38 protein-coding genes (1 of these 38 running past the window's edge) are annotated in these 45232 nt (G+C 70.7%); 30 read left to right on the top strand and 8 right to left on the bottom strand.

Annotation, left to right across the window (positions count from 1 at the left end; all coding sequences use genetic code 11):
- Nucleotides 1–307: IS5/IS1182 family transposase (locus G412_RS0125665; RefSeq protein WP_028814588.1), on the top strand; the 307-nt coding region annotated here is incomplete at its 5' end.
- A gap of 58 nt (nt 308–365) precedes the next feature.
- A complete protein-coding gene (thiD, locus tag G412_RS0125660) occupies nt 366–1169 on the top strand; it encodes a bifunctional hydroxymethylpyrimidine kinase/phosphomethylpyrimidine kinase (protein ID WP_208857931.1) in 804 nt (267 codons plus the stop codon).
- On the opposite strand, the gene G412_RS0125655 is transcribed toward thiD, so the two are convergent.
- The 3 genes from G412_RS0125655 to rpmB all read right to left on the bottom strand — a co-directional run bounded on the left by G412_RS0125655 (nt 1147) and on the right by rpmB (nt 6082).
- Nucleotides 1147–2340: an FAD-dependent monooxygenase gene (locus G412_RS0125655; RefSeq protein WP_028814586.1), complete on the bottom strand. Its 1194-nt coding sequence runs from the start codon at nt 2338–2340 to the stop codon at nt 1147–1149. The genes thiD and G412_RS0125655 overlap by 23 nt on opposite strands.
- A gap of 366 nt (nt 2341–2706) precedes the next feature.
- Nucleotides 2707–5766 (bottom strand): ATP-binding protein, encoded by a 3060-nt coding sequence (locus tag G412_RS35950; protein ID WP_037649875.1) that lies wholly within the window; start codon nt 5764–5766, stop codon nt 2707–2709.
- Nucleotides 5767–5896: 130 nt separating this feature from the next.
- The gene (gene rpmB, locus G412_RS0125645; protein WP_003957616.1) at nt 5897–6082 is read right to left on the bottom strand and encodes a 50S ribosomal protein L28; all 186 of its coding nucleotides are present in this window, start codon (nt 6080–6082) and stop codon (nt 5897–5899) included.
- A gap of 148 nt (nt 6083–6230) precedes the next feature.
- Here rpmB and G412_RS0125640 point away from each other — a divergent pair, with 148 nt between their 5' ends.
- The 9 genes from G412_RS0125640 to mutM all read left to right on the top strand — a co-directional run bounded on the left by G412_RS0125640 (nt 6231) and on the right by mutM (nt 16758).
- Nucleotides 6231–7988 (top strand): DAK2 domain-containing protein, encoded by a 1758-nt coding sequence (locus tag G412_RS0125640; protein ID WP_078607366.1) that lies wholly within the window; start codon nt 6231–6233, stop codon nt 7986–7988.
- A 463-nt stretch (nt 7989–8451) separates the two neighbouring features.
- Nucleotides 8452–11691 carry a helicase-related protein gene (locus tag G412_RS0125635; RefSeq protein WP_028814584.1) on the top strand — a complete coding sequence of 1080 codons (3240 nt, stop codon included), beginning with the start codon at nt 8452–8454 and terminating at the stop codon, nt 11689–11691.
- A gap of 64 nt (nt 11692–11755) precedes the next feature.
- On the top strand, nt 11756–12340 hold the full coding sequence (gene rsmD, locus G412_RS0125630) for a 16S rRNA (guanine(966)-N(2))-methyltransferase RsmD (protein ID WP_028814583.1): 585 nt from the start codon (nt 11756–11758) through the stop codon (nt 12338–12340).
- Between the two features lie 26 nt (nt 12341–12366).
- The gene (coaD, locus tag G412_RS0125625; RefSeq protein WP_208857930.1) at nt 12367–12846 is read left to right on the top strand and encodes a pantetheine-phosphate adenylyltransferase; all 480 of its coding nucleotides are present in this window, start codon (nt 12367–12369) and stop codon (nt 12844–12846) included.
- Between the two features lie 97 nt (nt 12847–12943).
- The gene (locus G412_RS0125620) at nt 12944–14023 is read left to right on the top strand and encodes an ATP synthase F0 subunit B (RefSeq protein WP_028814581.1); all 1080 of its coding nucleotides are present in this window, start codon (nt 12944–12946) and stop codon (nt 14021–14023) included.
- Nucleotides 14024–14161: 138 nt separating this feature from the next.
- Nucleotides 14162–14803 (top strand): YceD family protein, encoded by a 642-nt coding sequence (locus G412_RS0125615; protein ID WP_028814580.1) that lies wholly within the window; start codon nt 14162–14164, stop codon nt 14801–14803.
- Nucleotides 14804–14805: 2 nt separating this feature from the next.
- Nucleotides 14806–14979 (top strand): 50S ribosomal protein L32, encoded by a 174-nt coding sequence (gene rpmF / locus G412_RS0125610; RefSeq protein ID WP_003965982.1) that lies wholly within the window; start codon nt 14806–14808, stop codon nt 14977–14979.
- A gap of 19 nt (nt 14980–14998) precedes the next feature.
- On the top strand, nt 14999–15823 hold the full coding sequence (gene rnc, locus G412_RS0125605; RefSeq protein WP_028814579.1) for a ribonuclease III: 825 nt from the start codon (nt 14999–15001) through the stop codon (nt 15821–15823).
- 68 nt (nt 15824–15891) lie between these two features.
- Nucleotides 15892–16758, top strand: a complete 867-nt coding sequence (gene mutM / locus G412_RS0125600; protein WP_028814578.1) for a bifunctional DNA-formamidopyrimidine glycosylase/DNA-(apurinic or apyrimidinic site) lyase — start codon at nt 15892–15894, stop codon at nt 16756–16758.
- 27 nt (nt 16759–16785) lie between these two features.
- On the opposite strand, the gene G412_RS0125595 is transcribed toward mutM, so the two are convergent.
- A complete protein-coding gene (locus tag G412_RS0125595; RefSeq protein ID WP_028814577.1) occupies nt 16786–17718 on the bottom strand; it encodes a CAP domain-containing protein in 933 nt (310 codons plus the stop codon).
- 145 nt (nt 17719–17863) lie between these two features.
- Here G412_RS0125595 and G412_RS0125590 point away from each other — a divergent pair, with 145 nt between their 5' ends.
- From G412_RS0125590 to G412_RS0125575, 4 genes are all read left to right on the top strand, one after another.
- On the top strand, nt 17864–18145 hold the full coding sequence (locus G412_RS0125590) for an acylphosphatase (RefSeq protein ID WP_028814576.1): 282 nt from the start codon (nt 17864–17866) through the stop codon (nt 18143–18145).
- A gap of 371 nt (nt 18146–18516) precedes the next feature.
- Complete coding sequence (locus tag G412_RS0125585; protein ID WP_028814575.1) at nt 18517–18732, top strand: hypothetical protein; 216 nt, start codon at nt 18517–18519, stop codon at nt 18730–18732.
- A 204-nt stretch (nt 18733–18936) separates the two neighbouring features.
- Complete coding sequence (locus G412_RS0125580; protein ID WP_028814574.1) at nt 18937–23085, top strand: chromosome segregation SMC family protein; 4149 nt, start codon at nt 18937–18939, stop codon at nt 23083–23085.
- A gap of 218 nt (nt 23086–23303) precedes the next feature.
- Complete coding sequence (locus tag G412_RS0125575) at nt 23304–24722, top strand: sugar porter family MFS transporter (RefSeq protein ID WP_028814573.1); 1419 nt, start codon at nt 23304–23306, stop codon at nt 24720–24722.
- Between the two features lie 40 nt (nt 24723–24762).
- Here G412_RS0125575 and G412_RS0125570 read toward each other — a convergent pair whose 3' ends face one another.
- Both G412_RS0125570 and G412_RS0125565 read right to left on the bottom strand, forming a co-directional pair.
- Complete coding sequence (locus G412_RS0125570; protein WP_028814572.1) at nt 24763–25734, bottom strand: LLM class flavin-dependent oxidoreductase; 972 nt, start codon at nt 25732–25734, stop codon at nt 24763–24765.
- A 62-nt stretch (nt 25735–25796) separates the two neighbouring features.
- Nucleotides 25797–27260, bottom strand: coding sequence for a cytosine permease (locus G412_RS0125565; RefSeq protein ID WP_028814571.1), 1464 nt, complete (start codon nt 27258–27260; stop codon nt 25797–25799).
- Nucleotides 27261–27413: 153 nt separating this feature from the next.
- Between G412_RS0125565 and ftsY the strand changes: the two genes are divergently transcribed.
- Complete coding sequence (gene ftsY, locus G412_RS0125560; protein ID WP_028814570.1) at nt 27414–28637, top strand: signal recognition particle-docking protein FtsY; 1224 nt, start codon at nt 27414–27416, stop codon at nt 28635–28637.
- Between the two features lie 96 nt (nt 28638–28733).
- On the opposite strand, the gene G412_RS0125555 is transcribed toward ftsY, so the two are convergent.
- Complete coding sequence (locus G412_RS0125555; protein ID WP_028814569.1) at nt 28734–29402, bottom strand: bifunctional DNA primase/polymerase; 669 nt, start codon at nt 29400–29402, stop codon at nt 28734–28736.
- Between the two features lie 426 nt (nt 29403–29828).
- Here G412_RS0125555 and nsdA point away from each other — a divergent pair, with 426 nt between their 5' ends.
- The 5 genes from nsdA (at nt 29829) to ffh (ending at nt 37639) form a co-directional block, all read left to right on the top strand.
- Nucleotides 29829–31304: a transcriptional repressor NsdA gene (gene nsdA / locus G412_RS0125550; protein ID WP_028814568.1), complete on the top strand. Its 1476-nt coding sequence runs from the start codon at nt 29829–29831 to the stop codon at nt 31302–31304.
- Between the two features lie 337 nt (nt 31305–31641).
- Complete coding sequence (locus G412_RS0125545; RefSeq protein ID WP_028814567.1) at nt 31642–33006, top strand: ammonium transporter; 1365 nt, start codon at nt 31642–31644, stop codon at nt 33004–33006.
- On the top strand, nt 33003–33341 hold the full coding sequence (locus G412_RS0125540; protein WP_028814566.1) for a P-II family nitrogen regulator: 339 nt from the start codon (nt 33003–33005) through the stop codon (nt 33339–33341). The genes G412_RS0125545 and G412_RS0125540 overlap by 4 nt, the downstream gene beginning before the upstream one ends.
- A gap of 32 nt (nt 33342–33373) precedes the next feature.
- A complete protein-coding gene (locus G412_RS0125535) occupies nt 33374–35851 on the top strand; it encodes a [protein-PII] uridylyltransferase (RefSeq protein WP_028814565.1) in 2478 nt (825 codons plus the stop codon).
- 237 nt (nt 35852–36088) lie between these two features.
- Nucleotides 36089–37639 (top strand): signal recognition particle protein, encoded by a 1551-nt coding sequence (gene ffh, locus G412_RS0125530; protein WP_028814564.1) that lies wholly within the window; start codon nt 36089–36091, stop codon nt 37637–37639.
- An 83-nt stretch (nt 37640–37722) separates the two neighbouring features.
- Here ffh and G412_RS0125525 read toward each other — a convergent pair whose 3' ends face one another.
- Nucleotides 37723–38610 (bottom strand): methyltransferase domain-containing protein, encoded by an 888-nt coding sequence (locus G412_RS0125525; RefSeq protein WP_028814563.1) that lies wholly within the window; start codon nt 38608–38610, stop codon nt 37723–37725.
- 563 nt (nt 38611–39173) lie between these two features.
- Here G412_RS0125525 and G412_RS0125520 point away from each other — a divergent pair.
- The 9 genes from G412_RS0125520 to lepB (G412_RS0125480) all read left to right on the top strand — a co-directional run.
- A complete protein-coding gene (locus tag G412_RS0125520) occupies nt 39174–39767 on the top strand; it encodes a hypothetical protein (RefSeq protein ID WP_028814562.1) in 594 nt (197 codons plus the stop codon).
- Between the two features lie 228 nt (nt 39768–39995).
- Entirely contained in the window at nt 39996–40442 is a 447-nt protein-coding gene (gene rpsP, locus G412_RS0125515) for a 30S ribosomal protein S16 (RefSeq protein WP_028814561.1), read from the top strand.
- A gap of 2 nt (nt 40443–40444) precedes the next feature.
- The gene (locus G412_RS0125510) at nt 40445–40684 is read left to right on the top strand and encodes an RNA-binding protein (RefSeq protein ID WP_005311361.1); all 240 of its coding nucleotides are present in this window, start codon (nt 40445–40447) and stop codon (nt 40682–40684) included.
- Between the two features lie 96 nt (nt 40685–40780).
- A complete protein-coding gene (gene rimM, locus G412_RS0125505; RefSeq protein ID WP_028814560.1) occupies nt 40781–41344 on the top strand; it encodes a ribosome maturation factor RimM in 564 nt (187 codons plus the stop codon).
- Nucleotides 41344–42165 carry a tRNA (guanosine(37)-N1)-methyltransferase TrmD gene (gene trmD, locus G412_RS0125500; protein WP_028814559.1) on the top strand — a complete coding sequence of 274 codons (822 nt, stop codon included), beginning with the start codon at nt 41344–41346 and terminating at the stop codon, nt 42163–42165. Before rimM ends, trmD begins: the two co-directional genes overlap by 1 nt.
- A 131-nt stretch (nt 42166–42296) precedes the next feature.
- The gene (rplS, locus tag G412_RS0125495; protein WP_028814558.1) at nt 42297–42647 is read left to right on the top strand and encodes a 50S ribosomal protein L19; all 351 of its coding nucleotides are present in this window, start codon (nt 42297–42299) and stop codon (nt 42645–42647) included.
- Nucleotides 42648–42692: 45 nt separating this feature from the next.
- On the top strand, nt 42693–43487 hold the full coding sequence (lepB, locus tag G412_RS35945) for a signal peptidase I (protein ID WP_078607364.1): 795 nt from the start codon (nt 42693–42695) through the stop codon (nt 43485–43487).
- On the top strand, nt 43480–44529 hold the full coding sequence (gene lepB / locus G412_RS0125485) for a signal peptidase I (RefSeq protein ID WP_028814557.1): 1050 nt from the start codon (nt 43480–43482) through the stop codon (nt 44527–44529). Before lepB (G412_RS35945) ends, lepB (G412_RS0125485) begins: the two co-directional genes overlap by 8 nt.
- 121 nt (nt 44530–44650) lie before the next feature.
- Nucleotides 44651–45232, top strand: the 5' portion of a protein-coding gene (gene lepB, locus G412_RS0125480; RefSeq protein WP_425274511.1) for a signal peptidase I. 135 nt of this gene lie beyond the right edge of the window; 582 of the gene's 717 nt are visible here — the first part of the coding sequence; it begins with the start codon at nt 44651–44653; its stop codon lies beyond the right edge, outside the window.

The following is a 45232-nucleotide window of genomic DNA, read 5'->3' as shown; positions in this document are numbered from 1 at the left end:
CGACGGCGGCTACCGCCAGCACCTCGTCGAACATGCCGCCGCCCTCGGCATCGACATGGAAATCACCACCCGCACCCCCGGGACCAGGGGTTTCACCCCCATCCCGAAGCGGTGGGCGGTCGAGCGGACCTACGGCTGGCTCATGCTCCACCGCCGCCTGGCCCGCGACTACGAAACCCACCCACACCGCTCCGAAGCCATGATCCACCTCGCCATGACCGACCTCATGGCCCGCCGCCTCACCGGCGAGAACACCATCTCCTGGCGCGACCCGACACCAGCACATCAAAGCCGCATCCCAGGATGAAACAACAGGATGAAACGACCTCTTAGTCCCGCAGCCCCGGCGTACTAGATTCGCCCGTATGCGAATACTTCCTTGCGTCCTCACCGTCGCCGGATCCGACTCCGGCGGCGGTGCGGGCATCCAGGCGGACCTCAAGACGATGCTGGCCCTCGGCGTGCACGGCATGAGCGTGCTCACCGCCGTGACGGCGCAGAACTCCCTGGGTGTGCAAGGCGCCTGGGACCTGCCGGTGGAGGCCGTACGGGCCCAGTACCGCAGCGTCGTCGACGACATCGGCGTACAGGCCGTGAAGACCGGGATGCTGTCCTCGGCCGAACTCGTCGAGACGGTCGCGGAACTGCTCGCCGGCACCGACGCCCCGGTGGTCGTCGACCCGGTGGGCGTCTCCAAGCACGGCGACCCGCTGCTCGCCACGTCCGCCCTGGAATCGGTACGGACGAAGCTGCTGCCCACGGCGACCGTCGCCACCCCGAACCTCGACGAGGTGGCCCAGCTCACCGGCGTACGCGTGGAGTCCGAGGCGGGCCTGCGGCGGGCGGCCGGCGCGCTCCTCGAATTCGGGCCGCGCTGGGTGCTCGTCAAGGGCGGCCACCTGCCGGGCGACGCGGTTGACCTGCTGACCGACGGCACGGAGGAGCACTGGCTCCGGGCCCCCCGCCACGACAACCGGCACACGCACGGCACGGGCTGCACGCTGGCGTCCGCGATCGCATCGGGCCTGGCGAAGGGCCTCGACGTACCGCAGGCCGTGTCCGCGGCCAAGGAGTACGTGACCGAGGCCATCGCGGCCGGGTTCGCGCTGGGCGCTGGGATCGGCCCGGTCGACCACGGCTGGCGGCTCAGGAATAGTCCTTCAGCCTGATGTTGGTCGCCGCCCTCTCGGTGAGCTTCTTGAAGACTCCGGCGAGCAGGCGCGAACTCAGCATCCGGTACGCCCGGTCGCGCTGCCGGATCTTCTTCTCGGTGGGCGGCGCGAGGAACGGGCCCGCGTTGCCCGCGGTCTTCTGGCAGCCCTTGGCGAAGTCGCGTACCTCCGCCTCGTACGCCGCGAAGGCGGTGCGGTGGTCGCCGCGTGCGGCGGCGAGTTCGCCGGCCAGGGCGTAGGCGCAGACGACGGCCGCACCGGTCCCCATGCCGCCCATGGTCGCGCCGTAACCCGCATCGCCGATCAGAACCACCCTGCCCTTGGACAGCCGGTCGATGTGGATCTGCGCGATCGCGTCGAAGTACAGGCTGTCGGCGGCGTCGAGGGCGTCCAGCGCCATGGGCGTCTCCCACCCCATGTCCGCGAACTTCGCGGCGAGGATCTTCTTCTGCCGGCCGAGGTCGTCGCGGTCGTACGACAGGTGCTCGGAGGCGAAGACGAAGCCGGCGCCGGCCCGGTCGGGGTCGCCGTCGTAGTTGGCGATGGAGATCATGCGGCCCGGGTCGCTGTAGACGCGGGCGGTCCGGTCGAGGCCGAGGTGGTTGGGCATGTCGAAGCCGGCGACGTAGTAGCCGAGGTGGCGCAGGTACTGCGACTCGTCGCCGAAGGTGAGGCGGCGGGTGTTCGAGTGCAGCCCGTCGGCGCCGACGACGAGGTCGAAGCGGCGGGGGGCGCCGTGGTCGAAGGTGACGTCGATGCCGTCGGCGTCCTCGGTCATGGTGGCTACCGAGTCCCCGAAGACGTACTCGACGGTGTCCTTGGTGCGCTCGTACAGGATGGCGGCGAGATCCCCGCGGAAGATCTCCACGTCGCCGCTCATCATGGTGGAGGGCAGGTCGACGCGCGGGCTTCCGTCGATGTCGACGACGGTCTGCGTGCCCATGTGGGTCTGACGGCGGTGGACGTCGTCCCAGATGCCGAGCTCCTGGAGGACCCTGCGGTGGACGCGACCGCGGAAGTCGACGGCGAAACCGCCGGCGCGCAGGGCCGGTGCCTTTTCCACGACGGTGACGCGGGCGCCGTAACGGGCGAGCTGGAGGGCGAGGGCGGGGCCGGCGATGCTGGCGCCGGAGATCAGGACGTCGAGGTTGCGCAACTGCGTGGTCATGGGGCGAGCGTGACGCTCACCGCTTACCGCCCCCTTACCAACGGCTGACCGCAATGTGTGGCTCCGCCGCGTGGGGCGGCAAGCCCCCGGACGGGCTGGGCTTCCCTGGCGGTGGCCTGATGCTGCGCCACGGCTGAACTCCCGCACACGGCTACTTCCCGTACACGGCAACTTCCCGAGCGCGGCAAGCTTCGGTGAGCGGCAGCCCACCGGGGGGCGGTGGCTTTTGACCGCGCGGCGACCTTCCCCCCCGAGGCGGCGGCTTTTCCGGGCGCGGCCCTTCCCGCGGGCGCGGCCTTTCGGCGGGCGGCGCCTGGTTCCAGCCCGTCCGGCGTATGAGGACCGGGGTCCGGGGCGGAGCCTCGGTTAGGGGAAGGGGCGGGCGACGGAAAGACCCCCCAGCCCGCCCCGGAGCTCGCGCCCGTGCGCGTACGCCGTCTCGTACGTCCCGGGCGGCAGGCCCGCGCCGGCCCGGTCACGGACACGCGCCACATCCGGGTCCAGAGCGAGCGCCGCCCCGCGCAGCCCCTCCGCCGCGCCGAGCAGCCCGGCGGCGTCTTCGGCGGCGGCCAGGGACGCCATCGCCTCGGCCACCTCCGCCAGGTCGAGCCGCGACCCCGGCTGCTCCAGCGCCAGTTCCCGCGCCTGTCCGAACCAGTCCGCGGCCTCGTCGACACGGCCCTCGGCCCCGGCGGCCCGGCCCAGGCCGACAAAGATCCGCAGGGTCTCGCCCACGCTGAACCACGTCGCGGCCACAAGCTCCAGCGCCGCCCCGTAATGCTCTCGCGCCCCCGCGGTGTCACCGGCCAGGCGGGCCACGTCGCCCAGCCCGCGCAGGGCGCCCGCGACCTTGTCCGGGGCGCCGGCGCTGCGGGCCAGTTCCGCGGCGCGGTGGTACAGGCCGACCGCATCGGCCGGCTGCCCCGTGTGCAGCAGGACCGCCGCCCGGCGCATCAGCAGATCGGCCGTCTCCTCGGGCGCTTTCAGTTCTTGTACGAGCGCGAGCGCCTCGTCGAGCAGCGCCAGCGCCCGCTCGGCGTCGCCGCCCCAGTGCGCGAACATCGCCAGCGGATCAAGGGTGTTGACCATGCCCCAGCGGTCTCCGGCCGCCCGGAAGCTCTCCAGCGCCGCACCGAAGGCGGCTTCGGACGCCCCGGGCCGCCCGGCGAGCATCTCCTGGAAGCCGATCCCCATGTCGAGCACGGCCCCGGCCCACAGACCGTCACCCAGCCGCCCGCGCGCCCACTCGATGTCGCTGCTGAGCGGACCGCTCACCAGGGACCACAGCACGAGCGTGAACGGGAGCCGCAGCGGCTGAGCCAGGCCGGTCATCAGCGCGTCGGCGCGCTCTGTCAGCCCGTCGTCTCCCGGATCACCGCGCCCAGAGACGGCGTTGAACACGCACAGGACGTACTCCTCGACGAGCCCCTCGGGCGGCTCGGTCCCCACCGCCGCCAGCAGTTCGGCGGCGACCGCCACCAGCTCCCCCTGCCGGCCGCGCAGGCGCACGTACCAGGAGATCGCGGCCAGCAGCCGCAGCGCAGTGGCCGTCTCGCCGCGGCCCGGGCGCAGCGCCGCGAGCAGGTTGGCGTGGTCGGCGTCCAGCCGCACCAGCCACTCCAGTTGCGCGCCGCCGCGCAGGAACGGCTCGGCGGTCTCGGCCAGCTCCAGGAAGTACGCCGCGTGCGCCGCCCGAAGCACGCTTTCCTGCGCGGGTTCCCCCGCGAGACGCTCCGCGCAGAACACCCGGATGGTCTCCAGCATCCGGTACCGCCCGCCCGCCACCTCCACGAATGACTTCTCGGCGAGCGAGGCCAGCACCTCCTCGGCGTCGGGGACGCCACAGACCCGCGCGACCGCGTCGAGCGTCGCGCCTCCGGCGAAGACCGTCAGCCGCCGGGCCAGCAGCTGCTCCTCGTGGCCGAGCAGGTCCCAGCTCCACTCCACGACCGCGCGCAGCGTCCGGTGCCGTGGCGCCTTGGTGCGGTCGCCGCGCGACAGCAGCCTGAAGCGGTCGTCGAGGCGCGCCGCGATCTCTTCGACCGTGAGCGTACGCAGCCGGGCCGCAGCCAGTTCGATGGCGAGCGGCAGCCCGTCAAGGGCGGCGCAGATGTCCTCCACGCGCGCGTGGCCGTCGCTTTCCGGGCCGAAACCCGGGCGCACCGCCGCTGCCCGGTCGGTGAACAGCGCGACCGCGGACGCCGGTCCGAGGGGCGGCAGCGCGCACAGGGCCTCACCGGTGATGCCCAGCGCCTCCCGGCTGGTCGCCAGAACGCGCACACCCGGGCACGCACCGAGGAGCAGACCGGCGAGCCGCGCCGCGCCCTCGACCACGTGCTCACAGTTGTCCAGCAGAAGCAGCAGCTCGCGTCCTTCGAGCGCGGCCAGCAGCCGCTCCATGGCATCACCGGCGAACGTTTCCTGGAAGCCGCTTTCGCGCACCCCGAGAGCGGTCAGTACGGCGTACGGGAGCTGCGTCTCATCGGAGAGCGCCGCCAGTTCGACGTAACAGACCGTCCCCGCCCACCGCCCGGCCGCCTCCACCGCCAGCCGGGTCTTGCCCGCCCCGCCTGGCCCGGTCAGCGTCACCAGCCGCCCCGCGCCGAGCAGCCGGCCGATCCGCTCCAGCTCCTCGTCGCGCCCCACGAAACTGGTCAGCTGCGAGGGCACTTTGCTCGGAACTGTGGTCCGCGTGGCGGACTGCCCCCGCAGCAGCTCCAGGTGGAGCGCGGACAGCTCCGCCGAGGGATCGGCGCCGAGCTCGTCGGCGAGCGTGCGCCGGGCCTGCTCGTACACGGTGAGCGCCTCGGCCGGGCGGCCGCCCGCATGCAGCGCGCGCATCAGCTGCCCGTACAGACGCTCCCGCAGCGGGTGTACGGTGATCAGCCCCCGGAGCTCGGGCACGAGCCCGGGCCCACCGCCCAGCGCGAGATCGGCCTCGACGCGGTCCTGGATCGCGGCCAGCCGCAGCTCGTCCAGCCGGGCCGCCTGCGCATCCGCGAAGGGCAGCCCGGCCAGATCCGCGAGCACCGGCCCGCGCCACAGCCCGAGCGCCTCCCGCAGCAGCTCGGCCGCCCGTGCGTGATCTCCCTCGGCCAGCGCCCGGTGCCCCGCGCGGGACAGCCGCTCGAAGCGGTGCGCGTCCACGTCGTTCGGGTCCGCGACGAGCCGGTAGCCGGCCGGCAGCGACTCGATGGTTACGCCGAGACGCCTGCGCAGCCGGGACACCTGGGACTGGAGCGCGTTGGCGGCCCCGGCCGGCGGCTCGTCGCCGTACAGCCCGTCGGTCAGCCGGTCCGTGCCCACGGGCAGGCCAGCGTCCAGCGCCAGCAGCGCCAGGAGTGCGCGGGGGCGGGGGCCGCCCGGATCCAACGCGTCACCATCGGCGGAACGGACGTCGAGAGGACCCAGGATGGCGAAGCGCACGCGCCGATTCTGGCAGGTCACAGAGGTTCTGACAGGCTCAGGACATGAATCCGGACATAAAAAGAACCGGCCCACCGCGAGGGTGGACCGGTTCTTAAGCAACCAGCTAGGTGGCCGCGCTTGGCATACGTCAGCGCGAGACCTTGCCGGCCTTGATGCACGAGGTGCAGACGTTGAGCCGCTTCGGCGTCCGACCGACCACTGCACGCACGCGCTGGATGTTGGGATTCCAGCGACGAGACGTACGGCGGTGCGAGTGCGAAATGTTGTTGCCGAAGCCCGGCCCCTTGCCGCAGACGTCGCAGTTGGCAGCCACGGGTCACTCCAAAGACTTCAGGTGCACTTACAGTGGATCCCGGCATGCCGGGATCGAAGAATCGAGTGGCGTAGCCGGGGGAATGTCCCGATTTTCATCGGGCAACCGGAGCAGCATACATCGGCTGCTCCCGTAGAACGAAACTACCATGGCTCCGGAGGCTCCTCGCCCCGTCCCCTCGCGTCCGCCCCCGCCTCGGACGTGGCGCATCGCGCGACTACCCTGCGGTTCAACCCGCTCTCAAGGAGGACGCCAGGTGCCGCAGACCCTCGACGCCGTCGCGGTACGGGCCTGGTGCTCACTGGCCCTGGAGGCGCTGGGCAGAGCGCGCGAGGAAATCGACGCGATCAACGTCTATCCGGTCGCGGACGGGGACACCGGCACCAACCTCTATCTGACCGTGGAATCCGCCGTGCAGGCCGTCGAGGCGGTGTTCACCGCGCACGAGACCGTCACCGGCGCGGATGGTGTGCGGGCATCGGTTCCCGCTCTCGCGGACGCGGTACGGGCCATGGCGCACGGCGCGCTCATCGGCGCCCGGGGCAACTCGGGAACCATCCTGGCGCAGCTGCTGCGCGGCATGGCGCAGGTGCTCTGCGAGCAGGAGGCAGACGCCGAGGGGCTGCGCCGGGCGCTGCGCCGGGCCGCTGAATCGGCCTACCAGGCGGTCGCGCACCCCGTCGAGGGCACCGTCCTCACCGTCGCCACGGCGGCGGCGGCCGCCGCAGAGCGGACAGCGGGCGACGCCACCGAGGTGGTTCGCGCGGCGTACGAGGGGGCGCGCACCGCACTCGACGAGACCCCCCACCAGCTGGCGGTGCTCGGCCGCGCGGGCGTCGTCGACGCGGGAGGGCGGGGTCTGGTGGCGGTGCTCGGCGCGCTGGTCGAAGCGGTCTCGGGCGAGGCCGTCGCCGTACGCAAGAGGCAGGCGCCGGCGCCGCTGCCCGTGACGGACGACTGCCCGGCGGACGCGGAGTGGGCGGACGCGGCGCAGGAGGGGGGCCCGGCCTTCGAGGTGATCTACCTGCTGGAGGCGGACGACGCGGCGGTGGCCCGGCTGCGCACCCGGCTCGACGGGCTCGGGGACTCGCTCGTCGTCGTCGGCGGCGACGGCCTGTGGAACGTCCACGTGCACGTCGACGACGCGGGCGCCGCGGTGGAGGCGGGCGTCGATGCCGGCCGGCCGTACCGGATCCGCATCACGCACTTCGCCGCCGACCGGGTCGCGCCGCCCCGCGAACGGGCCCAGCGGGCGGTCGTCGCCGTCGTACCCGGCGAAGGGCTCGCGGGGCTCTGCGCCGAAGCCGGGGCCACGACTGTGCTCGCGCGCCCCGGGGAGCCGCCCGCGAGCGGGGAGCTGGCGGAGGCGATCCGGCGCGCCCACGCCCGCGAGGTCGTCCTGCTGCCGAACGACGCCGACCTGCGGCACACGGCGGCCGCGGCGGCGGAGCAGGTACGCGCGGAAGGGGTACGGGTCGCCCTCATCCCCACCCGCGCGGCGGTCCAGGGCATCGCGGCCCTCGCCGTGCACGAACCGGACCGGCGCTTCGACGAGGACGTCGTGGCGATGACGTCGGCGGCGGGCGCCACCCGCTACGGCGAACTGACCGTCGCGGAGCGGCAGTCGTGGACGATGGCCGGCATCTGCCAGGCCGGTGACGTGCTCGGCCTGATCGACGGCGACGTGGTCGTGATCGGATCCGACCTGACGGCGGCGGCCCGCACGGTCCTGGACCGGATGCTGGCGGCGGGCGGCGAGATGGTGACGCTGGTGCTGGGGGAGGAGGCGCCGGAGGGGCTGGCGGAGTACCTGGAGGCGCATGTCCGGGAGTCGCACCTGGCGGTGGACACGGTGACGTACGACGGCGGCGGCCAGTCTTCCCCGCTGCTGATCGGCGTCGAGTAGCGCTTCTCTTCCCCACCCCGCCCCTCCCCGAACTGTGGCTCCGCCCCAGACCCCGGTCCTCAAACGCCGGACGGGCTGGGTGCGCCGGGGGTGGTGCTTGGGCTCCGCCCAGGGCCCCGGTCTTCGAACGCCGGAGGGGCTGGGTGTGCCGGGTGTTGCCGGGGCTCCGCCCCGGACCCCGCTCCTCAAACGCCGGAGGGGCTGGATAGTGCCGCGAGCGGGGCGGAGCCCGCTGAGCGGCAGGGTCAGCCCGCACCGGCAGGCCCAGCCCGCACCGGTAGATCCAGCCGACCCGGAAAACCCAGCCCGTCCGGCGTTTGAGGACACGCCCGTAGGGCGGCGGGGGCCGGGGCTTGGCCCACGCGGCGGAGCCGCGAAGTGTCGCAGCGGGAAGGGGCGGGGTGGGGAAGAAACACCTCCGGCCGCCGGGGGACGTCGCCCACTGTCAGTGGTGTGGTGTGCAATGGATTCCGTGCCCGCGCTCGACGAACCACTCAAGAAGACGCTCGGCGGCACCACCGCGAAGGTGATGGCCGAGCACCTCGACCTGCACACGGTCGGTGACCTGCTGCACCACTACCCCCGGCGGTACGCCGAACGCGGCGAGCTGACCCAGCTCGCCGACCTCCCGCTCGACGAACACGCCACCGTCGTGGCGCAGGTCGCCGACGCGCGCGTCCTGCGGTTCGCCAACGGCAAGGGCCAGCGCCTGGAGGTGACTCTCACCGACGGCAGCGGACGGCTCCAGCTCGTCTTCTTCGGCAAGTCGATCTACCACCACCAGAAGGAACTGCTGCCGGGCCGCCGCGGCATGTTCTCCGGCAAGGTCGGCATGTTCCGCAACACCCGCCAGCTGTCCCACCCGGCGTACGAAATGCTCGGCAAGGACAGCGGCGCCGACGCCGTAGAGGCCTGGGCGAACCAGCTGATCCCGCTCTACCCCGCCTGCGCCCAGATGGAGAGCTGGAAGATCGCCAAGACGATCGACCTGGTTCTGGCCTCCATGGAGGCCACCGGCTGGCAGGAGATCGCCGACCCCCTGCCGCCCGCCCTGCGCGAGGGCCGCGGGCTCACCGACCTGCCCGACGCGTTCCGCAAGGTCCACCGGCCGCGTACGAAGGCGGACATCGCCCAGGCACGGGACCGGCTGAAGTGGGACGAGGCGTTCGTACTCCAAGTCGCGCTCGCCCGGCGCCGGTTCGCGGACACCCAGCTCCCGGCCGTCGCCCGCCGCCCCGCCCCCGGCGGCCTGCTCGACGCCTTCGACGCCAAGCTGCCGTTCACCCTCACCGACGGCCAGCAGAACGTCTCCAAGGAGATCTTCGACGACCTGGCGACCGAGCACCCTATGCACCGCCTCCTCCAGGGCGAGGTCGGATCGGGTAAGGCGCAGCCGCTCGACTCGCTGGTGCTGACACCCAGCGGCTTCAAACGAATGGGGGATATTGCTGTAGGTGACGAGATTGTTGTCCCGACAGGAGAGGTCTCCTTCGTGGACGGGGTGTTTCCGCAAGGAGAACGCGACGTCTGGCGCCTCTTGCTGTCGGACGGCAGCTCCGTCGAGTGCGATGACGAGCACCTGTGGATCGTCGGTACGAGCTGTGCTTGGCATCGCGGCGAGAAACCCAAGGTCATGACGACCCGAGAAATCAGAGCGGACACCTTCAAGGCCAACGGTTCCTCGAAGTGGTATGTGCCGTGCGCGGTTGCAGCGGACCTCGACTGCGGTGAGCGACTTCCGCTCGATCCCTACTTGCTCGGCGTGCTTCTAGGAGATGGCTCGTTCCGCCACAACTTGCGACTTTCTACGGCCGATGACGAGATCCGGGCTGCTGTTGAGGCCATCGTGGAGCCTGATTGCACTTTGGTGCCAGTGCCGGGTTCCACCTGCGACTTCACTGTCAGAATGACCGCGCCGAGAGGCGGAACACGTAGGAATCCGGTAATTCAGGCCGTTCGGGAGTTGGGCCTGTGGGGCGCCGCATCCCATGACAAGTTCGTCCCCAAGGCGTACCTGAACACATCCGTGAAGGAGCGGCTGGCGCTCCTGCAAGGACTCATGGACACGGACGGCACGATTCAGGCTGGCGGAATGAGCATCTCGTTCCGTTCCGCATCCCGAACACTGGCTGATGACGTGGCGTGGCTGGTGCGCTCGTTGGGAGGCCGGGCGCGAGTGCTGCCCAAGAAGGAGGCTTTCAATGTCTCCGTTGCCCTCCCGGAGGAGTACGCACCGTGCAGGTTGTCCCGGAAGCTCAGCCGCATGCGATCTCGACCCAAATACAACACCTTCCGCAGAGGAATCCGCGCTGTCGAGTACGTCGGCAAGAAGCCGGTTCAGTGCATCAGCGTCAGGCACCCAAGCCACAGCTATGTCACAGACAACTTCACGGTGACCCACAACACCATGGTCGCCCTGCGCGCCATGCTCACCGTCGTCGACGCGGGCGGCCAGGCCGCGATGCTCGCGCCCACCGAGGTGCTCGCCCAGCAGCACCACCGGTCGATCACCGAGATGATGGGCGAGCTGGCCGAGGGCGGCATGCTCGGCGGCGCCGAGCAGGGCACCAAGGTCGTGCTGCTCACCGGTTCCATGGGCATGCCCGCCCGCCGTCAGGCCCTGCTCGACCTGGTCACCGGCGAGGCGGGCATCGTCATCGGTACGCACGCGCTGATCGAGGACAAGGTGCAGTTCCACGATCTGGGTCTCGTCGTCGTCGACGAACAGCACCGCTTCGGCGTCGAACAGCGCGACGCCCTGCGCTCGAAGGGCAAGCAGCCCCCGCACCTGCTGGTGATGACGGCGACCCCCATCCCGCGCACGGTCGCGATGACCGTCTTCGGCGACCTGGAGACCTCGGTCCTCGACCAGCTCCCGGCCGGCCGCTCGCCCATCGCCACCCACGTCGTCCCGGCCAAGGACAAGCCGCACTTCCTCGCCCGCGCGTGGGAGCGCGTGCGCGAAGAAGTGGAGAACGGGCATCAGGCGTACGTCGTGTGCCCGCGCATCGGCGACGACGAGGACGACCCCAAGGGGCCCAAGGGGGGCAGGAAGAAGGCCGCCGCCGCGGACGAGGACCCCGAGAAGCGGCCGCCGCTCGCCGTCCTGGAGATCGCCGAGCAGATCGCCGCGGGTCCGCTGAAGGGCCTGCGCGTCGAGGTCCTGCACGGGCGGATGCAGCCCGACGACAAGGACGACGTGATGCGCCGCTTCTCCGCCGGGGAGGTGGACGTCCTGGTCGCCACCACGGTCATCGAGGTCGGCGTGAACGTTCCCAACGCCACCGCGATGGTGATCATGGACGCCGACCGGTTCGGCGTATCGCAGCTGCACCAGCTACGCGGCCGGGTGGGCCGTGGCTCGGCCCCGGGGCTGTGCCTGCTGGTCAGCGAGATGCACGAGGCGAGCCCGGCCCGCGCCCGGCTGTCCGCCGTCGCCGCGACCCTCGACGGCTTCGAGCTCTCCCGTATCGACCTCGAACAGCGCCGCGAGGGCGACGTACTCGGCCAGGCCCAGTCCGGTGTCCGGTCGTCCCTGCGGATGCTCGCCGTCATCGACGACGAGGAGGTCATCGTGGCGGCCCGCGAGGAGGCCGTAGCCGTCGTCAACGACGACCCCGAGCTGCGACGGCTGCCGGAGCTGCGCACCGCTCTCGACGCCCTGCTCGACAAGGAGAGGGAGCAGTACCTCGACAAGGGCTGACAATGGGTGCAACAGCATCCACGTACGCCCCCACGGCGGCACCCGACCCTAGGAACCGACACCCATGACCCGCGTGATCGCCGGCACGGCCGGCGGACGCCGCCTGGCCGTCCCGCCGGGCAATGGCACCCGCCCCACATCCGACCGCGCGCGTGAGGGCATGTTCTCCACCTGGGAGTCGCTGCTCGGCACGCTCGAGGGCATCAGGGTCGCCGACCTGTACGCGGGCTCGGGCGCCGTGGGCCTGGAAGCGTTGTCGCGCGGCGCCGTGCACGCCCTGCTGGTCGAGGCCGACAGCCGGGCCGCCCGCACCGTCCGGGACAACGTCCGCACCCTGGGCCTGCCCGGCGCCGAAGTCCGGGCGGGCAAAGCGGAGCAGATCATCACAGGTCCGGCGCCCGAGACGCCGTACGACGTGGTGTTCCTCGACCCGCCGTACGCCGTCACCGACGACGATCTTCGGGAGATCCTCCTCACACTCCGCACCCAGGGCTGGCTTGCGGACGATGCCGTGGCCACCGTGGAGCGCAGCACAAGAGGTGGAGAATTCAACTGGCCCAAGGGATTTGAGCCACTGCGGGCCCGTCGCTACGGCGAGGGGACGCTTTGGTACGGTCGCGCCGCCTCTACGTGCGAAGACGCACGATGACCGGACCGGAGAGCGAGGGACTACAGATGCGCCGCGCAGTCTGTCCCGGGTCATTCGACCCGATCACCAATGGACATCTCGACATCATTGCCCGCGCCTCCAAGCTGTACGACGTCGTACACGTCGCGGTGATGATCAACCAGTCCAAGCAGGGACTGTTCACGATCGAGGAGCGGATCGACCTGATCCGCGAGATCACCGCCGAGTTCGGCAACGTCGAGGTCGAGTCCTTCCACGGCCTCCTCGTCGACTTCTGCAAGGAGCGCGACATCCCGGCCATCGTGAAGGGGCTGCGCGCGGTCAGCGACTTCGACTACGAGCTCCAGATGGCCCAGATGAACAACGGCCTCTCGGGTGTCGAGACCCTGTTCGTCCCCACCAACCCCACCTACAGCTTCCTCTCCTCCAGCCTGGTCAAGGAGGTCGCGGCCTGGGGCGGCGACGTCTCCCACCTGGTCCCCCCGAGGGTTCTGGGCGCGCTCACCGAGCGTCTCGCGAAGAAGTGACAATCTGACGGAACGTCACCAGGTGTCGGCCGGTGGCCGACTGCCCGTACAGTCGTCCCGTCCGTCTCCAGCCGGAAGAACAGGTGGCGAGCACACGGTGGACGTGCAGAAGAAGCTCGACGAGATCGTCGAAGCGGTGGGCAGCGCCCGGTCCATGCCCATGTCGGCCTCGTGCGTGGTCAACCGCACCGATCTGCTTTCGATGCTCGAAGAGGTACGCCAGGCCCTGCCCGGCTCCCTCGCGCAGGCGCAGGAGCTGATCGGCGGCCACGAGCAGATCACCGAGCAGGCCCGCCAGGAGGCCGAGCGCATCATCGAGTCCGCGCACGCCCAGCGCGGCTCCCTCATCTCCGACACCGAGGTCGTCCGCCGCTCCCAGGAAGAGGCCGACCGCATCCTCGACGAGGCCCGCCGGGACGCCGAGGAGATCCGCGCCGAGGCCGACGAGTACGTCGACTCCAAGCTCGCGAACTTCGAAGTCGTCCTCACCAAGACCCTCGGCTCCGTCGACCGCGGCCGCGAGAAGCTGCTCGGCCGCGGCCCCGGCCTCGACGACCAGGGTTACGCCGATGAAGAGGCCCCCGAGCGCAGCCACGACCCGGAGACCCTGCGCCGGCGCGCGGACGAGTACGTCGACACCAAGCTCGGTGCCTTCGAGGCCGTGCTCTCCAAGACCCTCGAAGCGGTCGGCCGCGGCCGGCAGAAGCTGCACGGGCGGGTGGCGACGGACGAGCTCGGCGCGCACATGCTGGCCCAGGACGAAGCCGGACAGCAGCACAGCAGCGACGCGGACTTCCTCGCCGACCTGGCGGAGCCGCAGGCCGTGCAGCAGCACGCCCAGCAGGCCCCCGTGCCGGTGCCGGAGCAGCCGCACATTCCCGCGCAGCAGCCGTACGACCCGTACGCGTACCAGCAGCCGCAACAGCAGCAGGACCCTTACGCCTACCAGCAGCCCCAGGACCCCTACGCCGCTCAGCAGCCGGATCCGTACGCCTACCAGCAGCAGGACCCCTACGCCTACCAGCAGCAGGGCTACGACCAGGGGCAGGGCTACGGCCAGCACGCGCAGCCGGCCGGACAGGTGCCCCATCAGCAGGCGGCTCTCGACGAGACCAGCCTGTTCGACACGAGCATGATCGACCTCGACCGGCTGCGGGAGTACGAGCAGGGGCGGTAGGGACCGATTGGGCCCTGAGCGAAGCGTCAAGTATCCTGGCTCTTCGGTCGCGCGTATGCCCGCGATCACGGCTGCCCGCTTCGCCTTCGCGACAGCGACACGACGGCCCACCACAGCGAACCGAAAGCAGGAAGACCCCTGAACGCCCACCTCGACCACCGCAACCCCCTCGTGTTCGACACGCACGAGCTGGGTCGGCGTCCCGGTGCGCTCCAGCGGCTGACCCGCTCGGTAGCGGCTCCCAAGGACTTCGGTCTGGACGGGGTCATCGGCGTGCCCGAGGGCGCACCGATCAATCTCAGGCTCCGCCTCGAATCCGTCATGGAAGGGGTGCTTGTCACAGGCACCGCCCGTGCGACGGCCGAGGGGGAGTGCGTAAGGTGTCTGGAGCCGCTGGAGCTCGACGTTGCAGCGGACTTCCAGGAGATGTTCTCGTACCCTGCCGCCGATGACCGGGGCCGCTCCAAAGCGGAACCGGCCGACGACGACGAGGACGACGAGGACACGCTCTACCTCGAGGAAGGTCTGTTCGACCTCGAGTCCGTGCTGCGTGATGCGGTAGTGCTCGCACTGCCGATGCAGCCGGTGTGCCGGGAGGACTGCCCCGGCCTGTGCCCGCAGTGCGGGATCAGGCTGGACGAGAACCCCGATCACAACCATGACGCCGTCGACATTCGATGGGCGGCACTGCAAGGACTCGCCGGGACCAACCAGGACGGCGAGAAGGACAACATTGGCGACGCCGCCGAGTCGGGCGTCGACGAGAAGCAGGAGAAGTAGCCGTGGCTGTTCCGAAGCGGAAGATGTCGCGCAGCAACACGCGCCACCGCCGGTCGCAGTGGAAGGCTGCGGTCCCCACCCTGGTTTCGTGTGAGCGTTGCCAGGAGCCGAAGCTCCAGCACATCGCGTGCCCGAGCTGCGGCACGTACAACAAGCGCCAGGTCCTCGAGGTCTGAGCGGCTGGTGAGAGGCACGATGTCTGACGCCAAGGCGGACAACGCCAAAATGACGGCGGAGAACACGGCCTCGTCCCACACGCTTCTGGAAGGGCGGCTCGGGTATCAGCTCGAGTCCGCCCTTCTGGTGCGCGCGCTGACCCACCGTTCGTACGCGTACGAGAACGGCGGTCTGCCCACCAACGAGCGCCTGGAGTTCCTCGGGGACTCCGTGCTCGGCCTGGTGGTCACCGACACGCTGTACCGGACCCACCCCGATCTGCCGGAAGGCCAGCTGGCCAAACTGCGGGCCGCGGTGGTCAACTCTCGTGCACTCGCGGAGGTGGGCCGCGGCCTCGAACTCGGCTCCTTCATCCGGCTCGGCCGGGGCGAAGAGGGCACGGGTGGCAGGGACAAGGCATCCATCCTCGCCGACACCCTTGAAGCGGTGATCGGCGCGGTCTATCTCGATCAGGGTCTCGCAGCCGCATCGGAACTGGTGCACCGGCTCTTCGATCCGCTGATCGAGAAGTCTTCGAGCCTCGGTGCGGGCCTGGACTGGAAGACCAGTCTCCAGGAACTCACCGCGAGCGAGGGTCTCGGTGTCCCCGAGTACCTCGTCTCGGAGACCGGGCCCGATCACGAGAAGACCTTCACTGCTGCTGCCCGCGTCGGTGGTGTCTCGTACGGCACCGGCACCGGCCGCAGCAAGAAGGAAGCGGAACAGCAGGCGGCGGAGTCCGCGTGGCGCGCTATTCGCGCGGCCGCGGACGAGCGCGCGGCGGCGGCCGAGGCCGCGGCCGCGGCGACGCCCGTGAAGGCCACGGCCGACGAAGTGACGCCGTCGGCCCGGGCCACCGCCTGAGTCACCCACGCTGTACCGCTGTTCCCCCTGCCGGAATCCGGCAGGGGGCACAGCGGTATGCTGCCTCCGTGCCCGAGCTCCCCGAAGTCGAAGTCGTACGACGCGGGCTGGAGCGCTGGGTCACCGGCCGCACCGTCTCCGAGGTGCAGGTCCTGCACCCGCGGGCCGTACGCCGCCACCTCGCCGGCGGCGAGGATTTCGCCGTACGCCTCAAGGGGCACCGCGTCGGGGCCGCGCGCCGCCGCGGCAAGTACCTGTGGCTGCCGCTGGAGGACACCGCCGCCTCCGTCCTCGGCCACCTCGGAATGAGCGGCCAGCTGCTCGTACAGCCGGAGTCCGCCCCCGACGAGAAGCACCTGCGCATCCGTGTCCGCTTCGACGACGATTTCCGTACGGAATTGCGCTTCGTGGACCAGCGCACCTTCGGCGGACTGTCGCTGCACGACAATTCCCCGGACGGGCTCCCCGACGTCATCGCACACATCGCACGCGACCCCCTGGACCCGGCCTTCGACGACGCCGCGTTCTGTACGGCGCTGCGCCTGCGCCGTACGACCATCAAGCGCGCTCTGCTCGACCAGTCGCTGATCAGCGGCGTCGGCAACATCTACGCGGACGAGGCGCTGTGGCGCGCGCGGCTGCACTACGAGCGCCCCACCGCGACCATCACGCGCCCCCGCGCGGCGGAACTCCTCGGCCATGCGCGGGACGTGATGAACGCCGCGCTCGCCGTGGGCGGCACCAGCTTCGACAGCCTCTACGTGAACGTGAACGGCGAATCGGGCTACTTCGAGCGGTCCCTGGACGCGTACGGGCGGGAGGACGAGCCCTGCCGCCGCTGCGGCACGGCGATGCGCCGACGCCCCTGGATGAACCGCTCCAGCTACTTCTGCCCGCGCTGCCAGCGCCCGCCCGTCTCCCGCCGCCCTCAGTAGAGCGCTCCGCGTACCCTCTCTCCGGGCTCAGAAGCCGAAGTTCTGAGTCCACCAGGGGCCGCCGGGGGCCATGTGCACGCCGACGCCCAGGGTCTTGAAGTCGCAGTTCAGTATGTTCGCCCGGTGGCCTTCGCTGTTCATCCAGGCGTCCATCACCGCCTGGGCATCGGCCTGGCCGCGGGCTATGTTCTCGCCGCCCAGGCCGTCGATGCCCGCTTTCTCGGCGCGGTCCCAGGGGGTCGCCCCGTCCGGATCGGTGTGATCGAAGAAGTCACGGGCGGCCATGTCCTCGCTGAAGTCCTGAGCCAGCGCGGCCAGTGAGCCGTTGGCGCGGACCGGAGAGCAGCCGGCCGCCGCCCGCTCCTGGTTGACCAGGGTCAGGACGGCCGCCTCGGCGGCGGATTCGGCGCCTGAACCGACGGTGTTGCCGCTGCCGTTCCCCGGCGCCTTCGCGGTGGGGGCGGGCACGACGCGTTCGGGCTTCGCGGTCTTCCGGGGCCCGGCCGGCTTCTCCGTGCGCTTGTCCACGGCCTTCTCCCGCTCGGAAGGCTTGGCCGACGGCTTGGCGGAGGGCTTCTCCGCGACCTTCGTGGGCTTGGGCGGCTTGGTCGAAGGAGTTTTCGACGGCGCCTGCGCGCGCCCGGTGTCCTCGGCGGCGGGCGTCGTCGCCCGGTCCGTCGGCTGCGCCGTGCTGCCGCCCTGGGTCTCGAACCCGGCCGGGCCCTCGGCGCGGACCTGGTCCCCCGTGCCCCCGCTGAAGGAGTAGTTCTCCCCGCCGGGAATCAGCCCGGAGGCGACGGCCACGGCGCCCATGGCCACGGCGGCGGAGACACCGAGCAGCCCGGTGCGTACGGGCGCGGCCCGCTTGTTCCGGCGGCGCGCACCAACCTGGTGCCGGCCTGCCGGTGCGTCCGCGTGGTCTGCCGCGGGCCCGGCGGCGGAGCGACGATGGCGTCCCATCTGCTGGCCTTCCTCATGCTTGCTCGACGTGGTCAACGTCAATGCGCCTCACCCGAACGAGTGAGGCCTCATTTCGTCGGGACTGTACGCCATGACGCGTGGGGGCGAAGTGCCTCGTGAGCATTTGGCCAGTTAGCGTGCAGGCATGAACAAAGACGTGCGGCTCACCGCTTGGGTACGCGGCCGAGTACAGGGAGTGGGCTTCCGCTGGTTCACCAGGGCAAACGCTCTGGAGATCGGCGGCATCGCCGGCTTCGCCCTCAACCTGGACGACGGCCGGGTGCAGGTCGTGGCCGAGGGTCCGCGTGAGAATTGCCACCGTCTGCTGGAATGGCTGCGTTCGGACGACACTCCCGGGCGGGTCGAGGGAGTGACCGAGATCTGGGGCACACCGCGCGGCGGTTACGCGGGATTCGAAGTCCGCTGACAGATTTCGGCGCGCGGGCGGCGCCGGCGCATTCCGGAAGTGCCCGTGGTGGGTGTCTGGGACAGAAACGACCTGGTGGTTGCCAAGAAACGCATGTCGTGGAAAGCTGCCGAGGGACGGATGATCTCTACGCCCCCAGGGCCCCGCAGTAGAGGCGGCACGGCGCGCTTTCGCGCCTGCGCGCCCCCGGGCTGCCCGCGATACGGGGCGTGATCGTGTTGACCGTCAAACTTTTTGGTGAGACTCTGGAAGCCCCGCGCACCTTAGCTGTTTGGCATTGAGAACAACAGAGATGACAAGCACCGCGGGTGCGATTCCCTCACGACCCACCACCGCTTCGGTCGGTCACTCAGTGTGGAGGACCATCCATCATGGCAAAGGCGCTTCTCGGTTACGTCGGCGGCTCCGACCCGCGACTCCTCGCCGAGATGCGACGGCTTCAGCAGCGCGTCCAGGATCTTGAGTCCGAGCTCAACCGGATTCAGTCCGAGAACGACGCGCTCAGCGCCGCCGCTCACCACCGCGGAGATTCGCTGCTCGACAGCATCGACATCGACGTACCCCAGGCGGAGCCTGCGCTCACCTGACACGGCTCGTAGGAGAATCCGAGCCCGTCAGGCTGTCCGTATCAGCCGCTTGAGATCTGCTCAAGATCTATCAGCAAGACAATGCAAGGGACGCTTCGGCGTCCCTTCTTTCTTTTCCGCCCTGTGGGTAGGCCTCTTCCCTTACCGTCTGATGTGCCCTGCACCTTCAGGGGTGAAACCGGCGGTGAAAGGTAGAGTGCGGCGGTGCATCTCAAGGCCATGACTCTCCGCGGTTTCAAATCATTCGCATCGGCCACGACATTGCGGTTCGAACCAGGGATCACCTGCGTCGTCGGCCCCAACGGCTCGGGCAAGTCCAACGTGGTGGACGCCCTGTCCTGGGTGATGGGAGAGCAGGGCGCGAAGTCGCTGCGCGGCGGCAAGATGGAGGACGTCATCTTCGCCGGGACGACCGGCCGGCCGCCGCTCGGCCGCGCCGAGGTCTCCCTGACCATTGACAACTCCGACGGTGCGCTGCCCATCGAGTACGCCGAAGTCACCATTACGCGGATCATGTTCCGCAACGGCGGCAGCGAATACCAGATCAATGGCGATACGTGCCGGCTGCTCGATATCCAGGAGTTGCTCTCCGACTCCGGGATAGGGCGCGAGATGCATGTGATCGTCGGGCAGGGCCAGCTCGACTCCGTACTGCATGCCGACCCGATGGGGCGCAGGGCGTTCATCGAGGAGGCCGCAGGCGTTCTCAAGCACCGCAAGCGGAAAGAGAAAGCGCTGCGGAAGCTGGACGCGATGCAGGCGAACCTCTCGCGCATACAGGATCTGACCGACGAGCTGCGGCGGCAGCTCAAGCCGCTCGGGCGGCAGGCGGCGGTGGCGCGGCGGGCCGCCGTCATCCAGGCCGACCTGCGCGACTCCCGGCTGCGGCTGCTCGCCGACGACCTGGTGAAGCTGCGCGACGCGCTGGGCGCGGAGATTGCCGACGAGGCGGCGCTCAAGGAACGCAAGGACGCGGCCGAGGCGCAGCTGAGGGCCGCGCTGGCGCGCGAGGCAGACCTGGAGGAAGAGGTACGCCGCCTCGCTCCGCGACTCCAGCGGGCGCAGCAGACCTGGTACGAGCTGTCGCAGCTGGCGGAGCGGGTGCGTGGCACGGTCTCGCTGGCCGACGCCCGGGTGAAGAGCGCGACAGCTCCGCAGGAGGAGGAGCGGCGCGGGCGCGACCCGGAGGACATGGAGCGCGAGGCCGCCAGGATCCGCGAGCAGGAGGCGGAGCTGGAGGCCGCGCTGGAGGCGGCGCGGCGGGCGCTGGAGGACACGGTCGAACACCGGGCCGAACTCGAACGGGAGCTGGCGGCCGAGGAGCGCAGACTCAAGGACGCGGCGCGGGCCATCGCGGACCGGCGCGAGGGGCTGGCCCGGCTCAGCGGCCAGGTCAACGCGGCCCGCAGCAGGGCCGGGTCCGCCCAGGCGGAGATCGACCGGCTGGCCGCCGCGCACGAGGGTGCCCAGGAGCGAGCCGCTGCCGCGCAGGAGGAGTACGAGCAGCTCAGGGCCGAGGTGGAGGGGCTGGACGCGGGCGAGTCCGAACTGGCCGAGCAGCACGAGGCGGCCAGGCGTGACCTCGCCGAGGCGGAGGCCGGACTCACGGCGGCCCGGGAGGCGGCCACTTCCGCCGAGCGCCGCCGGGCCGCGACGTCCGCGCGGCATGACGCGTTGGCCCTGGGGCTGCGGCGCAAGGACGGCACGGGCGCACTCCTCGCCGCGCAGCCCCGGCTCACCGGCCTGCTGGGCCCGGCGGCGGAGCTTCTCACCGTGACCCCCGGCTACGAGATCCCGGTGGCGGCGGCGCTGGGAGCGGCGGCCGACGCGGTCGCGGTGACCGACCCGGCGACGGCCGCCGAAGCGATCCGCCTGCTGCGCAAGCAGGACGCGGGCCGGGCGGTACTCCTGCCGGGCGGACCGGCGGGCGCAGCACCGGCAGGCCTCCCGGCGGGGACCGTGGCGTTCGGCGGGCGCGACGGGGATACCGGCGCCTCGGCCACCGTCGACGTAGCGCCCCACCGGCCGGCCGACGCCGGTGAGGCAGCCACCGAGCCCCCGGCACCCGAGAGCCCCGGCGCCGCTCACGGCGTACCCGGCCAGGGTGGTGCGTCCGCTCCGGGGGACGTGACTGCTGGTGCTGGTGGGGCCGTAGTCGCAGGGGGTGTGCCGGACTGGGCGGACGTCGCCGGTTCGGCGGGTGCGGGCGGTGAGTGGGACGGGGATGCGGCTTCCGGGACCGGCGTCGTGGGCGGTGTGCCTGGGCAGGGTGGTGCGTCCGGGACTGCGGGTGCGGGCGGTGAGCGGGGCCGGGGTGCGGCTTCCGACGGACTCGGCGCCGCTCACGGCGTACCCGGCCAGGGTGGTGCGTCCGGTTCGGAGGGCGACGCTGCCGGGGGCGGGGTGGCGGGAGCGGCCGCGCGGGGTGGCGTCGTGCACGGCGTGCCCGGCCAGGGTGGTGCGTCCGGGCCGGGGGGCGACGCTGCCGGGGACGGGGTGGCGGGAGCGGTCGTGCGGGGTGGTGTCGTTGCGCTGCGGCGGGAGGGCGGTGGGGTGGCGGCCGTTGCCGAGCTGGTGCGGGGGCCTGCCGGGTTGATGCCTGCCGTGCGGTGGCTCGTGCGGGACATGGTCGTCGTCGGGACGCTGGAGGACGCCGAGGATCTGGTCGCCGCCAGGCCGGAGCTGACCGCTGTGACCGCCGAGGGTGATGTTCTCGGGGCGTACTACGCACACGGCGGCTCGGCGGGGGCGCCGAGCCTGCTGGAGGTGCAGGCCTCCGTCGACGAGGCCGCCGCCGAGCTGGCGGAGCTCGCCGTACGGTGCGAGGAGCTGGCCGGGGCCCAGCACCGGGCAGGGGAGCGGCGTAACGCGTGTGCCGCACTCGTCGAGGAGCTGGCCCAGCGGCGCCGCGCCGCCGACCGGGAGAAGTCGGGCGTCGCGCAGCAGCTCGGGCGGCTCGCCGGGCAGGCGCGTGGCGCCGCGGGCGAGGCCGAGCGGTCGGCCGCCGCCGCCGCCCGCGCCCAGGAAGCGCTGGAGCGGGCCACCGAGGAGGCCCAGGAGCTGGCCGAGCGCCTGCTGGCGGCCGAGGAAGCGCCCGTAGAGGAAGAGCCGGACACTTCCCTGCGGGACCGGCTCGCCGCCGACGGGGCCAACGCCCGCCAGACCGAGATGGAGGCCCGGCTCCAGGTCCGCACGCACGAGGAGCGGGTCAAGGGGCTCGCCGGACGGGCCGACGCCCTCGACCGGGGGGCGCGCGCGGAGCGTGAGGCGCGGGCGCGCGTCGAGCAGCGGCGCGCGCGGCTGCGGCACGAGGCGCAGGTGGCGGCGGCCGTCGCGTCCGGTGCGCGGCAACTGCTGGCCCATGCCGAGGTGTCGCTCGTACGGGCCGACGAGGAGCGGGCCGCGGCCGAGGCGGCCAAGGCGGAGTGCGAGCGGGAACTGGCGGCCGAGCGCGGCCGCGGCCGCGACCTGAAGGGCGAGCTCGACAAGCTGACGGATTCCGTTCACCGCGGCGAGGTGCTCGGCGCCGAGAAGCGGCTGCGCATCGAGCAGTTGGAGACGAAGGCGCTGGAGGAACTGGGCGTGGAGCCGGCGGGACTGGTGGCGGAGTACGGGCCCGATCAGCCCGTACCACCGTCGCCGCCCGCCGAGGGCGAGGACGTGCCCCAGGACCCGCAGGACCCCCGCAACCAGCCGCGGCCGTTCGTGCGCGGGGAGCAGGAGAAGCGGCTCCGGGCGGCCGAACGGGCGTACCAGCAGCTCGGGAAGGTGAACCCGCTGGCTCTGGAGGAGTTCGCCGCACTGGAGGAGCGCCACAAGTTCCTCTCCGAGCAGCTTGAAGACCTGAAGAAGACGCGCACCGACCTGATGCAGGTGATCAAGGAGGTCGACGAGCGCGTCGAGCAGGTCTTCAGCGAGGCGTTCCGCGATACGGCGAGGGAGTTCGAAGGGGTTTTCTCGCGGCTCTTCCCGGGCGGCGAGGGCCGGCTGATCCTGACCGATCCCGACAACATGCTCACCACGGGAGTGGACGTCGAGGCCCGGCCGCCCGGCAAGAAGGTCAAGCGGCTCTCGCTGCTCTCCGGCGGCGAGCGGTCGCTGACCGCCGTGGCCATGCTGGTGTCGATCTTCAAGGCCAGACCGAGCCCGTTCTACGTGATGGACGAGGTCGAGGCCGCGCTCGACGACACCAACCTCCAGCGGCTCATCCGGATCATGGAGGAACTCCAGGAGAGCTCGCAGCTGATCGTGATCACCCACCAGAAGCGGACGATGGAGGTCGCCGACGCGCTGTACGGCGTCTCGATGCAGGGGGACGGCGTCTCCAAGGTCATCAGCCAGCGTCTTCGCTGAGCGCCACCCGGCCGCGTCGTCTCACCTTCAAACCTTGAACACAAGCTGCCACGCCGTGTCCACGAATTTCACATTGCCTTGCTCTTGACTTCGAAACCTGAAGGCATAGTCTCGGCAACGTCGTTTTTACCTTCAAGTGGTGCGCAGCGCCAGGCTGTGCCCCACTTGAAGTGCTTGCCCCCCACGCCAGGCGACGCGGCCAGGCCTCAGGAGTTGATGTGACCAGCACAGCGCAACCACCGGCGTCCGGAGCCCGCGAGGCCCACCCGGACCACCTCGGCCACGTCATCTTCATCACGGCGGCAGCCGCGATGGGCGGCTTCCTCTTCGGCTATGACAGCTCGGTGATCAACGGCGCGGTCGAAGGCATCCGAGGCAAGTACGACGTAGGATCCGCGACCCTCGCCCAGGTCATCGCGATCGCCCTGATCGGCTGCGCCATCGGCGCCGCCACCGCGGGCCGGATCGCCGACCGCATCGGCCGCATCCGCGTCATGCAGATCGCGGCCGCACTGTTCACGGTCAGCGCCGTCGGCTCCGCCCTCCCGTTCGCCCTGTGGGACCTCGCCTTCTGGCGGGTGCTCGGCGGTATCGCCATCGGCATGGCCTCGGTCATCGGCCCGGCCTACATCGCCGAGGTCGCCCCGCCGGCGTACCGCGGCCGCCTCGGCTCCTTCCAGCAGGCCGCGATCGTCATCGGCATCGCGGTCTCCCAGCTCGTCAACTGGGGCATCCTCAACCTGGCCGACGGCGACCAGCGCGGCAAGCTGCTCGGTATCGAGGCCTGGCAGGTCATGCTCGGTGTGATGGTGGTCCCGGCCGTCCTCTACGGCATGCTCTCCTTCGTCATCCCCGAGTCGCCGCGCTTCCTCATCTCCGTCGGCAAGGTCGACAAGGCCAAGGCGATCCTGGCCGACGTCGAGGGCAAGAACGTCGACCTCGACCTGCGCGTCACCGAGATCGAGAACGCCATGCGCAGCGAGCACAAGTCCACCTTCAAGGACCTGCTCGGCAGCCGCTTCGGCTTCCTGCCCATCGTCTGGATCGGCATCGGCCTCTCGGTCTTCCAGCAGCTCGTCGGTATCAACGTCGCCTTCTACTACTCCGCGACGCTGTGGCAGTCGGTCGGCATCAACCCGAGCGACTCGTTCTTCTACTCGTTCACGACGTCGATCATCAACATCGTCGGCACCGTGATCGCCATGATGCTCGTCGACCGGATCGGCCGCAGGCCGCTCGCCCTCATCGGCTCGACCGGCATGGCGCTCGCCCTCGCCTTCGAGGCCTGGGCCTTCTCCGCCGACCTCATCGACGGCAAACTGCCCCACACCCAGGGCATCGTCGCGCTGATCGCCGCCCACGTCTTCGTGCTCTTCTTCGCCCTCTCGTGGGGTGTCGTCGTCTGGGTCTTCCTCGGCGAGATGTTCCCGAACCGGCTGCGCGCCGCCGCGCTCGGCGTCGCCGCCTCCGCACAGTGGATCGCCAACTGGGCGATCACCGCGAGCTTCCCGAGCCTGTCCGAGTGGAACCTCTCGGGGACGTACGTGATCTACACATTCTTCGCCCTGCTCTCGATCCCCTTCGTGCTCAAGTTCGTGAAGGAGACCAAGGGCAAGGCGTTGGAGGAGATGGGCTAACCCCCGCTGCCCCTCTCCTCGAACACGGCACTGCCCCGGCTCACCCGCTGAGCCGGGGCAGTACGTTTTCCGAGAACAGCTGCAGACTGCGCCAGCCCTCGTCCACCGGCATCCCGCCGCACAGCGGATGCAGTACGAGACTCTCCGCCGCGAGCGCCACGCACTCGTCCGGCGTCACGACCCGGTAGACCCCCTCGTCGCGCAGCTCATCGACGGTGGCCGCCCGCGACCGTACGGCCGACGTGACGTCCTTGGACTGCCAGGAGGCGTACGTCTGCGCCTCGTGCAGGAAGTGCTCCCCGTACTCGGCCCACGTACGGTCCGGATCCTGTGCGACATGCAGCATCGGCGTCTCGGCGGCCGGCATCACGCAGAAGCCGCCGGTCCCGAACTCCGCCCGCTTCGCGTCGTAGTAGGCCTCCAGCTCGGGCAGGTGCGCGCTCGGGAAGAACGGCAGGCCGAAGCGGGCCGCGCGCCGGGCCGCCGCCCGCGACGACCCGCCGACCAGCAGGGGCGGATGCGGCCGCGTGTACGGGCGCGGCGTGACCCGCACGGTGCGGCCGCGGTACGGGAAGGGCTCGCCGGTCCACGCCAGCAGCAGCGTTTCGAGCACCTCGTCCTGGAGGCTGCCGCGCCGCCCCCAGTCGACGCCCAGCTGCTCGTACTCCTCCGGCCGGTAGCCGATGCCCGCGACGGTGACCAGGCGTCCCTGGCCGATCAGGTCGAGTACGGCGATGTCCTCGGCCAGCCGCAGCGGCTCGTACAGCGGCCCGATGACCGCCGAGACGGTGACCGAGATGCGCCGCGTCGCGCCGAGGACCGAGCCCGCGAAGACGAAGGGGGAGGGGATCCAGCCGTTGGCGGCGCCGTGGTGCTCCTCGGTCTGGACGGTGTCGATGCCGCGGTCGTCGGCGTACGCCGCCATCTCCAGGGCGGCGCGGTAACGGGCCGCGTGCGTCTCGGGGGTCGCGTCGGGATCGACGAGGTTGAAGCGGACCACTGTGAAGGCCATGACGAAACGTCCCCCTCCGCCGGGTGTCTATGTGGCGAAGGGGGACGTTAGTTGACGTTACGTCAGATGGACAGGCTGCCGACGGGCTCGGGCGCCTTCTCGGCCCCGGCCCTGTGCTCCGGCTCCACGGCCCTCGTCCTCGGCAGCACCGCGTACAGCAGCGCCGCCACGACGATCGTCGCCGCCCAGCCCAGGCCGTTGCGCCCGATCCAGGAACCGGCGAGCGGCCCGGTGAACCAGTCGACCTTGGTGAACAGCAGGCCCACCACCAGCGCGACGCCCCACGCCGTCATGGCCTGCCAGGCGAAACCGCCCCGGTACCAGTAGCCGCTGGTGCGGGTGGTGTCCATCAGCGCCTCACCGTCGTACGTACGACGGCTCAGCATGTCCACACCGAAGACACCGATCCACGCGGAGAACGCCACGGCCAGCAGCGTCAGGAAGGAGATGAACGAACCGAAGAAGCTCGTCGCCACCACCATCAGCAGGAAGCCGAAGACCAGGCTGATGACCGCGTTGACGCTGACGGCCCAGGCGCGCGGCACGTTGATGCCCAGCGTCTGCGCGGTGAAGCCGGCCGAGTACATCGACATCGAGTTGATCAGCAGCATGCCGATCAGGGCGATCAGCAGATACGGAACGGCGATCCAGCTCGGCAGCAGCTCGCCGATGAAGGACACCGGGTCCTTGGCCGACGCCAGGTCCGGCGTACTGACGGCCATCACCGCACCCATGAGCACCATCGGCAGGACGACGACGCCCGCGCCGCCGACGGTGGCGCCGACCATGCCCTTGGCCGACGCCGTGCGCGGCAGGTAGCGGGTGAAGTCGGGGCCCGAAGGCACCCAGCTGATGCCGCCGGCCGCGATGGTGCCGATGCCCGCGATCATCATCGCGGTGGAACCGGCCGGCTTGGCGAACACGGCGGCCCAGTCCGTGCTGGCGATCAGGTAGATCAGCACGAGCACGCTGAACGCGCCGAAGAGGTACGCCGACCAGGTGCTGCACCGGCGCAGGGCGTTGATGCCAAGACCGGAGACGAGGAACGTGCAGCCCACGAAGAGCAGCAGCGTCACGACGATCAGGGTGGTGTTGCTCTTGATGCCGAAGAGCAGATCGAGCACGGTCAGCACGGCGTACGCACCGGTCACCGCGTTGATCGTCTCCCAGCCCCAGCGCGCGATCCAGATCAGCGAGCCGGGGAAGAGGTTGCCCCGCTGGCCGAACACCGCCCTGGAGAGCGCCATGCCGGGCGACCCGCCGCGCTTGCCCGCGATCGAGATCAGGCCGGTCAGTCCGTACGAGACGACGGGCGCCGCGACGGCGACGGCCAGCACCTGCCAGATGTTCAGGCGGTTGAAGACCACCAGCCCTGCGCCCATGGTGAGCAGCAGCACGCTGATGTTGGCGGCGACCCAGGTGGGGAAGAGTTCACGGACGCGGCCCGAGCGCTCGTTGTCGGGGACGGGCTCAAGACCGCGGGTCTCTATCGCGCCCTCGGACTCCGGGGCGACGGTTTCTGGCATGGGGGAACTCCGTGCAGGGGTGGGGGGACCAACAGCATCTTACGGGCAGACGAACGTACGGTCCCCCCAAAAGGTCCAAATCCTCCTCAAGGCTCTCGTGTGATCCTCCTAGCAGACCCGTCCCGTACGGGTGTGGCTGATACTGGGTGGGTTATGGAAATCGTCATCCTTGCTGTAGTCATCGCCCTGGTCGCGATCGGCGCCATCAGTGGGCTCGTGGTCAGCAGCCGCAAGAAGAAGAAGCTGCCGCCCCAGGCGCCGCCGAGCACGCCGACCATCACCGCCCCGCCCGCCGAACCGCAGGTCGGCGAGGACGCGGCGCCACCGCGCGACGAAGCGCGCCGGACCATCGAGGAGGTGGATCTCCCCGACGCGTCGACCGCCGTCCAGGAGCCCGTCGCCGTCGAGGACCCGGTCGTCGCCGCACCCGTCGCGCCCGAGATCGAGATCCCCGAGCCCACCGCCGGCCGCCTGGTGCGGCTGCGCACCCGGCTCGCCCGCTCGCAGAACACCCTCGGCAAGGGTCTGCTGACCCTGCTCTCGCGTGAACACCTCGACGAGGACACCTGGGAGGAGATCGAGGACACCCTGCTCACCGCGGACGTCGGCGTGGCCCCGACCCAGGAACTGGTCGAGCGGCTGCGCGAGCGCGTACGGGTGCTCGGCACGCGTACGCCGGACGAGCTGCGCGTCCAGCTCCGCGAGGAGCTGCTCAACCTGCTCGGTACGGACATGGACCGCGCGGTGAAGACCGAGAGCGGCGCCGACATTCCGGGCATCGTCATGGTCGTCGGCGTCAACGGCACCGGCAAGACCACCACCACCGGCAAGCTCGCCCGCGTACTGGTGGCCGACGGCCGCAGCGTGGTGCTGGGCGCGGCGGACACCTTCCGCGCGGCGGCCACCGACCAGCTCCAGACCTGGGGCGACCGGGTCGGCGCGCGCACGGTGCGCGGGCCCGAGGGCGGCGACCCGGCGTCGGTCGCCTTCGACGCGGTGAAGGAAGGTATCGCCGAGGGTGCGGACGTCGTACTCATCGACACGGCCGGCCGGCTGCACACCAAGGCAGGGCTCATGGACGAGCTCGGCAAGGTCAAGCGCGTCGTGGAGAAGCACGGCCCGCTCGACGAGGTGCTGCTGGTGCTGGATGCGACGACCGGGCAGAACGGTCTGGTGCAGGCGCGGGTCTTCGCGGAGGTCGTGGACATCACCGGCATCGTGCTGACGAAGCTGGACGGCACGGCGAAGGGCGGCATCGTGATCGCGGTGCAGCGCGAGCTGGGTGTGCCGGTGAAGCTGATCGGGCTCGGCGAGGGTGCGGACGACCTGGCTCCGTTCGAGCCGGAGGCGTTCGTGGACGCCCTGATCGGCGACTAGCCGCCGATCAGGGCGACCGGGGCGCGGCCCCGGACCCCGAAGGCCTCAATCGCCGGACGGGCTCTCTTGAAGCCCGTCCGGCGATTGAGGCCTTCGCTACGCCGGCGACCGGTGCGCCACGTACGCCAGGGTCCCGACCAGCAACCGCGCCTGGGGCGGCGCCAGGGCCGTGTCCAGGGCCGGCGGGCGCAGCCAGCGGACCGGGCCGAGGCCGGCCAGGTCGGACGGCGGCGCCGTGATGTGGTCGCCGGGGCCCAGGCCGCGCAGGTCGAGGTCCGCGTCGTCCCAGCCCATCCGGTAGAGAAGCCGGGGCAGCTCGGCGGCGGCTCCCGGCGCGACGAGGAAGTGGGCCCGGCCGTCCGGAGTCGCGGTCACCGGCCCCAGCGGCAGCCCCATCCGCTCCAGCCGTACGAGCGCCCGGCGCCCTGCGGCCTCGGCGACCTCGATGACGTCGAACGTACGGCCCACAGGCAGCAGCACCGCCGCGCCCGGGAACTCCGACCAGGTCTTGGTCACGTCGTCGAGAGAGGCGCCGGCCGGCACCTCGGGCGCGAAGTCCAGCGGATGGGCGCCGGGTGCCCGGCACGCCGTATCGCCGCACGAGCAGGCCCGCGCTCCCGCACCCGCCGCACCGGAACCCGCTCTGGCGCCCGGCACCACCGCCCAGCCCCACAGCCCGGTGTACTCCGCCACCGTTGTGCAGTCCGACATGCGGCCGCGGCGCCGTGAGCCGGACCGCGTCTCCCGGCCGATCGTGAAGCCCATGCCCCCTCCAACGGGTCCAGTGCGCCGGTGGTTACGACTTGGAGTCAACCTGTGACGCTCCGCTGCCGTCGAGGTGGTCCGGCGGCGCACAGGATCACTGGAGGTGGTGCGGGCCGGACCGGGCGCCCCGGCGCACATCGCTCCGCCAACTCCTGATCGGCGTCTGTCAAGTGAATCGCGCCCGGCGGCGGGGGAGTTCATTCGATGGGGTGGCGAATGGTGGCGTTTGTGGAATCGCCATGGCCGGAGGGGTGATCGTAGGATTACTTTCGGTACACGAAATCCGGAATAACCGCGCTTGTGGGTATGCCTGAGGCAACCCGTTTTCCTGTTCGAGGGGGCGCATCCCCGGGACAACAGGCCGCAACTCACGGCATTCTGTCAGGGGTTAGGGCAAAGAGGCTTCAGCGGGATGGGGGCGTTCCAGTGAGCGGCAGTGGCGCAGGCGGTACGAACGCTGGAAAGCGCCCGAACGAGCAGCTGGGCTCGTGGTTCGTGCGCAGCGGCTGGTCCAAGGGCGAGCTCGCGCGTCAAGTGAACCGCAGGGCGCGCCAGATGGGCGCGCACCACATCAGCACGGACACCTCGCGGGTACGCCGCTGGCTGGACGGCGAGCAGCCGCGCGAGCCGATCCCGCGCATCCTGTCCGAGCTCTTCTCCGAGCGCTTCGGCAGCGTCGTCGCCGTCGAGGACCTCGGACTGCGCTCCGCGCACCAGTCACCGTCCGTGTCGGGCGTCGACCTGCCCTGGGCGGGCCCGCAGACGGTCGCGCTGCTCAGCGAGTTCTCGCGCAGCGACCTGATGCTCGCGCGCCGCGGCTTCCTCGGCACCTCGCTGGCGCTCGCCGCCGGACCGGCGCTCATCGAGCCCATGCAGCGCTGGCTCGTTCCCGCGCCCGCCGGCGAGCCGCGCCGCCCGGAACCGGCCGGATCGTCGCGACGGCCGTCCCGGCTCTCCAGGCCGGAGCTCGACCTGCTGGAGTCCACGACCATGATGTTCCGCCAGTGGGACGCCCAGTGCGGCGGCGGACTGCGGCGCAAGGCGGTCGTCGGACAGCTGCACGAAGTGACGGACCTGCTCCAGGAACCGCAGCCCGAAGCCACCTCCAAGCGGCTCTTCAAATGCGCCGCCGAGCTGGCCGAGCTGGCCGGCTGGATGAGTTACGACGTGGGCCTGCAGCCCACCGCCCAGAAGTACTTCGTCCTCGCGCTGCACGCCGCCAAGGAAGCGGGCGACAAGCCCTTCGGGTCGTACGTCCTGTCCAGCATGAGCCGCCAGATGATCCACCTCGGCCGGCCCGACGACGCGCTGGAGCTCATCCACCTCGCGCAGTACGGCAGCCGCGACTGCGCCACCCCCAGGACCCAGGCCATGCTGTATGCGATGGAGGCCCGCGCCTACGCCAACATCGGCCAGCCCAGCAAGTGCAAACGGGCCGTCCGGATGGCCGAGGACACCTTCGCCGACGCGGGCCTGGACGGCGAGCCCGAGCCCGACTGGATCCGCTTCTTCTCCGAGGCCGAGCTCAACGGCGAGAACGCCCACTCGTACCGCGACCTGGCCTATGTCGCCGGCCGCAGCCCCAGCTACGCCTCGCTCGCCGAACCCGTCATGGAGCGCGCGGTCGAGCTCTTCGGGAGGGACGAGGAGCACCAGCGTTCGTACGCACTCAACCTCATCGGCATGGCCACCGTGCACCTCCTCAAGCGCGAGCCCGAGCAGTCCGTCGTACTGGCCGAAAAGGCCCTGGGCGTCGCCAGGCGCGTCCGCTCCGAGCGGGTCAACACCCGGCTCCGCAAGACCGTCGACACCGCCGCCAGGGACTTCGGCGACGTGGCGGAGGTCGTCGACCTCACCGACCAGCTCGCAGCCCAGCTCCCCGAAGCCGCCGAAGCGGTCTGAGGGCCCGGCCCGGCGGCCGCCACAGACGCCGGTCGCGACAGCCACCCCGTGAAGCCCGACTCGGCTCCCCCGCGCCAGGTCGAACGGGTAGCGGTCGCGGCCGGTTTTTTGATGGTTGCGACACGATAACGGCCGTACGGGCCCCGGTCCGGCGGTTCACCCGTACGTAACACGCACGACCTCTTCGTCACTGCGGCGAAACATCGAGGGGCATCGACGGAAACGGCGCTGCGCCAACCTCATGGCGCATAACCGGCTCATCCCTTTGCTGCCGACCGGCCAACAGGCCAACAGGCTCCGCCCCCGCACGGGCCGCACCGACGACGAGGAGACGCCGATGCCTCCAGGCATCACGACGCTTGCCGCAGACAAGATCGAACTGTCTGCCGCCAATACCGGCTTCATGCTCATCTGTTCCGCCCTGGTGATGCTCATGACGCCGGGCCTGGCCTTCTTCTACGGAGGCATGGTCCGCGTCAAGTCCACCCTGAACATGCTGATGATGAGCTTCATCAGCCTCGGGATCGTCACGATCCTGTGGGTGCTCTACGGCTTCAGCCTCGCCTTCGGCACCGACGTCGGCTCGGTCATCGGCTGGTCCTCCGACTACGTCGGACTCAGCAACATCGGAGTCACCGAGCTCTGGGACGGCTACACCATCCCGGTCTACGTCTTCGCTGTCTTCCAGCTGATGTTCGCGATCCTCACCCCGGCCCTGATCAGCGGCGCCCTGGCCGACCGCGTCAAGTTCACCGCCTGGGCGCTCTTCATCACCCTGTGGGTCACCGTCGTCTACTTCCCGGTCGCGCACTGGGTGTGGGGCTCCGGCGGCTGGCTCTTCGAGATGGGCGTCATCGACTTCGCGGGCGGCACGGCCGTCCACATCAACGCCGGCGCCGCGGCGCTGGGCGTCATCCTCGTCATCGGAAAGCGCGTCGGCTTCAAGAAGGACCCGATGCGCCCGCACAGCCTGCCGCTGGTGATGCTCGGCGCCGGGCTCCTGTGGTTCGGCTGGTTCGGCTTCAACGCCGGCTCCTGGCTGGGCAACGACGACGGCGTCGGCGCCGTGATGTTCCTCAACACCCAGGTCGCCACCGCCGCCGCCATGCTCGCCTGGCTGGCGTACGAGAAGATCCGCCACGGTTCGTTCACCACGCTCGGAGCCGCATCCGGCGCCGTCGCGGGCCTCGTCGCCATCACCCCGGCCGGCGGCTCCGTCAGCCCGCTCGGCGCGATCGCCGTCGGCGCCATCGCCGGTCTGCTGTGCGCCATGGCCGTCGGCCTCAAGTACAAGCTGGGTTACGACGACTCCCTGGACGTCATCGGCGTCCACCTCGTCGGCGGCATCGTCGGCTCCCTCCTCGTCGGCTTCTTCGCCACCGGCGGCGTCCAGTCCGACGCCAAGGGCCTCTTCTACGGCGGCGGACTCGACCAGCTCGGCAAGCAGGCCGTGGGTGTCTTCGCGGTGCTGGCCTACTCTCTGGTGGTCTCCGCGCTCCTCGCCTTCGTCATCGACAAGGTGATGGGCATGCGGGTCCCCGAGGACGACGAGGTCTCCGGCATCGACCAGGTCGAGCACGCCGAGACCGCGTACGACTTCAGCGGAGCGGGCGGCGGTTCCGCCTCCCGCACGGCCGTACCCGCACCCGGCGCGACCGGCAACGCCGACGCCGCGACGCAGACCAAGAAGGTGGACGCATGAAGCTCATCACGGCAGTCGTGAAGCCGCACCGGCTCGACGAGACCAAGGAGGCCCTCCAGGCCTTCGGAGTCCAGGGACTCACGGTCACCGAGGCCAGCGGATACGGGCGCCAGCGCGGCCACACCGAGGTCTACCGGGGCGCCGAGTACACGGTCGACCTCGTACCGAAGATCCGGATCGAGGTGCTGGTCGAGGACAGTGACGCCGAACAGCTCATCGAAGTGGTCGTGAAGGCCGCCCGTACCGGCAAGATCGGCGACGGCAAGGTGTGGAGCGTGCCGGTCGAGACGGCGGTCAGGGTACGGACCGGCGAACGCGGCCCGGACGCCCTCTGATTTCCGACCGCACAGACAACGGGAGCTGCTGGGTGACGAGCGCAGAAGTGATCACCGAACCGTCCGACGACTCGGGACCCAGTGGCTACGCGGCGGCCCGGCTGCGACTTCTCCAGGAGAAGTCGCAGTCCGGGCCGTCGCGCCGTTCCGGCCTCGCCCGGCTGACCGACGACTGGCTGGAGGCGCTGTTCACCACGGCCGCCCTCGAAGCGGGGGTACGCGGCGCGGCCCTCGTCGCCGTCGGGGGCTACGGGCGGGGCGAGCTGTCCCCGCGCAGCGACCTCGACCTGCTGCTCCTGCACGACGGCCGCGCCGACCAGAGCGCCGTCGCGGCGCTCGCCGACCGCGTCTGGTACCCCGTCTGGGACCTGGGTCTCGCCCTCGACCATTCCGTACGTACGCCCGCCGAGGCCCGCAAAACCGCCGGCGAGGACCTCAAGGTGCACCTCGGGCTCCTCGACGCCCGGCACATCGCCGGCGACCTCGGGGTCACCGCCGGACTGCGCACCGCCGTACTCGCCGACTGGCGCAATCTCGCCCCCAAGCGGCTGCCCGAACTCCACGGGCTGTGCCAGGAACGGGCCGTACGGCAGGGCGAACTCCAGTACCTGCTGGAACCCGACCTCAAGGAGGCACGCGGCGGCCTGCGCGACGCCACCGCGCTGCGTGCCGTCGCCGCCTCCTGGCTGGCCGACGCCCCGCGCGAGGGCCTCGACGCGGCGCGGCGCCGGCTCCTCGACGTACGCGACGCACTGCACCTGACCACCGGACGTGCCACCGACCGACTCGCCCTCCAGGAGCAGGACCAGGTCGCCGGCGCACTCGGGCTGCTGGACGCCGACACGCTGCTGCGGGAGGTGTACGAGGCGGCGCGCACCATCGCGTACGCCGGCGACGTCACCTGGCGCGAGGTCAACCGGGTCCTGCGCGCCCGGTCCGTGCGGCCCAGGCTGCGCGCGATGCTCGGCGGCAGCAAGGCCGCGCCCGAACGCACCCCGCTCGCCGAGGGCGTCGTCGAGCAGGACGGCGAGGTGGTGCTCGCCCGTACCGCCCGGCCCGAGCGCGACGCGGTGCTCCCGCTGCGGGCCGCCGCCGCGGCGGCGCAGTCGGGGCTGCCGGTCTCCCTGCACGCCGTACGCCGCCTGGCGGCCGTCGCGCGGCCGCTGCCGGTGCCGTGGCCGGCCGAGGCGCGCGAGGAACTCGTCACGCTGCTCGGCGCGGGCGAGGCGACGATCGGGGTGTGGGAGGCGCTGGAGGCCGAGGGCCTCATCACGCGGCTGCTGCCCGACTGGGAGCGGGTGCGGTGCCGTCCGCAGCGCAATCCCGTCCACACCTGGACCGTCGACCGGCACCTGGTCGAGACGGCCGTACGGGCCTCCGCGCTCACCCGCCGCGTCCACCGCCCCGACCTGCTGCTGACCGCCGCCCTGCTGCACGACTTCGGCAAGGGCTGGCCCGGCGACCACTCGGTGGCCGGCGAGATCATCGCCCGCGACGTCGCCGCCCGTATCGGCTTCGACCGCGCGGACGTGGGCGTGATCGCCACGCTCGTACGCCACCACCTCCTGCTCATCGAGACCGCGACCCGGCGTGACCTGGACGACCCGGCGACCGTCCGCGCGGTCGCCGACGCGGTCGGATCGACCGGCACCCTCGAACTCCTGCACGCCCTCACCGAGGCCGACGCACTGGCCACCGGGCCCGCCGCCTGGTCCACCTGGCGCGCCTCACTCGTCACCGACCTGGTCAAGCGCGTCGCCGCCGTGCTGGCGGGCGCGGAACCGGCCGCGCCGGAACCCGCCGCTCCCAGCGCCGAGCAGGAACGTCTCGCCATGGAGGCGTTCCGTACCGGCGGCCCCGTCCTGTCGCTGCGCGCGCAGCCGGAGGCGCACGCGGAGGACGCCGGGCAGGAGCCGGAGCCGCTGGGCGTCGAGCTGCTGATCGCCGTACCGGACCAGCCCGGTGTCCTGCCGGCCGTGGCCGGCGTGCTGGCGATGCACCGGCTGACCGTACGGACGGCGGAACTGCGGGCCGCCGAACTCCCGGACTGGGTGGACGGCCCGGATGCGCAGCCCGGCGTACTGCTGCTCGACTGGCGGGTGGCGGCGGAGTACGGGGCGCTGCCACAGGGAGCCCGGCTGCGGGCGGACCTCGTACGCGCCCTGGACGGCTCCCTGGACATCCCGTCCCGCCTGGCCGAGCGGGAGCGCGCGTACGAGAAGAACCCGCGCAGGCGGGGCGCGCAGGCCCCACCGCCGCGCGTCACGGTCGCCCCTGCCGGGTCCCGTCTCGCGACGGTGATCGAGGTGCGCGCGCAGGACGCGCCGGGACTGCTGCACCGCATCGGCCACGCCCTGGAGGCGGCGAAGGTACGGGTGCGCAGCGCGCACATCAGCACCCTGGGCGCGAACGCGGTCGATGCGTTCTACGTCACAGGGCCGGACGGCGCGCCGCTGCCGGACGGTGACGCGGCGTCGGTCGCCAAGGCGCTGGAGTCGGCGCTGCGCTGAGCGGACGCGTAACCTTCTGTCTCTGGCGGGCGTTACTCCCGAGCGGTTGCTCCTCGCAAACGCGGGGGTGATCCGGGGCGGCTCAGCGAGGCCGACATGGAAGCAACATGCTCCCCGCATACGCGGGGGTTCCGCCCTCGCCGGTCGCATATGGCAGGCGAGGGCTCACGTTTTGCGGGGCCGGATACCCTGGGGGGCGACTGACTCAGCCCCCAATCCCGAGGATCTGCGACCACAGTGTTCGATACCCTTTCCGATCGTCTGAGTGCGACGTTCAAGACCCTTCGCGGTCGGGGCCGTCTCAGCCCGGCTGACATCGACGCCACGGCACGTGAAATCCGTATCGCCCTGCTGGAAGCAGACGTCGCGCTGCCGGTCGTGCGTGCGTTCATCGCCAAGATCAAGGACCGCGCCGCCGGGGCCGAGGTCTCGCAGGCGCTGAATCCCGCGCAGCAGGTCATCAAGATCGTCAACGAGGAGCTCGTCGGCATCCTCGGTGGCGAGACCCGCCGTCTGCGGTTCGCCAAGAACCCGCCCACCGTGATCATGCTCGCGGGTCTCCAGGGTGCCGGTAAGACGACCCTCGCCGGAAAGCTCGGCCTGTGGCTCAAGGGCCAGGGCCACTCGCCGATCCTGGTCGCCTGTGACCTCCAGCGCCCCAACGCCGTCAACCAGCTCAGCGTCGTCGCCGAGCGCGCCGGTGTCGCGGTCTTCGCGCCGGAGGCCGGCAACGGCTCCGGCGACCCGGTCAAGGTCGCCAAGGACTCGATCGAGTACGCGAAGAACAAGCTGCACGACATCGTCATCGTCGACACCGCGGGCCGCCTCGGTATCGACCAGGAGATGATGCGGCAGGCCGCGGACATCCGCGACGCCGTCAGCCCCGACGAGATCCTCTTCGTCGTCGACGCGATGATCGGCCAGGACGCGGTCAACACCGCCGAGGCCTTCCGCGACGGCGTCGGCTTCGACGGCGTGGTGCTGTCCAAGCTCGACGGTGACGCCCGTGGTGGCGCCGCGCTGTCGATCGCCCAGGTGACCGGCCGGCAGATCATGTTCGCCTCCAACGGCGAGAAGCTGGACGACTTCGACGCGTTCCACCCGGACCGCATGGCGTCCCGCATCCTCGGCATGGGCGACATGCTGTCGCTGATCGAGAAGGCCGAGCAGACCTTCAGCCAGCAAGAGGCCGAAGCGATGGCGGCCAAGCTGGCGAAGGGGCCGAAGGAGTTCACGCTCGACGACTTCCTGGCCCAGATGGAGCAGGTCCGCAAGATGGGCTCCATCTCCAAGCTGCTCGGGATGATGCCCGGCATGGGGCAGATCAAGGAGCAGATCAACAACATCGACGAGCGCGACGTGGACCGTACCGCCGCGATCATCAAGTCGATGACCCCCGCCGAGCGCCAGGATCCGACGATCATCAACGGCTCGCGCCGTGCCCGCGTCGCCAAGGGCTCGGGCGTCGAGGTCAGCGCCGTGAAGAACCTGGTGGAGCGGTTCTTCGAGGCGCGCAAGATGATGTCGAAGATGGCTCAGGGCGGCGGAATGCCGGGTATGCCGGGGATTCCGGGCATGGGTGGCGGCCCCGGCCGTCAGAAGAAGCAGCAGAAGCAGGCCAAGGGCAAGCGCAAGAGCGGCAACCCGATGAAGCGCAAGCTGGAGGAGCAGGCCGCGGCCGAGCGCCGCGAGCAGGCCGCGCAGCCGGGCGGCGCGCTGGGCCTGCCGGCCGGTCAGGGCGCGCAGGACTTCGAACTGCCCGACGAGTTCAAGAAGTTCATGGGCTAGCAGCTCATGGGCTGACGCCCTGCCGTACGTACACCGCGCTGTGGGCGGCCCCTTCCGTGCCGGAGGGGGCCGCCCACAGCCGCTCATGGCGTACGGGCGATCAGATAGCGGAAGACGTTAGACATCCAGACCGTTCCGTCCCCCCGCACATGGGGGTGGAGCGCCTCGGTGAGCTCCTTCTCGACCTGCGCCGGATCCGTCGCCCGTACGGCCGCGTCGAAGAGCCCGGTCGACAGCAGGCCGCGTACGGCGCTGTCCATGTCGGCGTAACCGAAGGGGCACGCGACCCGGCCCGAGCCGTCCGGCTTCAGCCCGGCCCGCGAGGCCACGTCCTCCAGGTCGTCCCTCAGCGCGGGACGCCAGCCCCGGCCGCCGGTGGCGCGCAGCGTCTCGGTCAGCCGGGAAGCGACCCGCAGCACCGCGGAGGTCGCGCAGCGCTCGGGCGGACCCCAGCCCGCGAGCACCACTTCACTGCCGCGCTCGGCGAGGGGTATCGCGCTTTCGAGCGCCACGGCGAGCCCCTCGGAATCGCCGGACGCACAACCGAGCGGTTCGAAGGCGGTGACGAGGTTGTACGCCGGGGCGGAGCCGTCGCAGACCTTCGCCGAGGCGCCCTCGTACAGGCGCGTGGGCTGGTCCGGGGTGTCCTCGGTGCTGCTCCCGCTCCGCGGCGACGCGTCCGCCAGCAGACGCTCGCGGGCCAGTGCGACCCGCTCGGGATCGGCTTCGACGCCTGTCACCTGCGCGCCTCGCGATGCGGCGATCAGCAGGGCGAGTCCCGAGCCGCAGCCGAGGCCGAGCAGCCGGGTGGCGGGGCCCACCTCAAGCCGCTCGTACGCCGCTTCGTAGAGCGGGACCAGCATCCGTTCCTGGATCTCGGCCCAGTCGCGGGCGCGCGCGCCCGCGCCGGTCGCCGGCGCTGAGGCTGTGTTCGGATCGTGCCGGTGGTGCCGGACGAGCGTAGGTGTCATGGAAAGCGCCCCAATCCGCCGAGAGGTCATTGCGTGTCCTTGATGGACGTTCCCCCGTGTGCGTGCGCCTGTACTCCCCGTAGCCAGGGAACTCCGCATCCGGCATCAAGTCCAGGGGTCGTAAGGCAATGCTTGCGTGCCCCTGCCGTGCGCCCCCGCGCCGGAGCGGATCCAGGTTCCAGAGTGCCGTCGCCGGGCGGATCGCGCCACGCGAGGAAACGCGACCGTACGTGTCTGGTCATCGCCGGACGGGGCGGTGCCCGCCCGGTGGTGTGCTCCAGGTACTGTCGCCGTCCGGGCCTTTGCCCCATGGGAGCGCCCGTCGGCGCCCGGGTGCCAACTCGCGCCCCCGGAGGGCGCCGATGCCCCGGCGTGCGGTCTTTTCGTACGCGCCGGAGCGTACGCGTGGGTACGCCCCTAGATGATGGCCGCTGGGCGGGTCCTCCGCAGATCAGCGCACCCGCCCTCGTCAGGACGCATCAATGGCAACTGACTGGTACGTGCAAATTATTTGGGATGCCCCGGAATAGGAACACCGGGGCACCCCGGCTCGTTGTCACGACGTGAGCACGACACCACCTGTTCTCGCCGCAGAGCTGGCGCAGGCGTGGGCCGACATTCAGCGGTACCACCCCGAGCTGCCAGACCTAGCCGCGCCCGAATCCCTGATCGGAGAGTCCTCGTCCGCCTGTGGCGCCGAGCTCTCCTTCGAACGACTGCTGCACGAGGCAGTCCACGGCATCGCCGCCGCCCGCGGCGTTCGTGACACCTCGCGCGCCGGCCGCTACCACAACCGCAGATTCCTCGCGATCGCCGAGGAGATGGGCCTCGACCACCCCGAGGAGCCGCACCCCAGCAGCGGATTCTCGCTGGTCTCGCTCAACCCCGAGGCGAGGCGGCGCTACCGGCCGACGATCGAGCGGCTCCAGCGCGCCCTCAAGGCGCACACGGTCGCGACCACGTCGGACACCAAGCGCTCCTTCCGCGGGCCCGCCGCCCGGCACGGCTCGTCCGGCGGCGGGGTGCGGGTCAAGGCCGTCTGCGACTGCGGGCGCAACGTCCGCGTCGTGCCTTCGGTCCTGGCCCAGGCCCCGATCGTGTGCGGTGGCTGCGGAAAACCGTTCCGTATCCCGGAAGTGGTGGCCGCAGCGAGCTGACCGCCTTTTGCTGACGCCACTCAACGCCCGCGCCGGCCGGGCCGGCCGGGTGCTGGGCGGGTGATGTCTGTGCCACAGGTGTGTGGCACAATGGCTAGCTGTACTCGACAGCCGCACAGGAACCCTCTCGCCTCCGGCTGACGCGTCCATCGGGCACCCGAGTACCGCAACCCCACGTGGCATCTTCGTTGTGCCCAACCACGTCATAGACCAGGAGACACCACTCCAGTGGCAGTCAAGATCAAGCTGAAGCGTCTGGGCAAGATCCGTTCGCCTCACTACCGCATCGTCGTCGCCGACTCCCGTACCCGCCGTGACGGCCGGGCCATCGAGGAGATCGGTCTGTACCACCCGGTGCAGAACCCGTCGCGCATCGAGGTCAACTCGGAGCGTGCCCAGTACTGGCTGTCCGTCGGCGCCCAGCCGACCGAGCCGGTCATGGCCATCCTGAAGCTCACCGGTGACTGGCAGGCGCACAAGGGCCTTCCCGCCCCGGCGCCGCTGCTGCAGCCGGAGCCCAAGGCCGACAAGCGTGCCGCGTTCGACGCGTTCGCCAAGGGCCTTGAGGGTGGCGACGAGTCCAAGGGCGAGGCGATCACCCCGAAGGCGAAGAAGGCCGACAAGAAGGCTGACGAGGCTCCTGCGGCTGAGTCCGCTGAGTCGACCGAGGCCTGAGCATGCTCGAGGAGGCTCTTGAGCACCTCGTGAAGGGCATTGTCGACAACCCCGACGATGTGCAGGTCGCCTCGCGCAACCTGCGCCGCGGACGCGTGCTGGAGGTCCGGGTTCACCCGGACGACCTCGGCAAGGTGATCGGCCGCAACGGCCGCACCGCTCGCGCTCTGCGTACGGTCGTGGGCGCCATCGGCGGCCGTGGTATCCGTGTCGACCTCGTCGACGTGGACCAGGTCCGCTGAACAAGTTGGCCGTTTTTACCTAGATACGCCGGCTCGGGCCGGGAAGGGCTCACGAGCCCTTCCCGGCCCGTAGTCGTAAGACAGGAGAAACATCAAGTGCAGCTCGTAGTCGCGCGGATCGGTCGCGCCCACGGGATCAAGGGCGAGGTCACGGTAGAGGTGCGTACGGACGAGCCGGAGCTGCGGCTCGGGCCCGGCGCCGTACTCGCCACGGACCCGGCCTCCGTCGGGCCGCTGACCGTCGAGACCGGCCGGGTGCACAGCGGCCGGCTGCTGCTGCGCTTCGCGGGCGTCAAGGACCGCACGGCCGCCGAGGCGCTGCGCAACACCCTCCTCATCGCCGAGGTCGACCCGGCGGCGACTCCGGAGGACCCGGAGGAGTTCTACGACCACCAGCTCATGGACCTTGACGTCGTCCTCGCCGACGGCACCGAAATCGGCCGGATCACCGAGATCACCCACCTGCCCTCGCAGGACCTGTTCATCGTGAAGCGCCCCGACGGCAGCGAGGTGATGATCCCCTTCGTCGAGGAGATCGTCACCGAGATCGACCTGGAGGAGCAGCGCGCGGTCATCACCCCGCCGCCCGGTCTGATCGACGACAGCCAGGCCGTGGTCGCGTCCAGCCGGGACGAAGCACCCACTCAGGGCGAAGACTGATGCGACTCGACGTCGTCACGATCTTCCCCGAGTACCTGGAGCCGCTGAACGTCTCGCTCGTCGGCAAGGCCAGGGCGCGCGGGCAGCTCGGCGTACACGTGCATGACCTCAGGGACTGGACGTACGACCGCCACAACACGGTCGACGACACTCCTTACGGCGGCGGCCCCGGCATGGTCATGAAGACCGAGCCCTGGGGCGAGGCCCTCGACGAGGCTCTGGCGGACGGTTACGAGAGCGGGGCGCACGGCCCGGTGCTGGTCGTGCCCACACCCAGCGGCCGCCCCTTCACCCAGGAACTCGCCGTCGAGCTGTCCGAGCGGCCCTGGCTGGTCTTCACGCCCGCGCGCTACGAGGGCATCGACCGCCGCGTCATCGACGAGTACGCCACCCGCATGCCGGTGTACGAGGTGTCCATCGGGGACTACGTCCTCGCGGGCGGCGAGGCTGCCGTACTGGTGATCACCGAGGCGGTGGCCCGGCTGTTGCCCGGAGTGCTCGGCAACGCCGAATCGCACCGCGACGACTCCTTCGCGCCCGGCGCGATGGCCAACCTGCTCGAAGGCCCCGTCTACACCAAGCCGCCCGAGTGGCGGCACCGGGGCATCCCGGAGGTGCTCCTCAGCGGCCACCACGGGAAGATCGCCCGGTGGCGGCGGGACGAGGCGCTGCGGCGTACGGCCGCCAACCGGCCGGACCTCATCGAACGCTGCGACCCCAAGGCCTTCGACAAGAAGGACCGTGAGATGCTGAGCATCCTCGGCTGGCGGCCCGGCCCCGACGGCCGATTTGGGCGTAACCCCGAGGCCGTGGAAGAATAGGCCGCTGCTGTACGTCCGGCGTGCGCCCCTGCCGCAGGGGGAACGACGCCCGCCCGACGCGGACAGCGCCCAGAAACTCTCTTATCGAATTCCGTCGATGACCTGTGGCATCGGCGAGGAAGCAGACTCACATGTCCAGCCTTCTCGACTCCGTCGACTCCGCATCGCTGCGTACCGACCTTCCCGCGTTCCGTCCCGGTGACACCGTGAACGTCCACGTTCGCGTCATCGAGGGCAACCGCACGCGTGTGCAGCAGTTCAAGGGCGTAGTCATCCGCCGCCAGGGTTCGGGCGTCCGCGAGACCTTCACGGTCCGCAAGGTCTCCTTCTCCGTCGGCGTCGAGCGTACCTTCCCGGTGCACAGCCCGATCTTCGAGAAGATCGAGCTCATCTCCCGCGGTGACGTCCGCCGCGCGAAGCTGTACTTCCTCCGTGAGCTGCGCGGCAAGGCCGCGAAGATCAAGGAGAAGCGCGACCGCTGATCGCGCATTCGGCGCCCGGGACCGGCCGGATAGGCTCACGTCCCGATGGACACCGAAGCACACGACACGGAGCGCGACCGCTCCCCGACCCCGCGATCAGGGGACGAGGAGGGGTCGCGCTCCGCGCGTTTTCTCGAAGCTCCGTGGCGCCGGCCGGCTCTGCTCGGCGCCGCGTGCGCGGCTTTTCTGCTGCTGTTCAGCACCTTCGTCATGCAGCCCTTCCTCATCCCCAGCGGCTCGATGCAGCCCACCCTGGAGATCGGGGACCGGGTGCTCGTCAACAAGTTGGCGTACCGTTTCGGGTCCGTACCGCAGCGCGGTGATGTGGTCGTCTTCGACGGCACCGGGTCCTTCGTACGCGAGGAGCCCGCCGGGAACCCGGTCACCGGGCTGCTGCGGTGGGCGGCCGCGGCTGTGGGACTGGCCGAGCCCGCCGAGACCGACTACATCAAGCGCGTGGTGGGCGTGGGGGGCGACCGGGTCGTGTGCTGCGACAAGCGGGGGAGGGTCGAGGTGAACGGCCGGCCGGTGGACGAGAAGTACCTGTACCCGGGCGACGCCCCGTCGCGGGTCCCGTTCGACATCGTCGTACCGCAGAGCACGCTGTGGGTCATGGGTGACCACAGATCGCGCTCGCGCGACTCCCGCGACCATCTGGGTGAGCCGGGCGGGGGCATGGTGCCCGTCGAGAAGGTCGTGGGGCGGGCGGACTGGATCGGCTGGCCGGTGGGCCGCTGGTCCTCGCTGAACGAGTCCGGCGGCCACGGATCCGGGGGCGGGCCCCCGGCGCAGCACAGTACGCGCGTCACGGCGCCGGGGCCGGCCGGGTCCCATGGGTAACCGCGGGCGGGCACGGGCGAGCCACCGTGCGGACACCCGGCTGCCCACGGGTACGCGGCCGACGAGCGGGCCCGCGCTGCCGGGCAGGGCGGACCGGCGGAAGCTGGCGAAGCGGGTGAAGCGCCGGCGGCAGAGATCGGTCGTCAAGGAGATACCGATCCTGATAACGGTGGCGCTGCTCATCGCGCTCGTACTCAAGACTTTCCTGGTGCAGGCCTTCGTGATCCCGTCGGGCTCGATGGAGCAGACGATCCGGATCGGCGACCGGGTGCTGGTCGACAAGCTCACGCCGTGGTTCGGCTCGAAGCCGGAGCGCGGCGACGTCGTGGTCTTCAAGGACCCGGGCGGCTGGCTGCAGGAGGAGAAGACCGAGATCGAGGACGACCCGGTGGGCGTCAAGCAGATCAAGGGAGCCCTGACCTTCATCGGACTGCTGCCGTCCGAGGACGAACAGGACCTGATCAAGCGGGTGGTCGCGGTGGGCGGGGACACCGTCAAGTGCTGCGACAAGGACGGACGTGTCACCGTCAACGGCGTACCGCTCGCGGAGCCGTATCTGAATCCGGGCGACCGGCCCTCCGAGCTGGAGTTCGATGTGAAGGTGCCCGCCGGGCGGTTGTTCGTGATGGGGGACCACCGGTCGGATTCCGCCGATTCCCGCTTCCACCTGGACGAGAAGTTCGAGGGAACGGTCGGGGAGGAGGAGGTCGTCGGGCAGGCCGTCCTCATCGCGTGGCCCTTCAGCCACTGGCGGAAGCTGGAGGAGCCCGAGACGTACGCGGGCGTCCCTGACCCGCGCGCCGGGGCGACCTCGGCGGCCGGGCCGTCGAATAGGGTGTCGTCCCAGGATCCGAACGCGGTGATCCTGCTCCCGACCCCTGCGGAACTCCCGCTCGTTATGGGAGTGGTGGGCCTGCGTCAGGTATGGCGCGGGCGGTGGAACGGAGTGAGGAGTGGATGTGGGGGATTTGGCGGTCGGCGCACGATCCGAACGCGACGAGCCCGAGGAACGACCGGAGTCACCCGCAACCGTGAGCGATGACGTACGGGGCGAAGACCCGACCAGCAGCGACAACAGCGACAGCAGCAGTGGGGACAGTGTGGGGCCGAAGAAGCCGCGCTCGTTCTGGAAGGAGCTGCCGCTGCTGATCATCATCGCGCTCATGCTCGCGCTGCTGATCAAGACCTTCCTGGTGCAGGCGTTCTCGATCCCCTCGGACTCGATGCAGAACACCCTGCAGCGGGGCGACCGGGTGCTGGTCGACAAGCTGACACCGTGGTTCGGCTCCGAGCCGGAGCGCGGCGAGGTCGTGGTGTTCCACGACCCGGGCGGCTGGCTGGAGAACACCGCGGCGCCGGAACCGAACGTCGTACAGAAGTTCCTCAGCTTCATCGGCCTGATGCCGTCCGCTGAGGAGAAAGACCTGATCAAGCGGGTCATCGCGGTCGGCGGGGACTCGGTCGAGTGCAAGAAGAACGGGCCGGTCAAGGTCAACGGGAAGTCGCTCGACGAGAAGTCGTACATCTTCCCCGGTGACACCCCGTGCAACGACGAGCCTTTCGGGCCGCTCAAGGTGCCGGAGGGCCGGATCTGGGTGATGGGCGACCACCGCCAGAACTCGCTGGACTCGCGTTACCACCAGGAGCTGCCGGGCAACGGCACGGTCGCGAACGACGAGGTCGTCGGGCGCGCCATCGTGGTGGCGTGGCCCGTCAACCGCTGGTCCATGCTGTCGGTCCCCGGC

This window comes from Streptomyces flavidovirens DSM 40150, assembly GCF_000429085.1.
Classification (GTDB): domain Bacteria; phylum Actinomycetota; class Actinomycetes; order Streptomycetales; family Streptomycetaceae; genus Streptomyces; species Streptomyces flavidovirens.
The sequence above is the reverse complement of the archived record's forward strand: the minus strand, read 5'-3'. Positions and strand labels throughout refer to the sequence as shown.

Coding starts and splice junctions, on each gene's coding strand:
- G412_RS0125590 (WP_028814576.1), top strand. CDS start 17,864: ATGAACAAAGACGTGCGGCTCACCGCTTGGGTACGCGGCCGAGTACAG.
- coaD (WP_208857930.1), top strand. CDS start 12,367: ATGCGCCGCGCAGTCTGTCCCGGGTCATTCGACCCGATCACCAATGGA.
- G412_RS0125540 (WP_028814566.1), top strand. CDS start 33,003: ATGAAGCTCATCACGGCAGTCGTGAAGCCGCACCGGCTCGACGAGACC.
- trmD (WP_028814559.1), top strand. CDS start 41,344: ATGCGACTCGACGTCGTCACGATCTTCCCCGAGTACCTGGAGCCGCTG.
- G412_RS0125635 (WP_028814584.1), top strand. CDS start 8,452: ATGGATTCCGTGCCCGCGCTCGACGAACCACTCAAGAAGACGCTCGGC.
- G412_RS0125525 (WP_028814563.1), bottom strand. CDS start 38,610: ATGACACCTACGCTCGTCCGGCACCACCGGCACGATCCGAACACAGCC.
- G412_RS0125585 (WP_028814575.1), top strand. CDS start 18,517: ATGGCAAAGGCGCTTCTCGGTTACGTCGGCGGCTCCGACCCGCGACTC.
- rsmD (WP_028814583.1), top strand. CDS start 11,756: ATGACCCGCGTGATCGCCGGCACGGCCGGCGGACGCCGCCTGGCCGTC.
- rnc (WP_028814579.1), top strand. CDS start 14,999: ATGTCTGACGCCAAGGCGGACAACGCCAAAATGACGGCGGAGAACACG.
- lepB (WP_028814557.1), top strand. CDS start 43,480: ATGGGTAACCGCGGGCGGGCACGGGCGAGCCACCGTGCGGACACCCGG.
- G412_RS0125565 (WP_028814571.1), bottom strand. CDS start 27,260: ATGCCAGAAACCGTCGCCCCGGAGTCCGAGGGCGCGATAGAGACCCGC.
- G412_RS0125570 (WP_028814572.1), bottom strand. CDS start 25,734: ATGGCCTTCACAGTGGTCCGCTTCAACCTCGTCGATCCCGACGCGACC.
- lepB (WP_078607364.1), top strand. CDS start 42,693: ATGGACACCGAAGCACACGACACGGAGCGCGACCGCTCCCCGACCCCG.
- ftsY (WP_028814570.1), top strand. CDS start 27,414: ATGGAAATCGTCATCCTTGCTGTAGTCATCGCCCTGGTCGCGATCGGC.
- G412_RS0125545 (WP_028814567.1), top strand. CDS start 31,642: ATGCCTCCAGGCATCACGACGCTTGCCGCAGACAAGATCGAACTGTCT.
- rplS (WP_028814558.1), top strand. CDS start 42,297: ATGTCCAGCCTTCTCGACTCCGTCGACTCCGCATCGCTGCGTACCGAC.
- G412_RS0125655 (WP_028814586.1), bottom strand. CDS start 2,340: ATGACCACGCAGTTGCGCAACCTCGACGTCCTGATCTCCGGCGCCAGC.
- thiD (WP_208857931.1), top strand. CDS start 366: ATGCGAATACTTCCTTGCGTCCTCACCGTCGCCGGATCCGACTCCGGC.
- G412_RS0125555 (WP_028814569.1), bottom strand. CDS start 29,402: ATGGGCTTCACGATCGGCCGGGAGACGCGGTCCGGCTCACGGCGCCGC.
- G412_RS0125595 (WP_028814577.1), bottom strand. CDS start 17,718: ATGGGACGCCATCGTCGCTCCGCCGCCGGGCCCGCGGCAGACCACGCG.
- G412_RS0125640 (WP_078607366.1), top strand. CDS start 6,231: ATGGCTCCGGAGGCTCCTCGCCCCGTCCCCTCGCGTCCGCCCCCGCCT.
- G412_RS0125510 (WP_005311361.1), top strand. CDS start 40,445: ATGCTCGAGGAGGCTCTTGAGCACCTCGTGAAGGGCATTGTCGACAAC.